The sequence below is a fragment of the Streptomyces sp. NPDC057287 genome, from assembly GCF_042667905.1.
In the GTDB taxonomy this organism is placed as follows: Bacteria; Actinomycetota; Actinomycetes; order Streptomycetales; family Streptomycetaceae; genus Streptomyces.
In genome coordinates this window covers 1-56,643 of sequence record NZ_JBHUYV010000011.1, presented here as the reverse complement: position 1 = coordinate 56,643, position 56,643 = coordinate 1, and the positions used below count along the sequence as shown (strand labels likewise).

51 protein-coding genes and 1 riboswitch (1 of these 52 only partly in view) are annotated in these 56,643 nt (G+C 71.1%); of the genes, 19 read left to right on the top strand and 32 right to left on the bottom strand.

Annotated elements, in window-relative coordinates:
• From ACFUNE_RS21935 to ACFUNE_RS21925, 3 genes are all read left to right on the top strand, one after another.
• Positions 1-748 carry the 3' portion of a TVP38/TMEM64 family protein gene (locus tag ACFUNE_RS21935; RefSeq protein WP_383570469.1) on the top strand. 23 nt of this gene lie to the left of the window's left edge, so 748 of the gene's 771 nt are visible here — the last part of the coding sequence; the start codon falls outside the window, past its left edge; it ends in the stop codon at positions 746-748.
• A gap of 195 nt (positions 749-943) precedes the next feature.
• Positions 944-1,816, top strand: coding sequence for an undecaprenyl-diphosphate phosphatase (locus ACFUNE_RS21930; RefSeq protein ID WP_383570467.1), 873 nt, complete (start codon positions 944-946; stop codon positions 1,814-1,816).
• Between the two features lie 169 nt (positions 1,817-1,985).
• Entirely contained in the window at positions 1,986-2,768 is a 783-nt protein-coding gene (locus tag ACFUNE_RS21925; RefSeq protein WP_383570464.1) for an SGNH/GDSL hydrolase family protein, read from the top strand.
• A gap of 2 nt (positions 2,769-2,770) precedes the next feature.
• Here the strand turns inward: ACFUNE_RS21925 and ACFUNE_RS21920 are convergent, their stop codons facing one another.
• Positions 2,771-6,970 (bottom strand): molybdopterin-dependent oxidoreductase, encoded by a 4,200-nt coding sequence (locus ACFUNE_RS21920; protein ID WP_383570461.1) that lies wholly within the window; start codon positions 6,968-6,970, stop codon positions 2,771-2,773.
• 210 nt (positions 6,971-7,180) lie between these two features.
• On the opposite strand from ACFUNE_RS21920, the gene ACFUNE_RS21915 reads away from it, so the two are divergent.
• The 3 genes from ACFUNE_RS21915 (at position 7,181) to lnt (ending at position 10,337) form a co-directional block, all read left to right on the top strand.
• Positions 7,181-8,044, top strand: a complete 864-nt coding sequence (locus ACFUNE_RS21915; protein ID WP_383570458.1) for a universal stress protein — start codon at positions 7,181-7,183, stop codon at positions 8,042-8,044.
• Positions 8,045-8,120: 76 nt separating this feature from the next.
• Entirely contained in the window at positions 8,121-8,591 is a 471-nt protein-coding gene (locus ACFUNE_RS21910) for a nuclear transport factor 2 family protein (RefSeq protein ID WP_383570455.1), read from the top strand.
• A gap of 117 nt (positions 8,592-8,708) precedes the next feature.
• The gene (lnt, locus tag ACFUNE_RS21905) at positions 8,709-10,337 is read left to right on the top strand and encodes an apolipoprotein N-acyltransferase (protein ID WP_383570453.1); all 1,629 of its coding nucleotides are present in this window, start codon (positions 8,709-8,711) and stop codon (positions 10,335-10,337) included.
• On the opposite strand, the gene ACFUNE_RS21900 is transcribed toward lnt, so the two are convergent.
• Together ACFUNE_RS21900 and ACFUNE_RS21895 are read right to left on the bottom strand one after the other, a co-directional pair.
• The gene (locus tag ACFUNE_RS21900; RefSeq protein ID WP_383570450.1) at positions 10,261-11,166 is read right to left on the bottom strand and encodes a Gfo/Idh/MocA family protein; all 906 of its coding nucleotides are present in this window, start codon (positions 11,164-11,166) and stop codon (positions 10,261-10,263) included. The two genes, lnt and ACFUNE_RS21900, sit on opposite strands and share 77 nt — an antisense overlap.
• Before the next feature lie 33 nt (positions 11,167-11,199).
• A complete protein-coding gene (locus tag ACFUNE_RS21895; RefSeq protein WP_383570447.1) occupies positions 11,200-12,411 on the bottom strand; it encodes an FAD-dependent monooxygenase in 1,212 nt (403 codons plus the stop codon).
• Between the two features lie 83 nt (positions 12,412-12,494).
• On the opposite strand from ACFUNE_RS21895, the gene ACFUNE_RS21890 reads away from it, so the two are divergent.
• Together ACFUNE_RS21890 and ACFUNE_RS21885 are read left to right on the top strand one after the other, a co-directional pair.
• Positions 12,495-13,172, top strand: a complete 678-nt coding sequence (locus ACFUNE_RS21890; RefSeq protein WP_383570444.1) for a TetR/AcrR family transcriptional regulator — start codon at positions 12,495-12,497, stop codon at positions 13,170-13,172.
• Positions 13,169-13,681: a DinB family protein gene (locus tag ACFUNE_RS21885; protein ID WP_383570441.1), complete on the top strand. Its 513-nt coding sequence runs from the start codon at positions 13,169-13,171 to the stop codon at positions 13,679-13,681. The genes ACFUNE_RS21890 and ACFUNE_RS21885 overlap by 4 nt, the downstream gene beginning before the upstream one ends.
• 35 nt (positions 13,682-13,716) lie before the next feature.
• Here ACFUNE_RS21885 and ACFUNE_RS21880 read toward each other — a convergent pair whose 3' ends face one another.
• From ACFUNE_RS21880 to ACFUNE_RS21835, 10 genes are all read right to left on the bottom strand, one after another.
• Entirely contained in the window at positions 13,717-14,178 is a 462-nt protein-coding gene (locus tag ACFUNE_RS21880; protein WP_383571001.1) for a hypothetical protein, read from the bottom strand.
• A gap of 108 nt (positions 14,179-14,286) precedes the next feature.
• Complete coding sequence (locus ACFUNE_RS21875) at positions 14,287-15,006, bottom strand: uracil-DNA glycosylase (RefSeq protein ID WP_383570438.1); 720 nt, start codon at positions 15,004-15,006, stop codon at positions 14,287-14,289.
• 90 nt (positions 15,007-15,096) lie between these two features.
• Positions 15,097-16,677, bottom strand: coding sequence for an ABC transporter substrate-binding protein (locus ACFUNE_RS21870; protein WP_383570435.1), 1,581 nt, complete (start codon positions 16,675-16,677; stop codon positions 15,097-15,099).
• Positions 16,678-16,794: 117 nt separating this feature from the next.
• The gene (locus ACFUNE_RS21865; protein WP_329226395.1) at positions 16,795-17,550 is read right to left on the bottom strand and encodes an SDR family oxidoreductase; all 756 of its coding nucleotides are present in this window, start codon (positions 17,548-17,550) and stop codon (positions 16,795-16,797) included.
• A gap of 22 nt (positions 17,551-17,572) precedes the next feature.
• Positions 17,573-18,334 carry a 3-oxoacyl-ACP reductase FabG gene (fabG, locus tag ACFUNE_RS21860; RefSeq protein ID WP_329226396.1) on the bottom strand — a complete coding sequence of 254 codons (762 nt, stop codon included), beginning with the start codon at positions 18,332-18,334 and terminating at the stop codon, positions 17,573-17,575.
• Between the two features lie 202 nt (positions 18,335-18,536).
• Positions 18,537-18,920 (bottom strand): DUF3037 domain-containing protein, encoded by a 384-nt coding sequence (locus ACFUNE_RS21855; protein WP_383570432.1) that lies wholly within the window; start codon positions 18,918-18,920, stop codon positions 18,537-18,539.
• Positions 18,917-19,801, bottom strand: a complete 885-nt coding sequence (locus tag ACFUNE_RS21850; RefSeq protein WP_383570429.1) for a HipA family kinase — start codon at positions 19,799-19,801, stop codon at positions 18,917-18,919. Before ACFUNE_RS21850 ends, ACFUNE_RS21855 begins: the two co-directional genes overlap by 4 nt.
• 143 nt (positions 19,802-19,944) lie before the next feature.
• Positions 19,945-21,561, bottom strand: a complete 1,617-nt coding sequence (locus tag ACFUNE_RS21845; protein ID WP_383570998.1) for a phytoene desaturase family protein — start codon at positions 21,559-21,561, stop codon at positions 19,945-19,947.
• A gap of 95 nt (positions 21,562-21,656) precedes the next feature.
• Positions 21,657-22,112 carry an SRPBCC family protein gene (locus ACFUNE_RS21840; RefSeq protein ID WP_383570426.1) on the bottom strand — a complete coding sequence of 152 codons (456 nt, stop codon included), beginning with the start codon at positions 22,110-22,112 and terminating at the stop codon, positions 21,657-21,659.
• Between the two features lie 283 nt (positions 22,113-22,395).
• On the bottom strand, positions 22,396-23,580 hold the full coding sequence (locus ACFUNE_RS21835) for a zinc-dependent alcohol dehydrogenase (protein ID WP_383570423.1): 1,185 nt from the start codon (positions 23,578-23,580) through the stop codon (positions 22,396-22,398).
• 431 nt (positions 23,581-24,011) lie between these two features.
• Here ACFUNE_RS21835 and ACFUNE_RS21830 point away from each other — a divergent pair, with 431 nt between their 5' ends.
• The 5 genes from ACFUNE_RS21830 (at position 24,012) to ACFUNE_RS21810 (ending at position 29,685) form a co-directional block, all read left to right on the top strand.
• On the top strand, positions 24,012-24,971 hold the full coding sequence (locus tag ACFUNE_RS21830) for an ankyrin repeat domain-containing protein (protein WP_383570420.1): 960 nt from the start codon (positions 24,012-24,014) through the stop codon (positions 24,969-24,971).
• Between the two features lie 390 nt (positions 24,972-25,361).
• Positions 25,362-26,567 (top strand): cytochrome P450, encoded by a 1,206-nt coding sequence (locus tag ACFUNE_RS21825; RefSeq protein ID WP_383570995.1) that lies wholly within the window; start codon positions 25,362-25,364, stop codon positions 26,565-26,567.
• 285 nt (positions 26,568-26,852) lie between these two features.
• Positions 26,853-27,305, top strand: coding sequence for a Rieske (2Fe-2S) protein (locus tag ACFUNE_RS21820; protein WP_383570417.1), 453 nt, complete (start codon positions 26,853-26,855; stop codon positions 27,303-27,305).
• A gap of 102 nt (positions 27,306-27,407) precedes the next feature.
• Complete coding sequence (locus ACFUNE_RS21815) at positions 27,408-27,878, top strand: pyridoxamine 5'-phosphate oxidase family protein (RefSeq protein ID WP_383570414.1); 471 nt, start codon at positions 27,408-27,410, stop codon at positions 27,876-27,878.
• A gap of 412 nt (positions 27,879-28,290) precedes the next feature.
• The gene (locus ACFUNE_RS21810) at positions 28,291-29,685 is read left to right on the top strand and encodes a cation:dicarboxylate symporter family transporter (RefSeq protein WP_383570411.1); all 1,395 of its coding nucleotides are present in this window, start codon (positions 28,291-28,293) and stop codon (positions 29,683-29,685) included.
• A gap of 119 nt (positions 29,686-29,804) precedes the next feature.
• Here ACFUNE_RS21810 and ACFUNE_RS21805 read toward each other — a convergent pair whose 3' ends face one another.
• A complete protein-coding gene (locus ACFUNE_RS21805) occupies positions 29,805-30,722 on the bottom strand; it encodes a LysR family transcriptional regulator (RefSeq protein ID WP_383570408.1) in 918 nt (305 codons plus the stop codon).
• 73 nt (positions 30,723-30,795) lie between these two features.
• Between ACFUNE_RS21805 and ACFUNE_RS21800 the strand changes: the two genes are divergently transcribed.
• Entirely contained in the window at positions 30,796-31,794 is a 999-nt protein-coding gene (locus tag ACFUNE_RS21800) for a DMT family transporter (RefSeq protein ID WP_383570405.1), read from the top strand.
• Here ACFUNE_RS21800 and ACFUNE_RS21795 read toward each other — a convergent pair.
• Positions 31,781-33,112 (bottom strand): aminotransferase class I/II-fold pyridoxal phosphate-dependent enzyme, encoded by a 1,332-nt coding sequence (locus tag ACFUNE_RS21795; RefSeq protein ID WP_383570401.1) that lies wholly within the window; start codon positions 33,110-33,112, stop codon positions 31,781-31,783. The genes ACFUNE_RS21800 and ACFUNE_RS21795 overlap by 14 nt on opposite strands.
• A gap of 35 nt (positions 33,113-33,147) precedes the next feature.
• Between ACFUNE_RS21795 and ACFUNE_RS21790 the strand changes: the two genes are divergently transcribed.
• The gene (locus ACFUNE_RS21790) at positions 33,148-33,843 is read left to right on the top strand and encodes a pyridoxamine 5'-phosphate oxidase family protein (RefSeq protein ID WP_383570398.1); all 696 of its coding nucleotides are present in this window, start codon (positions 33,148-33,150) and stop codon (positions 33,841-33,843) included.
• 28 nt (positions 33,844-33,871) lie between these two features.
• Here the strand turns inward: ACFUNE_RS21790 and ACFUNE_RS21785 are convergent, their stop codons facing one another.
• The 4 genes from ACFUNE_RS21785 to ACFUNE_RS21770 all read right to left on the bottom strand — a co-directional run bounded on the left by ACFUNE_RS21785 (position 33,872) and on the right by ACFUNE_RS21770 (position 37,463).
• On the bottom strand, positions 33,872-34,831 hold the full coding sequence (locus ACFUNE_RS21785) for a DMT family transporter (protein ID WP_383570395.1): 960 nt from the start codon (positions 34,829-34,831) through the stop codon (positions 33,872-33,874).
• Between the two features lie 163 nt (positions 34,832-34,994).
• Positions 34,995-36,029, bottom strand: coding sequence for a DMT family transporter (locus ACFUNE_RS21780; RefSeq protein ID WP_383570392.1), 1,035 nt, complete (start codon positions 36,027-36,029; stop codon positions 34,995-34,997).
• A gap of 67 nt (positions 36,030-36,096) precedes the next feature.
• On the bottom strand, positions 36,097-36,639 hold the full coding sequence (locus ACFUNE_RS21775; protein WP_383570389.1) for a Clp protease N-terminal domain-containing protein: 543 nt from the start codon (positions 36,637-36,639) through the stop codon (positions 36,097-36,099).
• Positions 36,640-36,851: 212 nt separating this feature from the next.
• Positions 36,852-37,463, bottom strand: a complete 612-nt coding sequence (locus ACFUNE_RS21770; protein WP_383570386.1) for a PadR family transcriptional regulator — start codon at positions 37,461-37,463, stop codon at positions 36,852-36,854.
• Between the two features lie 411 nt (positions 37,464-37,874).
• Here ACFUNE_RS21770 and ACFUNE_RS21765 point away from each other — a divergent pair, with 411 nt between their 5' ends.
• Positions 37,875-38,696, top strand: coding sequence for a PhzF family phenazine biosynthesis protein (locus tag ACFUNE_RS21765; RefSeq protein ID WP_383570383.1), 822 nt, complete (start codon positions 37,875-37,877; stop codon positions 38,694-38,696).
• 93 nt (positions 38,697-38,789) lie between these two features.
• Here ACFUNE_RS21765 and ACFUNE_RS21760 read toward each other — a convergent pair whose 3' ends face one another.
• Positions 38,790-39,569 (bottom strand): CPBP family intramembrane glutamic endopeptidase, encoded by a 780-nt coding sequence (locus tag ACFUNE_RS21760; RefSeq protein WP_383570380.1) that lies wholly within the window; start codon positions 39,567-39,569, stop codon positions 38,790-38,792.
• 95 nt (positions 39,570-39,664) lie between these two features.
• Entirely contained in the window at positions 39,665-41,170 is a 1,506-nt protein-coding gene (locus tag ACFUNE_RS21755) for a glutamate-cysteine ligase family protein (RefSeq protein WP_383570377.1), read from the bottom strand.
• Between the two features lie 492 nt (positions 41,171-41,662).
• Between ACFUNE_RS21755 and ACFUNE_RS21750 the strand changes: the two genes are divergently transcribed.
• Together ACFUNE_RS21750 and ACFUNE_RS21745 are read left to right on the top strand one after the other, a co-directional pair.
• Complete coding sequence (locus ACFUNE_RS21750; protein ID WP_383570374.1) at positions 41,663-42,268, top strand: hypothetical protein; 606 nt, start codon at positions 41,663-41,665, stop codon at positions 42,266-42,268.
• Between the two features lie 289 nt (positions 42,269-42,557).
• The gene (locus ACFUNE_RS21745) at positions 42,558-42,764 is read left to right on the top strand and encodes a DUF5999 family protein (RefSeq protein WP_383570371.1); all 207 of its coding nucleotides are present in this window, start codon (positions 42,558-42,560) and stop codon (positions 42,762-42,764) included.
• A 70-nt stretch (positions 42,765-42,834) separates the two neighbouring features.
• Here the strand turns inward: ACFUNE_RS21745 and gcvP are convergent, their stop codons facing one another.
• Entirely contained in the window at positions 42,835-45,720 is a 2,886-nt protein-coding gene (gcvP, locus tag ACFUNE_RS21740; RefSeq protein ID WP_383570368.1) for an aminomethyl-transferring glycine dehydrogenase, read from the bottom strand.
• 193 nt (positions 45,721-45,913) lie between these two features.
• A riboswitch (glycine riboswitch) is annotated at positions 45,914-46,009 on the bottom strand.
• 133 nt (positions 46,010-46,142) lie between these two features.
• Here gcvP and ACFUNE_RS21735 point away from each other — a divergent pair.
• Entirely contained in the window at positions 46,143-46,514 is a 372-nt protein-coding gene (locus ACFUNE_RS21735) for a PRC-barrel domain-containing protein (RefSeq protein ID WP_383570365.1), read from the top strand.
• On the opposite strand, the gene ACFUNE_RS21730 is transcribed toward ACFUNE_RS21735, so the two are convergent.
• The 10 genes from ACFUNE_RS21730 to ACFUNE_RS21685 all read right to left on the bottom strand — a co-directional run bounded on the left by ACFUNE_RS21730 (position 46,436) and on the right by ACFUNE_RS21685 (position 56,442).
• Complete coding sequence (locus ACFUNE_RS21730; protein ID WP_383570362.1) at positions 46,436-47,893, bottom strand: DNA polymerase IV; 1,458 nt, start codon at positions 47,891-47,893, stop codon at positions 46,436-46,438. The two genes, ACFUNE_RS21735 and ACFUNE_RS21730, sit on opposite strands and share 79 nt — an antisense overlap.
• A gap of 75 nt (positions 47,894-47,968) precedes the next feature.
• Entirely contained in the window at positions 47,969-48,586 is a 618-nt protein-coding gene (locus ACFUNE_RS21725) for a MerR family transcriptional regulator (RefSeq protein WP_383570359.1), read from the bottom strand.
• A gap of 168 nt (positions 48,587-48,754) precedes the next feature.
• Entirely contained in the window at positions 48,755-49,228 is a 474-nt protein-coding gene (locus ACFUNE_RS21720) for a bifunctional nuclease family protein (RefSeq protein WP_006123076.1), read from the bottom strand.
• 53 nt (positions 49,229-49,281) lie between these two features.
• Positions 49,282-50,016 carry a MerR family transcriptional regulator gene (locus tag ACFUNE_RS21715; protein WP_383570356.1) on the bottom strand — a complete coding sequence of 245 codons (735 nt, stop codon included), beginning with the start codon at positions 50,014-50,016 and terminating at the stop codon, positions 49,282-49,284.
• A 40-nt stretch (positions 50,017-50,056) separates the two neighbouring features.
• Positions 50,057-50,845 (bottom strand): FHA domain-containing protein, encoded by a 789-nt coding sequence (locus ACFUNE_RS21710; RefSeq protein ID WP_383570353.1) that lies wholly within the window; start codon positions 50,843-50,845, stop codon positions 50,057-50,059.
• A 190-nt stretch (positions 50,846-51,035) separates the two neighbouring features.
• Positions 51,036-51,872 carry a DUF881 domain-containing protein gene (locus tag ACFUNE_RS21705; RefSeq protein WP_383570350.1) on the bottom strand — a complete coding sequence of 279 codons (837 nt, stop codon included), beginning with the start codon at positions 51,870-51,872 and terminating at the stop codon, positions 51,036-51,038.
• Between the two features lie 5 nt (positions 51,873-51,877).
• Entirely contained in the window at positions 51,878-52,210 is a 333-nt protein-coding gene (locus tag ACFUNE_RS21700; protein WP_003970459.1) for a small basic family protein, read from the bottom strand.
• Positions 52,207-53,127 (bottom strand): DUF881 domain-containing protein, encoded by a 921-nt coding sequence (locus tag ACFUNE_RS21695; RefSeq protein WP_383570347.1) that lies wholly within the window; start codon positions 53,125-53,127, stop codon positions 52,207-52,209. Before ACFUNE_RS21695 ends, ACFUNE_RS21700 begins: the two co-directional genes overlap by 4 nt.
• 98 nt (positions 53,128-53,225) lie before the next feature.
• Positions 53,226-55,721 carry a sugar phosphate nucleotidyltransferase gene (locus tag ACFUNE_RS21690; protein ID WP_383570344.1) on the bottom strand — a complete coding sequence of 832 codons (2,496 nt, stop codon included), beginning with the start codon at positions 55,719-55,721 and terminating at the stop codon, positions 53,226-53,228.
• A gap of 112 nt (positions 55,722-55,833) precedes the next feature.
• Entirely contained in the window at positions 55,834-56,442 is a 609-nt protein-coding gene (locus ACFUNE_RS21685) for a CDP-alcohol phosphatidyltransferase family protein (RefSeq protein WP_383570341.1), read from the bottom strand.
• Positions 56,443-56,643 lie beyond the last annotated feature (201 nt).

Genomic DNA, 56,643 nt, shown 5'->3' with positions numbered 1-56,643 from the left:
ACGGCCCTCCGGTGGCCTCGCAGTGCGCTGTACGAGGGCGCTGCTGTCCCCCTGGTCCCGGTTCTCCCTGCTCGTGGTGGTCCTGCTGGCCGCCGCCGTCACCATGCTGCTGTTCGAACCACAACGGCTCCTCGCCTCCGGCTGGCCGTCCCAACTCACGGGTTCCGGCGCGGCGATGCTGTTCGGGCTCGCGTACGGCGTGTGCACCGTGGCCTTCGTGCCACGCCCGCTGCTCAATCTGGCGGCCGGTGCGCTGTTCGGCGCCCAGGCCGGTCTCGCGGCGGCGCTGGCCGGCACCGTCCTCGGTGCCGGTGTCTCCTTCCTGCTCGGCAGAGTGCTGGGGCAGGACGCGCTCCGGACGCTGCTGCGCGGCAAGTACCTGAAGGCGGCGGACGGACTGCTGAGCCGGCACGGCTTCAGGTCCATGCTGGCGCTGAGGCTCTTCCCCGGGGTGCCGTTCGCCGCGGCCAACTACTGTGCGGCGACCTCCCGCATGGGCTATCCGCCGTTCCTCCTTGCCACCGGGCTCGGCTCGATCCCGAACACGGCCGCGTACGTCATCGCGGGCAGCTCGGCCTCCTCACCGACCTCGCCCGTCTTCCTGGCGGCGATGGGCTTCATCGTGCTGTCCGGCGCGGGCGCGGCCCTGGTGGCCTGGCGGAGGCGGCACCGGCTGGGCGCGGCCGGCGGCGCGGCGTCGCCGGAGGCGGGCGGCGCGGCGTCGCCGGAGGCGGGCGGCGCGGCCTAGCCAGGGGCGGGCGGCGCGGCGAAGCCAGGGGCAGGCGGGAGTCTGTTCACCTCCAGGCGATACGCTGCCCGCAACCGACAGAGGTTGTCCGGGGCCGTGGCGTCCCGTCCCCCTTTCTGACCGCATCCGCACGCTGCCGACGGCCTTCACGTCCGTCGGCCGTTGCATGAGTACCTCCGGGATGGCCTAAGCCCCATGAGCTGGTTCGAATCATTCGTCCTGGGCCTCGTTCAGGGACTGACCGAGTTCCTGCCGATCTCCTCCAGCGCGCATCTGCGGCTGACCGCGGCTTTCGCGGGCTGGCACGACCCGGGCGCGGCGTTCACCGCGATCACACAGATCGGCACGGAGGCCGCGGTCCTCATCTACTTCCGCAAGGACATCGCCCGGATCGTCTCGGCCTGGTTCCGGTCGCTGACCAATTCCTCGATGCGCAGTGACCACGACGCCCAGATGGGCTGGCTGGTCATCATCGGTTCGATTCCCATCGGCGTTCTCGGTGTGACCTTCAAGGACCAGATCGAGGGTCCTTTCCGCGACCTCCGTCTGATCGCCACGACCCTGATCGTCATGGGCATCGTCCTCGGCATCGCGGACCGGCTCGCTGCCCGCGACGAGACCGGCGGCAAGCACCGGGCGATCAAGGAGCGCAAGTCGCTGAAGGAGCTGGGGGTCAGGGACGGTCTGATCTTCGGCTTCTGCCAGGCGATGGCCCTGATCCCGGGTGTCTCCCGCTCGGGTGCCACGATCAGCGGTGGTCTGCTCATGGGCTACACCCGTGAGGCGGCGGCCCGCTACTCCTTCCTGCTCGCGATCCCCGCGGTGCTGGCCTCGGGTGTGTTCGAGCTGAAGGACGCGGGCGAGGGACACGTCTCCTGGGGCCCGACGATCTTCGCCACCGTCATCGCGTTCGCGGTGGGCTACGCGGTCATCGCGTGGTTCATGAAGTTCATCACGACGAAGAGCTTCATGCCGTTCGTCATCTACCGCGTGCTCCTGGGCATCCTGCTGTTCGTCCTGATCGGCGCGGGTGCGCTGAGCCCCCACGCGGGCGAGTCCGCCGGCTGAGAAGGACCGCTGCCACCCCTGACTCCCGGACCGTCCTGGTCCGGGAGTCAGTCATTTCGCCGATGACGTGGGGGCGTGGGAGCGGGAGGTTGGGCGTCGTCCACGGCCGCCGGTCCCACTCGGCGGCCGTGGACCGGCCGCCTCTCCCTCCCACCTCACGGAGAACCCCATGTCCCTGCCCCGTACAGCCGGTGCCGCGGTACTGGCCCTCGCCCTCGCCTCGGTCGCCGTCCCCGCGTCCGCCTCCTCGACCGCGGTGGCCGAGGTGCACTACGTGGCCCTCGGTGACTCGTACGCCTCCGGCACCGGCGCCGGCAGCTACTCCGACGTCGCGTGCACGCGGAGCCGCAACGCCTATCCCGCGCTCTGGGCCGATGCCCACGACCCGGCCTCGTTCGCCTTCGCCGCCTGCGGCGGGGCGAAGATCCCCGATGTGCTGAGCGGCCAGGTGGGGGAACTGGGTGAGGACACCACCCTGGTGAGCCTGAGCATCGGGGGCAACGACTCCGGGTTCGCCGCGACCATGCTCAGCTGTCAGTACTCCACGCAGTCAGCCTGCGAGCGGGCCCTGAAGACGGCCGGGGAGTACGTGGTGAACGAGCTGCCGGGCGAGCTGGACGGCCTCTACGCTTCCGTACGCGCCCGCGCGCCGCACGCCGAGGTCGTGATCGTCGGCTACCCGCACCTCTACAAGGAGGGCGGCCTCTGCCTGGGCGGTCTCAGCTCCGCCAGGCGCTCGGCGGTCAACGACGGCTCGGACCTGCTGAACGAGACCATCGCGGACCGTGCCCGGGCGGCCGGATTCGCCTTCGCGGACGGGCGGCCGGCCTTCGCCGGGCACGAGATCTGCACGAGTGACGCGTGGATCAGCAGCTCGAACGTCCATCCGACGGCCGAGGGGCACGAGTCCGCCTATCTCCCGGCCTTCGACGCGGCCGTCTCCGGGAGCTGATCTCAGTACACGTCGCGTACGTACCGTTTGTCCGCGGCGAGCTGCTTGACGTACGCGGCGGCGGCGTCCTCCTGGAGTCCGCCGTGGGCCACGGCGATGTCGCGCAGGGTCCGGTCCACGTCCTTCGCCATCCGGGAGGCGTCGCCGCAGACGTAGAAGTGGGCGCCCTCCTGGAGCCAGGACCACAGCTGGGCCCCGTGCTCCCGCATCCGGTCCTGTACGTAGACCTTGGCCCGCTGGTCGCGGGAGAACGCGGTGTCCAGCCGGGTCAGGGTGCCTTCGCGGCGTAGCGAGTCGAGCTCCTGCTCGTAGTAGAAGTCGCTCGCCCTGCGCTGTTCGCCGAAGAACAGCCAGTTGGCGGCGCGGTGGCCGAGAGCCCTCCGCTCGTCGAGGAATCCGACGAACGGGGCGACTCCGGTGCCGGGGCCGACCATGACCATGGGGGTCGCCGGATCTGCCGGCGGGCGGAAGTGCGGGGCGCGCTGGACGAAGACGGGGACGGGGTGGCCCTCCTCCGCGTCGGCCAGGAAGGTGGAGGCCACGCCCTTGCGTACGACGCCGTGACGGTTCTCGTAGCGGACGACGGAGACGGTGAGCCGCACGAGGCCGGGGTCGGCGAGGGGGCTGGAGGATATGGAGTACAGCCTGGGCCGGAGGCGGGTGAGGGCCGCGGTCCACTCGGCGGCGGTGGCCCGGGCGGAGTGTCCGGCGATGACGTCGACCGCCTGTCTGCCCCAGGTCCACTGCGCGAGCTCGCCCTTGTTGTCCGGGCGCAGCAGCTTCTTGAGGGTCCGGTCGTGGGTGCGTTCGGCGACCAGGCGCAGCAGTGCGGGGGTGATCCGGGCGATGTCCAGGTGGCGGTGGAGGGCCTCGCTCAGGGCCACGGTGCCGGTGCCCGGCACGTCGACCGGGTCCGCCGGGTCCAGTCCGGTGACGGCAAGCCATTCCGCCACGAGTGCAGGGCAGTTGAGGGCCTCCACGCCGAGTGCGTCACCCGCCTCGTAGGTGAGGGGCACGGGACTCTCCCGCGTGTCGAAGGTGAACTGCCGCACCTCCTTGGCCGCGCCGGGGAGGCTGAGCAGTCTGTTGCCGACGAGTCGTCCGGTAGCCGTCCTGGCCGAACGGTCCGTGGTGGCGGGGGCGGAGACGGGCGGGGAGACGGGTCCTGCGACGGTGACGGCGACGGTCGGGGCCGCGGGGCCGGCCGTGGTGCCCAGCGCCGCGAACACCTCGTCGAGCCACTGCCCGGCCGGCTCCTCGTAGTCCGGTTCGCAGTCCGTACGGGGGACGAGCCGCACGGCGCCCAGCTCCCCGAAGCGTTCGTCGAGCCGCCTGCCGTGCCCGCAGAAGTCGTCGTACGAGGAGTCCCCGAGGGCGAGCACGGCATAGCGAACGCCGTCCAGCCGGGGTGTGTCGGGCGCGTTGAGCGATTCCCAGAATCCGGAGCCGTTGTCCGGCGCGTCCCCGTCGCCGAAGGTGCTGGTGACGACCAGGAGGTCGGCGGTCCGCGGAATGCTCTCCAGAGGGCTGTCGTCCATCCCCAGGAGCGTCGCCGCGCGCCCTTCGTCGGTCAGCCGCCTCGCCGCTGCTGTGGCGACCTCCTCGGCGTTCCCGGTCTGCGACGCCCACAGGACCACGACCTGCCGGCCGGAGGGCGCGTGGGCGGCCTCGTCGGGAGCCTCCGCCGTCCCGGCGGGCTCCTGGCCCGCTTCCCCCGGCAGGCGGGAGAACATACCGGCCAGCACCCCGTTGACCCACAGGGCGTGGTCCGGCTCGAACGGCGCGTGCGGCGGCAGTACGGGGGTGCCCCCGGGCCGTGTGCCGAGCCCCGCGAGGAATCCGGACAGATAGCGCCGCTCGTGGTCGGCGAGGACGGGCGGAGCCGTGTCCGCGATCCCGAACACCCCGGCGAGAGCGGCGGGAGCGGCCGCGAGCGCCGGGACGGCCCGGGCCGCGGCATCCGCGGGCGCGGGGGCCGCGGGGGCCGCGGGGGGCACGGGTACGACGGCGGCGACCTTCACCAGCGTCACGGCACAGACCTTGAACTCGGGCTGGAAGGAGACCGGGTCCACCGCGTCGTTGGTGACGGCGTTGACACTGAGGTACTCGCCGAAGAGGTCGTTCCAGTGGAACGGCGCGAAGCAGTCCCCGGCACGCACCCGGTCGGTCACGACCGCCGGGAGCACGGCCCGGCCGCGCCGTGAGGCGACCTCGACCGAGTCGCCCTCCGCGATCGAGAGGGCCGCCGCGTCCTGCGGGTTGATCTCCACGAAGGGGCCGGGGTTCAGCTTGTTGAGCTTGGCGACCTTCCCGGTCTTCGTCAGGGTGTGCCACTGGTGCTGGAGGCGGCCCGTGTTGAGCACGAAGGGGAAGTCGTCGTCCGGCATCTCGGCCGCGGGCAGGTGCGGGCGCGCGAAGAACACCGCCCGGCCGCTCGCCGTGGGGAAGGCAAGCCGGGGCACGCCCCCGTCGGGGTGGACGGTCGGGGTTTGGCTGACGCCGTCGTTGAGGTAGCGCACCGGGTTGCGGTCGGGGCCCTCCGGGGAGGCACTGGGCCACTGGACGGGGGTGCGGCGCAGCCTCTCGTAGCTGACTCCGCGCAGGTCGTACCCGGTCTTCGGGTTGTGGGCGCGCTTGATCTCCTCGAAGATCTCCTCGGCGCTGCCGTAGCCGAAGGCCTCCTCGTACCCCATCTCGCAGGCGATCCGCGCGATGATCCGCCAGTCCGGCCAGGCCTCCCCCGGAGGATCCGCGGCCTGTCGTGCGAGCGTGAGGTTCCGCTCCGAGTTGACCATGACGCCCTCGGCCTCGCCCCACAGTGCGGCGGGCAGGGCGACATCGGCGTAGGCGTTGGTCTCGGTGTCGGCGAACACGTCCTGGGTGACGACGAACTCCGCGGCTTCGAGCCCTTCGATGACGGTGCGCCGGTTGGCCACCGATGCCACCGGGTTGGTGCAGATGATCCAGCAGGCCTTGATCTCGCCGTCGGACATCCGCCGGAACATCTCGACGGTCCCGATGCCCGCCGCGTCCGTGCGCAGGGTCCCGGGCGCGATTCCCCACAGCCCCTCGACGAACGCGCGGTCGTCCTCGGACTGCAGGCCGCGCTGGCCGGGCAGACCAGGTCCCATGTAGCCCATCTCGCGGCCGCCCATGGCGTTGGGCTGGCCGGTCAACGAGAAGGGGCCGCTGCCCGGGCGGCAGAGGGCCCCGGTGGCCAGGTGGAGATTGATCAGGGCGTTGGTGTTCCACGTGCCGTGGGTGCTCTGGTTGAGTCCCATGGTCCAGCAGCTCATCCACTCCCCGGCCTCGCCGATCCAGCGGGCGGCCAGGCGGATGTCCTCCTCCGGGATGCCGGTTGTCCCGGCGACCGCGGCGGGCGCGTAGTCCCGCAGGAAGCCGGGCATGGCCTCCCAGCCCTCGGTGTGCTCCGCGATGAAGTCAGGGTCGGTGTGGCCGTTCTCCACGAGGAGGTGCATCAGGCCGTTGAGCAGGGCCAGGTCCGTGCCGGGTCGTATCTGCAGGAACAGATCGGCCTTGTCGGCGGTGGCGTTGCGCCGGGGGTCGACCACGATGAGCCTGGCTCCGACCTTCACCCGCTCCATGAGGCGGAGGAAGAGGATGGGGTGGCAGTCCGCCATGTTCGAGCCGATGACGAAGAAGGTGTCGGCGTGCTCGAAGTCCTCGTACGAGCCGGGCGGGCCGTCGGCGCCCAGCGAGAGCTTGTAGCCACTGCCCGCGCTGGCCATGCAGAGCCGGGAGTTCGACTCGATCCAGCTGGTCCGGACGAAGCCCTTGGCCAGTTTGTTGGCGAGGTACTGGGCCTCCAGCGTCATCTGTCCGGACACGTAGAGGGCCAGTGCGTCGGGCCCGTGCTCGTCGACGATCGCCCTCAGCCTGAGTGCGGTCTCCTTGACCGCGGCGTCCATGGGCGACGGCGCGGGCTCCTCGCTGCGGTCCGCCCGCACCAGGGCCGTCGTCAGCCGGCCGGGGGCGGCGAGCATGTCGGCGCTCGTCGCTCCCTTGGTGCAGAGCCGCCCGCGGTTCGTGGGGTGCTCCTTGTCGCCCGTGGCCTTCAGGACGGTGCGCCGTCCGTCGGGTCCGCTGCCGATGTCGAGGACCATGCCGCAGCCGACACCGCAGTACGAGCAGACCGTCCGCACCCGGTCGGGGGGGTCCGGCTGCGGATTCGGCACGGTCATGGACGGCCTCTCATGGGGAACGCTGACACCGCGAGGGTACGAAACGTCCGTTTCCCAGGTGTCACGCCGGACGATCAAGCGTGGTTACGTCCACTGCACAGCGGCCCGGGTACGCCGGTGAGGCCCGCCGGGCCGCCCGTGCGGGATCGGGCGATAATCGCCTTTCCGGGCAGCCCCGGCCCGGGGTTCGCCGACGCTTTGGAGGCTCGTATGACCGCCGACGCCCCTCCCGTGATCGCCGCGGTGGACGGCTCCGCGCACGGCTGGGAGGCGCTCGACTGGGCCGTCGAGGAGGCCGTACGCCGCGCTCTGCCGCTGCTGATCGTGCACGCCCGGCCGCAGGCCCGGCGGGCGGAGGAGGAGAAGGGGCTGCGGGAGGCCGAGGAGTTGCTGGCCCAGGCCGTGCTGCGGGCCTCCCGGGCCGCTCCCGGGCTGCCCACCTCGACCCTGGCGCCGCTGGACTTCCCCTCGGCGGCGCTGACCTCGCTGAGCCGTGACGCCTCGACGGTGGTCGTCGGGTCCCGGGGTCTCGGTGGATTCCGTTCGCTGATGATCGGTTCCAACAGCTTGGCCACGGCGTCGATGGCGCGGTGCCCGGTCGTCGTCGTCCACACCGGCCGGACGGACGAGAGCGAGGCGGAGCCGGTGGACACCTTCCCGGACGTCGTCGCGGGGGTCGCCGCCGACGAGACCGGTGGAGCGGTCCTCGATTTCGCCTTCGAGGCCGCCGCCTCCAGGCCCGGGGCCCGGCTGAGGCTCGTGCACGGGTGGACCATGTTCTCTTCGATGCTGTCCGGCGGGCCCGTGTTCGACAGCGCGGCGGCTGCGGACGCGGCCGGCCGCGCTCTCGCCGAACTCACCGCGGGCCGAAGCGAGCGGTACCCGCAGGTGGCCGTCGTGCGCGAACCGGTCCGGGGCTCGGCGTCCCGCACGCTGGTCACGGCGTCGGCCACCGCCGCGCTGACGGTGGTCGGGCGGCGCAGGGGCGGCGAGTCCCTCGGCCTGGGCCTCTCCCCCGTCGCGCAGACGACGGTGACGCACGCCCTCGGTCCTGTGGCCGTCGTCCCCGCCTGACGCGGAGGCCTGAGCCGGGGGCCGCGGACCGTGCGCGGCCCTTGGCGTGCCGCTTCCACTGGCCGAGACTTGGGCGATGACACAGCGCGTGGCTCTCGCGACGGTGATGGACCGGCTCTCCATCGATGCAGTGATCACCGATTACGCCGTGGCGGTGGACGACGGTGCGTGGGAGGACTGTGCCGCCCTCTTCACCCCCGACGGGCGTGCCGACCATCGTGGTGCGGGCGGGGCCGAGGAACCCGCCGCCGCGGGCGTGCGGTGGCTCGCGGAGAGCCTGCGGCTCTTCCCGGTCCGCCAGCATCTGATCGTCAACCGGCGGCTCGACCTGGAGGACCTCGGCGGCTACCCGGGGGACCACGCGCGGCTGCGGGCCGACTACTTCAGCCCGTTGGGCCCGGCGGTGGCCGTGGAAGGCGGGACCGCCCCGGCCGTCCTGACCGGCGGCCGGTACGCATTCGAGCTGCGGCGTACGGACGCGGGCTGGCGGATCCGGTCGGTCACGGTCCACGAGATGTGGCGGTGCGTGCCCACGGGCGGCGGATGATCTCGCGCCGGCCGGGTAGGCGCGCGTCGCGTCCGGTGGCCACGGCACGCCCCGTGTGCGCTCCTGATCTTCTGGACCACACTGGGATCAGGCGGACGACCGGCGAGGAGGACATGCATGCCGATGCGGGGCGGACGGATTCGGGGCGGTGCGGCCGGTGAGCGCGGTGCCCGGCCGCCCGAACGGCTGCTGCGTTCCCGGACCGGGCGCGGCGCCGCAGCTCTGTGCGCGGGTGCGCTGCCGGCTCTGGCGTTTCCCGCCCCGTCGCTCTGGTGGTTCGCGTATGTCGCCCTGGTCCCCTGGCTGCTGCTGATCCGCTCGGCGGGCACGGCGCGGCGTGCGGCCGTCGACGGCTGGCTCGGCGGTACGGGCTTCATGCTCGCCGTGCACCACTGGCTGATGCCGAGCCTGCACGTGTTCATCCTCCTGCTCGCCGCGCTCCTCGGACTCCTGTGGGCACCCTGGGGCCTCCTGGTGGCCCGGCTGCTCGGCGGCTCACCGTCCGTGCGGCGTTCCGTCGCCGCGGTCGCCGTGGTGCCCTCCGGATGGCTGGTGATCGAGCTCGTCCGCTCGTGGGAAGGGCTCGGCGGTCCCTGGGGGCTGCTGGGCGCCAGCCAGTGGAACGTCCCGCTCGCACTGCGCAGCGCCTCCGTCGGGGGCGTATGGCTCGTCAGCCTGGGTGTGGTGGCCGTGAACACCCTGGTGGCGCTGCTGATCGGCGTACCGGCGGCTCGCCGGGCGGCGGCCGTGTGCGTGGTCGTGGGGGCGGTGGGCACGGGAGCGGCAGCGGTGTGGGCGCCGCGGCCCGAGGAGACCGGGTCGGTCCGCGTCGCCGTCGTGCAGCCCGGTGTGGTCGAAGGCCCGGGAAGCATCGAACGCCGCTTCGCGCGCAGCGAGGAGCTGACCCGCGACCTGGCCGGCCAGGACGTGGACCTGGTCGTGTGGGGCGAGAGCAGCGTGGTCGTGGATCTGTCGCGGAGCCCTCGGACGGCGGACCGGATCACCGCTCTCTCGCGTCTGGTCGGAGCCGATGTGCTGGTCAACATGGACGCCCGGCGCACGGACGGTCCCGACCGCTCCGGAATCTACAAGTCGGCGGTCCTGGTGGGGCCGGACGGCCCGACCGGTGACCGCTACGACAAGATGCGCCTGGTGCCGTTCGGTGAGTACGTCCCGGCCCGCGCGCTGCTCGGATGGGCGACCTCGGTGGGCAAGGCCGCGGGTGAGGACCGGCTGCGGGGCAGCAGCCCGGTGGTGATGGATCTGCCGGACGGACTGCGGGTGGGCCCCCTGGTCTGCTTCGAGTCGGCGTTCCCCGACATGAGCAGGCACCTGGCGAAGGACGGTGCCCAGGTGCTCGTCGCCCAGTCGTCCACCTCGACGTTCCAGCACAGCTGGGCCCCCGAGCAGCACGCCTCGCTGGGGGCGCTGCGGGCGGCCGAGTCGGGCCGCCCGATGGTGCACGCCACGCTCACGGGCGTCAGCGCGGTGTACGGCCCTCGGGGCGAACGGGTGGGAGCGCCACTCGGAACCGACGCGAGTGAGGCGGCCGTCTTCGACGTGCCGCTCGCCCGTGGCACCACCCTCTACGTCCGGCTGGGCGCCTGGCCGGTGTACGGCGCTCTGGCCGTGCTGGCGGTCTTCTTCGGCGCCGCGGGCCTGCGCACCCTCAGGACGCCTGCTCCGACGCGTCCCGGACGACCCTCTCGCACAGTCGGTGGGTCTCCAGAGCGTCCCGGGCACTGAGCACCTCTCCCGCCCGGACCGCGTCCAGGAAGGACAGCACGCTCTGTTCGATCCCGCGCTGGCGGGCGACCGGGACCCAGTCGCCGCGCCGCCGCAGCGTCGGCTGGCCCTTGTGGTCGACGACGTCCGCGAGGTTGAGCACCTGCCGCTTGCTGTCCTGCCCCGAGACCTCGAGGATTTCCTCGGTCGACCCGTTGAGCCGGTTCATCATGCCGATGGCGGTGAATCCGTCGCCGGACAGCTGGAGCACCACGTGATGCATCAGCCCGTCGGCGATCCGTGCGCGCACGACGATGTTCGACACCGGCCCGGGGACCAGGAAGCGCAGGGTGTCGACGACGTGGATGAAGTCGTCGAGGACCATGGTGCGCGGGTCCTCGGGCAGCCCCACCCGGTTCTTCTGCATGAGGATCAGCTCCCGCGGGTGCTCCGCGCACTGCGCGTACGACGGGGCGAGCCTGCGGTTGAAGCCGACCGTGAGAGTGACACCGCGCTCCTCGGCGAGGGCCACCAGCCGCTCGGAATCGGCGAGTTCGTAGGCGAGCGGCTTGTCCACGTAGGTGGGGACGCCCGCTTCGAGCAGGCGCCCCACGATCTCCGCGTGCGCGGCGGTCGGCGCGTGCACGAAGGCGGCGTCCAGGCCCTGGGCCAGGAGCGGGCCCAGATCCTCGTGGCACTGCGCCTCGGGGATCCGGTGGGCCGCGGCGACGGCAGCCAGCGTGGCCGGGGTGCGGGTCTGCAGATGCAGCTCCACGCCGGGCAGGGTCGTCAGTACCGGCAGATACGCCTTCTGCGCGATGTCGCCGAGTCCGATGCAGCCGACCTTCACGTGGTTCTCCCTGTCGCCTTGACCAGGGCCTTGTCAGGGCCGTGTCCGCTGCCCTTCCCTGGTCCCGGCAGCATACGTGCGCTGTGGCGGCTGCCAGTCGGCGATGCCGTCGAACGTGCGCAGGACGAGCCCCGGGCCGAGGCGGGAGGCCGCGGCCATCAGGCCTGCGCGGAGGGCGACGGCCGGGGTGGCCGAGAGCTGCATCATCCGGGAGATCCGCGCCGCCTTCCGGACGACGGCGGTGGTGCGGGGCTGCCGTTCCGCACTGTAGGCGGCCGGCGCCACCTCCTGATCCGCGTGCGGCGCCATGTGGTGGGCGAGCACGACCGCGTCCTCGATGGCCTGGTTGCCGCCCTGGCCCAAGGTCGGCGCCATGGCGTGCGCGGCGTCGCCGACGAGCACGGCGCGGCCGCCGTGGAAGGCCGGCAGGGGAACGGTCATCTGGTGCACGTCATGGCGCAGGACCTGGCCGGGCTCGACGGAGTCGATGATGCCCGGCACCGGGTGGTGCCAGTCGCCGAACCTGCGCAGCAGTTCGGCCTTCTCGTCGTCGGCGGCCCGTGCTCCGGCCGGGGCCGTGGCGGCGGCGTAGGCGTAGATCCGGCCGTCCTTCATCGGGTGGCTGCCCCACAGCGCGCCCCGGCCCCATGTCTCGTGAGAGGTGAACGGGCTGTCGGGAGCGGGGGCGAGCACACGCCACGTGGTGAATCCGCTGTACGACGGCCCGGGGTGACGGGGGAAGAGCACGGCGCGGACTCCCGAGCGGATGCCGTCGGCGCCGACCACCAGGTCCGCCTCGATGTCTCCGGAGGGTGTCCTGACCACCGCCCGGCGTCCACCCGCACGGCCCGGATCCACGAGTCGGGCGGGACTGGCCGTGTGCACCGCCGACCCGGGGAGTCCGGCGCGGAGGAGGTCGACGAGCGCCGAGCGGGGCAGCAGGACGAGCGGCCCCCCGAACCGCTCGGCCGCCGCGGCGCTGTCGGTGCGGGCCAGCCAGCGGCCCGACGGCGTACGCATGCCTCCGTCCCCCTGCCAGGCGGCGAGGTCCCTGACCGCGTCGCCGAGCCCGATCACGTCGAGGGCGCGCTGGGAGTTGGGCGCGAGGCTGATGCCCGCGCCGATGGGTTCCAGCGAGGCCGAGCGCTCGAGGACGGTGACCTCCCACCCGGTCCGGTACAGGGCCACCGCGGCCGTGAGTCCGCCGATTCCGCTGCCGATGACCACTGCTCGGGACGCCGTCATGACTGAACCCCTCCCCGGAACTACACCTGTAGTACGTGGGCACCACCGTACTACAGGTGTAGTTCGAGCGGTAGATTGGCTCCATGCCCACACGTCCCGCACCCGCGCACACGCCCTCACCGGGGCCGCCGCCCCCCTCCCGCGCCGATCTGATCGCCGACGCCGCGCTCGCCCTACTCGCCGAGCGCGGGATGCGGGGCCTCACCCATCGGGCGGTGGACGAGCGGGCAGGGCTCCCCCAGGGCTCGACGTCCAACCACGCACGCACCCGGGAGGCGCTGCTGGAAGCGGCCGTGCGCCGGCTCGCCGAGCTGGAGGCGCGGGTGCTCACCCCCGGCGAGTGGCTCGCGAGCGGTGACCCCGCCCGGGTCGCCGAAGGACTGGCGCGCGCCCTGCACCGGTATCTGACCGGCAGCACCCAGCTCCTGGTCTGCCGCTACGAACTGGCCCTGGAGGCCACCCGCCGGCCCGGCCTGCGGGTGTTCTACGACAGCGCGGGCGAACGCTTCCGTGAACCACTGGTGGCACTGATGACCGCGGCCGGATCAGCCGAGCCCAAGCGACACGCGCTGTCGGTCGTGGCCTGGGCGGAGGGGATGATGTTCGCCTGCGCCGCGGGTTCGTACCACGGGGCCGTACCGACCGAGGAGGCACTGCGCAGCGGCTGCGGCGAGCTGCTGCGCGGGATGCTCGGCAGCGGCCGGCCCGGAGACCGAAACGGTGGCCCCGGCGATCATGGTTGCGCCAGGATGGCCCGATGACTACAGAAGAACGGTCCGAACCCGCGGTCGACGCAGCCGAGCGGCAGATGCTGGAGGGGTGGCTCGACTACCACCGCGCGACCCTGGCGATGAAGTGCGAGGGCCTGACCGACGCCCAGCTGCGGGAGGCGTCCGTGCCCCCGTCGGAATTCACCCTGCTCGGTCTCGTACGGCACCTCGCCGAGAACGAGCGCGGCTGGTTCCGCGAGGTGCTCACCGGTGAGGAGATGCCGCCGATCTACGGGACGGACGAGGACCCGGACGGGGAGTTCCATCTCACCGAGGCGGACACCTGGGAGGAGGCCAGGACCACCTGGCTGGCGGAGATCGGCCACGCCCGGGCCAACGCCGCGAAGTTCGACCTCGACAGCCCGTCCGTCGGTGTGGGCAGTACGGGCAAGCCCTTCAGCCTCCGCTGGATCTACACGCACATGATCGAGGAGTACGCCCGGCACAACGGGCACGCCGACCTCGTACGGGAGCGGATCGACGGCGCCACCGGCGAGTGACCGACGGCGCCCTGCGGGGGGGGGGGCCGCGCGGGTCACTCCCCTGCCGCGCTCCTCCGCAGGCGCTGTTCCATCCGCCTGATTCCGGCGCGGACCGCGCCGCCGTACCCGTCGCCCTCCAGCACCCCGACGGCGTCCCAGGCCCGGTCCAGATGGATGCGCGCCGCACCGAAGCGGTGCAGCTTCAGGTAGTCCGCCGCCAGATTCAGATGCAGCGAGGGGAAGAAGGCCCGCACCGCACCGGCGTCCCGGTGCTCGGTGGCCGGGTCCGTGACCGGTTCCCCGGTCACGCTTTCCGCAGCAGTCAGCGCCCTCAGGTCCCAGGCGAGTTCGTCCCCGGGGTCGTCCTGGGTGTCCGCCATGTAGTGCGCGAGGGTGCAGCGGTGCAGGGCTTCGCCGGACTCCCCGATTTCCGACCAGATGGTCCCGAACCGGTTCCTGGCCTCTTCCCGGTCCCCCGCGTGGAGCAGCATGATCGCCTGGCCGATCCTGGTCATGACGACATCCCCCGGCACTTCCCGCTGCTCCACGTCAGAGGTCTCCCTGATCAACGTCCGGCCTGTTCCGGTGGCTCCGACGCTAGCCGCAGCCACCGGCAATCCGGCTCAGGCGCGGGCCCCGGCCGCCGGCCGTGCAACCTCCCGGCCCAGGTCCGGGATCCGCCAGTCGATGGGCTCGTGGCCCTGCGCGGCGACGGCCTCGTCGATCTGGGTGAAGGGACGGGAGCCGAACCACTTCTTGGCGGAGAGCGGGGACGGGTGCGCGCCCTTGACCACGACGTGGCGGTCCTGGTCGATCAGCGGGATCTTCTTCTGGGCGTAGTTGCCCCAGAGGACGAAGACCGCCGGGTCCGGCCGCTCGGCCACCGCGCGGATCACCGCGTCGGTGACCTTCTCCCAGCCCTTGGCCTTGTGCGAATTCGCCTCGCCGCCGCGGACCGTGAGCACCGCGTTGAGCAGGAGGACGCCCTGCTCGGCCCACGGCATCAGATACCCGTTGTCCGGGACCGGCAGCCCGAGCTCGTCGTTCATCTCCTTGTAGATGTTGCGCAGGGAGGGGGGAGTCCTGACGCCCGGCCTGACCGAGAAGCACAGGCCGTGTCCCTGGCCCTCGCCGTGGTAGGGGTCCTGGCCGAGGACGAGGACCTTCACCCGGTCGTACGGCGTGGCCTCCAGCGCGGCGAAGACCTGATCGCGCGGCGGATACACCGGCCCCCTGGCCCGCTCCTCCTCGACGAAGTCGGTGAGCTCCTTGAAGTAGGGCTTCCGCAGCTCTTCGCCGAGGACGCCGCGCCAGGACTCGGGCAGCAGGTCGGTGTCGGTCACGTGCACAACCTCCGGTAAGCGTTCGGTTCTTCACCGCAGAACCTACCGGGGGCCACTGACAAAGGACCCGCCGAGCCTGCCGCCGCCCTCCTACCAGCTGGTCTTGCGGTACAGCTCCCACATCTGCATGACCGTCTGCGGGTCGAGCGCGCGCTCGCCGCCGCCGATGTCCTCACCGGCCGCCACGTAGAGCTTGCCCTGCCACAGGGGCAGCAGCCGCACGTCCTTGACGAGGATCTCCTGGGCCCGCTTGAACTGCTCGGAGACGGCGCCGCGGTCGCTCTCCTTGCGGGAGGACGGCAGCAGCTCCTGGGTGATCTCGTTGGTCAGGTAAGGGGTGCCGGTGACGCTCTCCTGGCCCACGAAGGGGGCGATGAAGTTGTCCGGGTCCGGGAAGTCGGGGAACCAGCCGCGTCCGAAGACCGGGTACTCGCCCTGGGTGAAGCCCTCCTGGAAGGACTTCCACGGCGCGCTCTTCAGCGTGATCCGGAACAGGCCGGACGCCTCGAGCTGGCGCTTGAGCTCGGCGAACTCGGGCGCGGTGGAGGAGCCGTAGCGGTCCGTCGTGTACCAGAAGGTCATCTTGACGGGCGCGGTGATTCCCGCGTCGGAGAGGATCGTCCTCGCCTTGGCGACATCCGGGTCGCCGAAGGAGTCGAAGAAGCTGGTGGCGTGACCGGCGATGCCCTTGGGGACCATGGAGTAGAGCGGCTCGGCGGTGCCCCGGTAGACCTTGGCGACGAGGGCGTCACGGTTCACCACCTGGGCGATGGCCTGCCGGACCGCGAGCTTCCCCGCGGCCGGGTCCTGGGGGTTGAAGACGAGGAAGCGGATGTCGGCGCCGACGGACTCGACGATCTGCAGGCCGTCGTTGTCCTTCTTGTTGTCCTCGAGCCCGATGACCTCCTCGGCGGTCAGGCCTCGGTAGGTGGCGTCGATCTCCTTCTTCTTCAGCGCCGCCACCATGGGGGCGGAGTCGTCGAAGTACCGGATCGTGACCGCGGTGTTCTTCCGGTCCGCGAACCCCTTGTAGCTGGGGTTCTTCGTCAGCTCGGCCTTCTTGCCCTGCTCGTACGAGTCCAGGACGTACGGACCGGAACCGGTGACCTTCCCGTCGTCGCGGATGCTGTCCGCCGGGTACTCACCGGGGGGAACGATCGACATCGCGGGGGTGGCCAGGATGAACGGGAAGGTCGCGTCCGCCTTGGCGAGGTGGAAGATGACCGTGTCGTCGCCCTTGGTCTCGACCCGGTCGAGGGCCCCGAGGAGGCCGGCCGGACCGCCCTTGACCTTGATCTTCGTGATCCGGTCGATGGAGTACTTCACGGCCTCGGCGTCGATCTTCTCGCCGTTGGAGAACTTGAGGCCGGATCGCAGGGTGCACCGGTAGGCCATGCTCGTGGCGTCGGTGAACCGGCATTCCTGAGCCGCGTCGGGCTCGGGGCTGGTGCTGCCGGTCGGGAAGCTCACCAGGGTCTGGAAGACGTTCCTCATCAGCTCCCAGGAGCCGTCCCACGCGGCGGCCGGATCCAGGGTCGAGGGCGAGCTCGTCGTTCCGACGGATATCTTCTGGTCCGTTTCCGAACTGCTGTCGGACAGCAGGCCGCAGCCGGTCAGCAGAGAAAGGGAAGCAAGGGCTGCAACTGTCTGCAGACTGGCCCGGTAGAACACGTGCACGCTCCTCGATCAGCCTTGGGTCGGCAGACCATACCGCAGCGCCTCGCCGGGACAATCCGCTGGCCCGGCGAGGCACTTGCGTCAATCAGGGCCAAACTGGCGCAGTCCCTCTCAGGCCACGCCGGCGTTCAGGAAGATACCGCCGTCGACCACGAGGGTCTGGCCCGTGACCCAGTCGGACTGCGCCGACGTGAGGAACGCCGCCGCACCGCCGATGTCCTGCGGGACACCGAGCCGGCCCAGCGGGTAAGCGGCCGCGGCCTCGGCCTCCCGGCCCTCGTACAGCGCCTCCGCGAACTTGGTCTTCACCACGGCGGGCGCGATCGCGTTGACCCGCACCACCGGCGCGAACTCGTGCGCCAGCTGGAGGGTCAGGTTGACCATGGCGGCCTTGCTCATGCCGTAGGCACCGATGAACGGCGACGCGGAGACACCCGCTACCGAGGCGATGTTGACGATCGCCCCGCCGTTCTCCCGCTGCCACGCCTTCCAGGTCTGCTGGGCGAACCCGAGCGCCGAGATCACATTGGTCTCGTAGACCTTGCGGGCCACGTTGAGGTCGAGCTCGGCCATCGGCCCGAAGACGGGATTGGTGCCTGCGTTGTTGACCAGGTAGTCGACCCGGCCGAACGCCTCCATCGCGCGCTCGACGGCCGCGGCCTGGTGCGCCTCGTCGTGCGCCTTGCCCGCGATACCGACGGCCCGGTCGGCGCCGAGCTTCTCGACGGCCTCCTTCAGGGCGTCCTCGCCGCGGCCTGTGATGACGACGCGGTCACCCCGGGCGACGAGCGCCTCGGCGATGCCGTAGCCGATGCCCCGGCTCGCGCCCGTGATGAGCGCGACCTTGCCACTGTCCTGCACAGTCATGGTGTCCGTTGCCCTTCCGGGATCAGTTGAGCGGTCCGCCGGCGACGTACATGACCTGCCCGGACACGAAGCCCGCGTCCTCGCCGGTGAAGAAGGCGATCGCGTTGGCGATGTCCTCGGGGCGCCCCACGCGCTGCACCGGGATCTGCGTCGCCGCGGCGGCCTGGAACTCCTCGAAGCCCATGCCGACCCGCGCCGCCGTCTGGGCGGTCATCTCGGTGACGATGAAACCGGGGGCGACGGCGTTGGCGGTCACGCCGAACTTGCCGAGCTCCTTGGCGAGGGTCTTCGTGAAGCCCTGGAGACCGGCCTTGACCGCGGAGTAGTTCGCCTGGCCGCGGTTGCCCAGTGCCGAGGAGGACGAGAGCGAGACGATGCGGCCGAACTTGGCCTCCACCATGTGCGACTGGACGGCCTTGGCCATCAGGAACGCACCCTTGAGGTGGACGTTCATCACGAGGTCCCAGTCGGACTCGCTCATCTTGAAGAGCAGGTTGTCGCGGAGCACACCCGCGTTGTTGACGAGGATCGTCGGGGCGCCGAGCTCGGCGGCGACCCGCGCGACGGCGGCTTCCACCTGGGCGCTGTCCGACACATCGCAGCCGACGGCGAGGGCCTTGCCCCCGGCGGTTGTGATCTTCTCGACCGTGTCCTTGCACGCCGCCTCGTCGAGGTCGAGTACGGCGACGGCGCGGCCCTCGGCCGCCAGGCGTACGGCGGTGGCGGCGCCGATGCCCCGTGCCGCTCCCGTCACGATGGCGACGCGCTGCTCGGTGGTGGACATGCTTGGTTCTCCTCGCCCTTGGATCGCGGCTCAGCGGACGTCAGGAAGTTCCCGATAACTGAGCAACCGCTTAGTACCTTCAGCAGACGAGACGCTAGAAGCCCTGGCACCCGGTGTCAACGGCCCACGGGTGCACGGGCGCATGTCACACCCGACGGAGCTGCCGCGCGGTACCTTCCGGGCGGCGGCTCCGCCACCGGAGTCAGCGCACCAGCAGGTCGAGCAGCCGCTCCACCTCGGCGGCCGGGTCCAGGGTCAGACCGCTGTGCACGACGCCCGGCTGGACCACCGTGGACCGTGGCGCGATCAGCCAGCGGAACCGCCGGCCCGCGTCGTCCCCGGCGGCCTGGCCCGCCGCCTCACCGCCACCGCAGACCCCTTCGACCGCCCGCAGGGCGGCCTGCACGCCGAGTACGTCGGCCTGCGGGTCCAGCGCCTTGAGCTTGTGCTCGTCCAGATGTGTGCGCGCCGCGACGAAGGACTTCGCCCGGCAGTAGACCAGCACGCCCGCGTTGAAGCACTCACCGCGCTCGACGCGGGGGACGACGCGCAGGACCGCGTACTCGAAGACATCGCGCTTGCTCATCGACTGCCGTCCTTGCTGTCTCGTCCGGCGCCCGCCTGCGCGTCGCGGTCCTTCTTGGTGGGGTGCGGCCAGGGGGCCAGGCGCTCGGTGAGCCATCCGGGGGCCTGGGAGGGCCGGTTCTTCGTGGGCCCTTCCATCACGATGCGCTCGTGGATGCTCCCGGCGCGCGCCAGCAGCGGCTCCACGTAGGCCCGGCGCAGTCGGTCCGTGTCCTCGAACCCCGGTTCGCCCGCCAGCCACTCGTCGGGCACCTCCGCCACCACCTCGGTCAGCAGTGCCTCCGTGACCAGCGGGGCGAGTTCGGCCGCCGCGGAGGCGATGTCCGGCCCGAAGGGCTCGAGGACGTGGTCGGAGGCGTTGTACGGCTTCGCCGCGGAGGCCTGTGCGCCCGGCCAGTTGTGGTGCCAGATCATGGTGGCCCCGTGGTCGATCAGCCAGGGCTCGCCGTGCCAGACCAGCATGTTGGGGTTCCGCCACGACCGGTCCACGTTGTTGATCAGCGCGTCGAACCAGACGACCTTCCCGGCCTCCGCCGCGCCGACCTCGTAGGCGAGCGGGTCGAACCCGAGCGAACCGGGGAGGTAGTCCATCCCGAGGTTCAGCCCCGCACTGGCCTTGAGGAGCTCCTGCACCTCTTGGTCGGGCTCGGCGAGACCGATGACGGGGTCCAGCTGGATCGTCACCAGCTCCGGCACCCGCAGCCCCAGCCTCCGGCCGAGCTCCCCGCAGATGACCTCGGCGACCAGGGTCTTGCGCCCCTGCCCCGCTCCGGTGAACTTCATGACGTACGTGCCCAGGTCGTCGGCCTCGACGATCCCGGGCAGCGATCCACCCTCGCGCAGGGGCGTGACATAGCGGGTCGCGGTGACTTCTGTCAGCATTTCCCCAGGCTATACGGCGCGGCTGCTTGAAGATCCACGGCCGGGGGTGGGGGCCATGGGGATCAGGTGGCCACCCCCGTGACGGGCCCGGAGCCACGCGGAGATTCCGGACGATCACCGACGCCGCCCACGTCGGCGGGACCTCAATCGCTGTTCCCTCCCGCGCGGACGGCCCACGGCATGCCCGGCACGCGCAGCCGGTACGGGCTGCCGCCGCGCAGCGCGGCGCGTGCGGCGTTGGCTCCGGGGGCGCCGTGGACGCCGCCGCCGGGGTGCGCGGAGGCCGAGGCGAGGTACAGGCCCTTCACCGGCGTCTCGGGCCGCCCGGTGCCCGGGGTCGGACGGAACACGAGCTGCTGGTGGGCGGCGGCGGTGCCGCCGTTGATCGCCCCGCCGGACAGGTTCGCGTCCATGGACTCGATGGCGGGCGGCGGGAGAAGGCGGCGGGAGATGACGCGGGACCGGAAGCCCGGCGCCCAGCGTTCGACTTCGTCCTCCATCCGGTCGGCCATCGCCTCCTGCTCCCGCCGGTCCCAGCGTCCTGTCAGACCGTCCTCGCCCGCGTCCCCCTTGATCCGGTGCGGCACGTGGGTGTAGGCCCAGGCCGACTCCGTGCCGGCCGGTGAGCGCGTGGCGTCCGCGGTGGTCATCTGCCCGAAGAGGAGAAAGGGCCGGTCGGGCACTTGGCCGGTCGCGATCTGCGCGGCGAACCGGGTGAGGCCGTCGACCCCGTCGGCCAGGTGCACCGTCCCCGCCGTGGACGCCTCCGGGGCGGTCCAGGGCACTGCCCCTCTCAAGGCCCAGTCGACCTTGAACGTCGCGAAGTCCCACTGGAACCGGCGCAGGTCACTCAGCAGGCGGCCGGGAAGGTGCCGGGCGTCGACCAGTCCGCCGTACAGCGCCGGCGCCGACACGTCGGCGAGCACGGCGCGGGAGGCCGGCACGGCCTCACCCCCCGCGGTGCGTACACCGACGGCACGACCGCCGCGTACGACGACCTCGCTCACGCGCTCTCCGCAGCGGACCACTCCACCGTGCCGTTCCAGCCGGCGGACCAGGGCCGCCGTCAGCGCACCGGCTCCCCCCACCGGCACCGGGAAGCCGTAGGACTGCGCGAGCATGGACATGAGCCATCCGTAGCCTCCGCTCCCCGCTGCCTCGGGGCCGAGGTCGGCATGCAGCGCATTGCCCGCGAGCAGGAGCCCGCCGCCCTCGCCGCGGAACTCCTCCTCCCCCAGACGACGCACCGGCAGCACCATCGTCCGTGCCAGCCGGAGGCCGCCGGAGGTCCGGAGCCTGGCAGCGAGCCGGACAGCGGGGCGAACCGGCGGGAAGGGGGTGAACAGGGCACGCAGGATGTCGGGGCCCAGGCGACTCCATGTGCCGCACAGATCGAGCCACGCGTCCCCGTCGCCCCCCGCGAAGGTGTCCAGCCCCGCCGCCGTGTCCTCAGCCCCCTGTTCGATGACCGCGCACCGGCCGTCGGGCAGCGGATGCGCCAGCACCCGCGGGGCGCGACTCCATGCGAGCCCCTCCTCCTGCAGTCCGAGCCCGCCGAGGATCGGAGAGGCCGCTGCCAGCGGGTAGAAGGCGCTGAAGAGGTCGCTCACGTAGTCGGGATGGACACCGCGGTCGCTGCGGACCGCACCACCCGGCTCCGGCTGCTCCTCCAGCACCTCCACGCTCCATCCCGCAGCAGCCAGAAGGTTCGCCGCGACGAGGCCGTTGGGCCCCGCGCCGATCACCACCGCGTCCGGCATCAGTTCCTCCACGTGTTCTCACCGTTCCGGGCCCCCGGCTACGCTGCCGTGCACCGCGGCGGAGCGCCGTGCCGCACCGCCGCGGTGGTCCGCGGTCAGGCCGTGCGGTGCCCGTTCTTCGGGGGCTTCTCCACGGTGTCCGCCAATCGGGCGAGCATGCTGCGGTGGCGCAGCTGGATCAGCGTGTCCGCCACGGTGTTGTGGAGCTTCCCGGCCGGTCCGCGCAAGGGATGTTCGTCGATGGTCACCAAGGCGTCCTCGCCCCACGGCCGGACCTCCAGGGCGATGCGGGCGGTGCCGAGCCGGCCGCTGTCCGCCTCCAACTCCAGCACGTGCGGGGCCTCGCAACGCCGGACGACGGTGCTTCCCGCCGCGGACCACCGCCCAAGACGGACCGTGTACGTGATGGCCGAGCCCACCTCCGGCCACACGCCCTCCTCCGGCCGCGACTCCGACGTGCCCACCACCCAGTCGCCGTAACGCGTGCCGTCCGCGAGAACCGCCCAGACGTCCTCCGCGCTGCCTCTGACCAATCGGTGTCGTGCGGCCACCGGTCCTCCAGACCTCGCCATGACTCCCCGGGCCGGTACCCGGCGGCACCGGCCCACCCACTCTCGCAAGCATCCGAGGGATCCGCCGCCTGCTGGTCACCCGGCCGGGTACGGACCCCGTGAAGCCACCGGCCCCCGTACCACCCGGGGCGCCGGACCTCCGGCACGCTGCGGGACGGGTGGTCCGCACGGACCTCCGCGGCACGTTCCGGCCGCCCGGTCGGCGCTGCCCGGCATGCCGGAAGGCGGCGCTCTTCGCCGGCCGCACGGATCCCTCGCCGGTTCAGGGCACCAGCAGAGTCTTGATCATGCCGTCCCGCTTGTCCTGGAAGGTCTTGTACGCCTGCGGCCCCTCTTCGAGCGGCAGCCTGTGCGTGGCGAAGGCATCGACGCCCAGGGGGTCGTCGTCGGTGAGGAGCGGGAGGATGTCGTCGACCCAGCGCCTGACGTTCGCCTGTCCCATCCTGAGCTGGATCTGCTTGTCGAACATGGTCAGCATCGGCAGGGGGTCGGCAGCGCCTCCGTACACGCCGGACACCGAGACCGTGCCGCCCCTGCGCACCACGTCGACGGCTGCCCGGAAGGCGGCCAGGCGGTCCACGCCCACGGTTTCCATGAGTCGCTCCCCCACGGCGTCGGGCAGGAACCCCACGGCTGTGTGCGCGGCCTTGGCCACGGGGGCGCCGTGTGCCTCCATGCCGACCGCGTCGATCACCGCGTCGGTGCCGCGACCGTCGGTGAGATCGCGGATGGCATCGCCCAGGTCCTTGCCGTGCCGACGCAGGTCGAGGCATGTCACCCCGTCCGCGGCGGCGCGGGAGAGCCGTTCGGGCACGAGGTCGACCCCCACCACGAGGCCCGCACCCCGGTGCCGGGCGATCCGTGCCGCCATCGCGCCGATCGGTCCGAGACCCAGGACGGTCACCGTGCCGCCGGGCGGGACCGCCGCGTACGCGACGGCCTGCCAGGCGGTGGGCAGGACGTCGGAGAGGTAGACGTACCGGTCGTCCGCCGGACCGTGCGGAACCTTGATCGGCAGACTGTTCCCGAAGGGAACCCGCAGGAACTGGGCCTGTCCGCCGGGCACCTGTCCGTACAGCTTGGTGTAGCCGAAGAGAGACGCGCCCATCCCGCGCTCACGCACCTGCGTCGTCTCGCACTGGGAGTGCAGCCCACGGTCACACATGTAGCAGTGCCCGCACGAGATGTTGAAGGGGATGACGACCCGGTCCCCGGGGGCGAGTGCGGTCACCTGGGGCCCGATCTCCTCCACGATGCCCATGGGCTCGTGGCCGAGGATGTCCCCGGGGTCGAGAAAGGGGCCGAGGACCTCGTACAGATGCAGGTCCGAGCCGCAGATGCCGGTGGACGTGATTCTGACGATGACGTCCGTCGGGTCCTCGATCCGGGGATCGGGAACGGTCTCCACCCTGACATCCCTCTTGCCGTGCCAGGTCAGTGCGCGCATGTGTGACTCCTTTTCGCGAGACACTTCGAACGGTGCGGGCGGACGCACTTCTTGTGACTCCGTGACCGGAGCGAACCCGGTCGCACGCCCCGTCCTCACGTGCGTCCCGTACGGACCGCCGGGAACGGCGGGCCGGAGCTTCGGCGGGCGCACCGCATGCGTACGGCGCGGACCTGATCCGCCCGGTGGACCGCGGAGCGTCACTGCGGTGAACCCTTCGCGGCACTCCCCGGCCGCCCGCGCTCCGGTCGTCGCGACCGGCGACATCTTTCAATGTCCCGCTGTTCTCGGCTCGACGCATTTCGGCGTCCCCACGACAGGACCGGACCGAAGGACGGCTACGGCTGACGCAGGGCGGTGTCAGAGGTGCCTGCGATGGTGTGGACAGGGGGCGGTGGGCGGACAGCCGCGCCGGTTCGGGAGGAGACACAGTGCGACACGGTGGGGACGGCTGGACCGGCGTGGACTGGACCCGGCGGGACCACGACGACATCCGTCGGCGGCTTGACCGGGGCGCCGATCCGGAGAGCCGGCGTGGAGGGCTGCCCTTGCACCGGGCAGCGTGCATCGGCTCACCGGAGGTGGTCACGGAGCTGGCTCGCCGCGTCGCGGACGTGGACGCGCTCGAGAACGGGACGACCGCACTCTGGGAAGCCGTCCTGTCCGACCGGCCGGAGAACGCGCGCGCCTTGGAGGCCGCGGGCGCGGACCCGTGGCGCCCCTTGATCGGCGGGTGGTCACCGGGGCGGCTCAGCCTGGCCGGGCCCCAACCCGACCTGTTCGCGACACGTGGGGGCGAGCACGGCCTGAGCGAGGCGGAGCGTGTGGCCGCGGAGGAGGGCGGCCGGCTCGTCGCCGCGCTGGGAGACATCTACTACGAGGGCACGGGCCTGGCCTGCGGGGCTGGAATCGACGCCGCGGAGGCGATACGCCGCCTGGAGGCGGCACCTGCCGACGGCGAGGGTCTTGAGGGACTGCTCGACGATCCGTACGCGTACGACACGGACGAGAGCGCGCGGATCGTCGGCGTGACGACCGTGCCGGGCGGTTGTGTCGTCACGCAGCCGTGGGGGTACGCGCCGTCGACGCCGGGCGTACTGTCCCGGCTGTCCTCCGGCACCGTCTGCTACGGCCTGTACTCCAACCCCAAGAGCGGCAACCAGGGCCGCGTCGCCCGCGACGGGAACATCGAGGGCTGGGACCTCCATCCGGGCGGGGCCCCGGGCCGGGACGACACCCCCGAACACGTCCTCGCCTCCTATCTGTACCGCCGCACCGCGGTGGGGTTCGCGTGTGCCTACGCGGGCCTGCGGCTCACCGGTGCGCGCCCCGTCGTCGGGCCGCCCGATGCCTGGGTGGTACTGCCGCCGCGTGACTACTGGGAGCATTGACGGCCCCGTGTCCCCACGTCAGGAGCCGCCAGGGCGCGCCTCGTCGTCGACACGGCAGCCGATGCCCTACGCCTGTCGCAACAGGGACTTCGTCGATCGCGGGTCAGGCCGGACCCACTGGTCTAGGCTTCCCATGTCCTCTTCTTCGCAGGGGAGTTCGACGCGAGCTTCAAGCGGCTTCCGTGACCGTGGCCCACCGGGCCGTCGGTTCGCGGCCGCCGTGGTGTCGCGGCCAGGACCGTTCGGTGCTGTCAGGTGGAGTCGGCCGGTCCAGGAGGCCGGGATGACGCACCACGGGGCGGCGTACTCCGCACCCCCTTGCCCGCCCTTCGATCTGGAGCCCAGTTGCCTACCTCACCGGTGAACTCCTCCCCCGGCCGGCCGCACCGGATGGACCCGTCCGGCGGCTGTCCGCACGCGGCGAACGCCCGCCTGTTGTCCCAGGGTGCCGTCGCCCCGGTGGTCCTTCCCGGCGAGGTGGAGGGCATGGCGGTTCTGGGCCACGACGCGCTCAGAGAGTTCCTCGCACACCCTGACGTCGCCAAGGACGCGCAGCACTTCGCAGCGCTCCAGGCGGGCGAGATCGCCGAGGGCTGGCCGCTCAGGACGTTCGCCACGGTGCAGGGGATGACCACCGCCGACGGGGCGGACCACCGGCGGCTCCGATCCTTGGTCAGCAAGGCGTTCACCCCGCGCCGGGTGGAGGAACTGCGGCCACGCATCGAGGCGTTGACCGCCTCGCTCCTGGACGGCCTCGACTCCGCCTCCACCGCGGGCGACGGTGTCGTCGACCTGCGTACGCACTTCGCGCTGCCCCTGCCGATGGGAGTCATCTGCGAACTGCTGGGCGTCGACGCCGCACACCACGACCGCTTGCACCACCTGTCCAACCGCATCGTGGCCACTGACATCGGCCCGGCCGAGGCCATGGCGGCCAACCGGGAGATGGTCGAGGTGCTCGGCGCGGTCGCCGCCGCCAGGGCGGAGGAGCCGGGCGACGATCTCGTCAGCGCCCTGATCGCGGCCCGCGAGGCGGACGGCGACCGGCTCGGCCCGCACGAGCTGATCGGCACGCTGATGCTCACGATCATCGCCGGTCACGAGACGACGCTCAATCTGATCACCAACGCCGTACGCGCTCTCTGCACCCACCGGGACCAGCTCGACCTCGTCCGTTCGGGCGAGGCGAGCTGGGCCGACGTGGTGGAGGAGACGCTGCGCTGGGACAGCCCCGTCAGCTTCTTCCCGTTCCGCTACCCGACCCGCGACCTGACACTCGACGGCACCGTGATCCCCAAGGGCACGCCGGTGCTGGCCGGTTACTCCGCTGCGGGCCGCGACAGGAAGGCCCACGGCCCCGAGGCCGACCGCTTCGACATCACCCGGGACGGCGGGGCCCGGCACCTCTCGCTCGGCCACGGCGCTCACTACTGCCTGGGCGCTCCGCTGGCCCGGATGGAGAGCACCGCCGCACTCTCGCAGTTGTTCGCGCGCTTCCCGGACCTCGATCTCGCCGTCCCCGACGCCGAACTCCCGCGCCACGCATCCTTCGTGGGCAACAGTGTGCAGGCCCTGCCGGTGCGGCTGCACGGCTGACGGAGTGTGCCGCTCGGCGGCCGGTGCGGCATCACCCGTACCGGCCGCCCGCGCCGCCCCGGAACACGGTCATGCCCTGGCGGGCCGCCTACGACAGCAGGGACGGCCCGCATCCCGACGACGCCGGTCCCCGCGCAAGGGCCGACGCCTCCGACTCAGGCCTCTGCCGGCCCCGGCTGTCCGGAACGACTCGCCCCGCCGCTGAACGCCCGGCCGCGCGGATCCGTACCCCCACCTGATGTCATCCTCACCTGACGTCTCGTATCCGATGAAGGGAATGCCGGCATGAGCGCATCGCAGGAGATCCGGGCCCACTTGGGGCGCCGCACCGTCGTCGCAGCCGGTGCGACAGGACTGGCTGCCGTCCTCACCGCGTGCGGCGGCGGGTCGAAGGACTCCGGCGGTTCGGGAACGGTCGAACCGGCCGGGGAGGGGGACGGCGCGAACGGCGGCACCGTTCTCGCCCGGACCGCCGACATCCCGGAGGGCGGAGGGGTGGTCCTCGCCGATCAGGGGGTGGTGGTGACGCAGCCGACGGCCGGTGAGTTCAAGGCGTTCTCGTCGAAGTGCACCCATCAGGGCTGCGCGGTGAAGGGGATAGCCGACGGCGTCATCACCTGCCCCTGCCACAACAGCACGTTCGACGCCGCAACCGGCGAGGCGACGGGCGGACCGGCGACGATGCCGCTGCCGGAGAAGCAGATCCGGGTGGAGGGCGGCTCGATCACCCTGGCGTGACCTGGGCCCGAACTCCGGCTCGGGATGCCGGCCGGGCCATTGCGTGATCACGGATGCCCCTCCATGATTCCCGGAACCGGCCCAACCTCAGGAAGGCGTCCCGTGACCGTTGCCCAGCGCCGTGGCCGTCGGATCATGATGACGGAGGCGGAACGGGACGCCTACCTCGCGGAACAGCGCACCTGCCGGGTGGCCACGGTCTCCCCCGACGGCATGCCCCACGTCGCCGCCCTGTGGTTCGTCTGGGACGGCGCCTCCCTCTGGCTCTACTCCCTCACCCGGAGTCTGCGCTGGGCACAGCTCCGGCGCGACCCGAGGGTCGCCGTGGTGGTTGATGACGGGGTGGAATACGGCGAGCTGCGCGGTGTGGAGCTGTCCGGCGAGGTGTCCTTCGTCGGCGAGGTCCCGCGCATCGGCCGCGCCTGTGCCGAACTGGAGACGCCGGAGAGGATGTTCGCGTCGAAGTACTTCGGCCTGGACTCCCTGCCGCACGACGAACGGCACGGGTGGCTCCGGCTCACGCCACGAGCCGTCAGGTCCTGGGACTTCCGGAAGCTGCCCGGACCGCACTGACGCACGACGGCGGACGGCGGACGGCCGAAGAACGGCCGTCCGCCGTCGAGGCCTTGCGAATTCCCGAAGTGAGCGCCGCGCCTTGGCCATGAACGCGGCGCCCTGTGATCAGCGGTCCACCTCGGCATCCCGCTGACAGCTGCGCACCGGCATGCGCCACACGCGTCGATCAGGCGTCCGAGCGAGGCGGCCCGGAGCCGCGCCCCGAGCGAGGCCGTGCGGCCGCCCGGCCAGGCTCCGCGCGCACTCCGCCGTCGCGCCCTGCAGCCGACGCACCTTGTAGCTATCACCAAAAAGGATCTACGTATCCGCATGTACCTTCCGCTGCAGGGCGCGAGCGGTCATAGTGGCGGGCAGTTCACGGAAGTTGCATTCCACATTGTGGAATTATTCCAGTCTGGAGAGTGCTCCCATGCCGGACGCCAGCCCGTCACTGGCCCGACGCATCGCCCGTTTCCTCCGCACGTCACTGTTCGCGCAAGTCGCTCTCGCCCTGTTGCTGGGAATAGCCGTCGGACGGCTGTGGCCCCAAGTGGGATCAGCCGTGCAGCCCCTCGGCGACGGGTTCGTCCGATTGATCAAGGCCATGATCGCCCCGCTCGTCTTCTGCGTGGTGATCGCCGGCATCGCCAAGGCGGGCGACCTCAAGGCGTTCGGCCGCATCGGCCTCAAGGCGCTCATCTGGTTCGAGGTCGCTACCACCATCGCTCTCGCCGTCGGCCTGCTGGCGGGCAACCTCGTGTCGCCGGGCAGCGGGATGAACGTGGACCCGGCGTCGCTCGACGCGTCTGCCGTGGACGAGAAGACCGGCGGCGGCTCGTTGCCGTCGACCTCGGAGTTCATCCTCCACTCCCTTCCGGACAGCGCCGTGGGCGCGTTCGCGGAGAACTCCCTGCTGCAGGTGCTCGTCCTCGCCTGCCTGGTGGGTGCGGCCCTGCTCCACCTGGGCCAGGCCAAGGTGCCTGCGATCCTGCCCGCGATCGAGCAGGCCCAGGAGGTCGTCTTCGCCGTGGTCGGCTTCGTCATGAAGCTCGCCCCACTGGCCGTCTTCGGCGCGACCGCTCACCTGGTCGGGGAGTACGGGCTGGGCGCACTGTCGACGTACGGCAAGCTCATCGCCGTCTGCTACGCCGTGGCCCTCGTGTTCCTGGTCCTCCTCGGCCTGGCCCTGAAGGCGTTCACGGGGGTCAGCCTGTGGAAGTTCGTGCGCTACACCCGCGAGGAGATGCTGCTGGCCCTGGGCACCGCGTCCAGCGAGGCGGTGATGCCCCGCATGATGCAGAAGCTGCGCCAGGCCGGGTGCCGTGAGGATGCCGTCGGCCTCGTCCTGCCGACGGGATACTCGTTCAACCTCGACGGAGCGTCGATCTACCTCTCCATCGGCACCCTGTTCATCGCCCAGGCCGTGGGCGTCGACCTGACGCTCGGCCAGCAGGTGACGGTGGTCGTCGTACTGATGCTGACGAGCAAGGGAATGGCGGGTGTGCCCGGTTCGGCGTTCCTCGCCCTCTCCGCCACGGCATCGGCGCTCGGAGTGATCCCCGCCGGCGCCGTGGCCCTCCTCCTCGGGGTGGACCGCATCATGGACACGATGCGTGTCGCGACCAACCTCCTGGGCAATTGCGTGGCGGTCTTCGCGGTGTCCAAGTGGGAGGGCGCCCTGGATCAGGACCGCATGCGCAAGGTGCTGGACGGGGAGGTCGCCTTCGAGCCGGAGCCTTCGGCCGATGCCGGTGCCGGTGCCGGTGCCACCAATACCGACACCGACACCGGTGTCACGGTCGGTTCCGCCGGCGCGGTCAAGTAACCGAGCGGTGCCTGAGACCGTCCGGCCTGCCGGCGCCGCGACCGGCGCGGGAAAGGGCGTGGCGGGCAGGGAGTGCCTGCCCGCCATGCCTGTCGACCCGCCATGCCTGTCGACCGGGCTCAGCCCGGCGCCGGCGCGTGCAGGGCCCGGCCCGCGGAGCGCAAGGCCTCCACGGCGGCCCTGATCGACGGCCTCCGGTCCGCATCCGCACGCCACACCGCGTGGACGTGGCGGCGCATCGGCTGCCGCACGGGCACCAGGCGCACATTCTCCGGAACCGGCCCCCGCCCCAGCCGAGGTGCCACGCAGACGCCGAACCCTGCTGAGATCAGGGCGAGTTGGGTGTGGTGCTCACCCGCGAGATGCGCGATCCGCGGTTCGACGCCCTTGGACCGAAGGGTGAACATCAGCCAGTCGTAACAGAACTCACCCTCCGGCCAGGACACCCAGTCGTCGTCGGCGAACTCCTCGATGTCGACCTCGGCCCGATCCGCGAGGGGATGGCCCGCGGGCATGGCGATGTCCGGCGCGTCGTCGAGGAGCTCGGCCTTGGCCAGACCGCCGGGGACAGGCAGGCGCTTGTTGCTCCAGTCGAGCACGACGGCGAGGTCGACGTCCCCTCGCAGAACTGCCCGGATTCCGCTCTCCGGCTCCAACTCGGTCGTACGGGCTTTGAGTTCGGGATGCTCGGCGCGGAGCGTGGCGAGGGCGGCGGGGAACAGTCCACGGGCGGCCGTCGGAAAGGCCGCGAGCCGGACCTCGCCCACCACCTGGCCCCGCTGGGCCTCGATGTCCGCCTGCGCGACCTCCACCTGGGAGAGGATCTTCGCCGCGTGGTCCGCGAGCAGCCGGCCCGCGTCGGTGAGGCGGACCCCTCGCCCGTTCTTGGCCAGGAGCTGCTGCCCCACCTCGCGCTCCAGCTTGGCCATCTGCTGGGAGACGGCCGAGGTGGTGACGTGGAGGCCGTCGGCCGCTCCGCTCACCGAACCGTGCCGGGCGAGGGCGTCCAGCGTCCGCAAGCGCTCCAGATTCAACATGTAAGCAATGCTACGCCAGCCACTCCATGAATTTTCACTTGTTCTACGCGATAGCTCCCGCCATGGTTGCCGCATGAGCGCTCCCGCCCCACCGAGAAGCCGGCCCCTCCCCGACACCTCCCCGCCCGGACCGCCGACGCGCCGCCGAACCCTGGACTGGCGCGTCCGCTTCGCCGCGCTGTCGCTCATCTGGGGGTTCAGCTTCCTGCTGATCAAGGTCGGCACCGGCGGGTACGCCCCGTTCCAGGTGACCTTCGGCCGGCTCCTGTCCGGGACGGCGGTGCTCGCCGTCGCGATGGCCGTGCGCCGGGAACGGCCGCCCCGCTCGGTCCGGATCTGGGGACACCTGTTCGTCGCCGCATTCCTCCTGAACGCGCTGCCGTTCTCCCTCTTCGCGTACGCCGAGCTGACCATCCCGTCCACGCTCGCCGGGATCTGCAACGCGACCTCGCCCCTGTGGGGCATGGCCCTCTCCCTCGTCGCGCTCTCCGAGGACCGGCCGACCCGTCGCCGCGTCGCCGGGCTCGGCCTCGGTTTCATCGGCGTGCTGACGGTGCTGGGCGCCTGGCAGGGCTTCTCGGGGCTGGACACGACCGGCACCGCGATGGCCCTGCTCGCCTCCCTCAGCTATCCCGTCGGCTGGATCTACGTACGTCGCACCCTGGCCGGCACGGGCACGTCCACACTCACCCTGACCGGCAGTCAGCTTCTGCTGGCCACGATGCAACTGGCACTGGTGGTACCGGCTTTCACGACTGCACCCGGGCACTTCCCGCTGATTCCCACGCTCGCCGTCGTCGCCCTGGGGGCGCTCGGAACAGGCCTCGCCGTCCTGCTCCAGTACGGCCTCGTCGATGAAGTCGGCCCGACGACCGCCCAGATGGTCACCTACTTCATCCCGGTGATCGCCACGGCCGCAGGAGTGACCCTGCTGGGCGAGCCGTTGAGCTGGAACACGCCGGTGGGCGCCCTCGTGGTCCTCGCGGGCGCCGCGCTCACCCAGAGCCGGGCCCGCGGTTCCACCGGAGCGTCCCGCCGCATCACCGGAGCCGGGCGGGTCAGCCGTAACTGACCGGGCGGGCGGGCGTGGCCGCCATCGCCACGGCGTCCGCCAGGGGCTCGATGTCCGCCGCGGACAGCGGCGAGACGGTCAGGCGCACGCCCTGGGGCGATGCCATCCTGAACCGCGCCCCGGGGGCCACCGCCCAGCCCGCGTGCAGCAGCCTGGCCACCGCCCCGGTCTCGTCGCCCACGGGGACCCACACGTTCATCCCCGTCCGTCCGTACGCCGCGATCCCCCGGTCCCCGAGGGCCCGCACGAGGGCGTCCCGGCGCTCACCGTACGAGCGGGCGACCGCCGGCACGTCGACGGCACCCGTCGCCCAGAGGTGCGCGACGGTGAGCTGGAGCAGGCCGCTGACCCAGCCGGGACCCAGCTGCTGACGCCCCGTCACACGATCGACGGTCAGTCCGTCCCCGGTGAGCACGGCGAGCCGAAGGTCGGGTCCGTAGGCCTTGGAGACGGACCGCACGAAGGCCCAGCGCTCCGTCACCCCCGCGAGGGGGTGCACCGGCAGGTCGACGATGGCGTGGCCGTGGTCGTCCTCGATCAGGAGCACGCCGGGGTGCTCCGCGAGAACGGACCGCAGCTCCCGGGCCCTCCGGCTCCCCACTGTCGCACCGGTGGGATTCTGCGCCCGGTCGGTGACCACCAGGGCCTTGGCCCCCGCACTCAGGGCCCGCTCCACCTCCCCGGGCAGCGGCCCCTCCTGGTCCAGGGCCACCGGAACGACGCGCATGCCGAGCGCCGGAACGAGATCCAGAAGGGCTCCCCACCCCGGGTCCTCGACAGCGACCGCGTCCCCGGGCCTGAGGTGCGCCGCGAGCACCCGCTCGATCGCGTCGAGGGAGCCGGAGGCGACCGCCACCGGCCCGGCGGGTACCCCGTCGACGTCCAGCCCGGCCCGCGCGAGCTCCGCGAGCCGGGGGACGACCGCGGCGCCCCCGTAGAGGCGGGGGCCGCGGTCGTAGTCCGCGGCAGCCGCCGCGAGCGCCTCCCCCAGGCCGGGCAGCAGGGCGGGGTCGGGATTGCCGTCACCCAGGTCCCGCACGCCGGGCGGAGCCTCCACCCGGAGGGAGCCGCGCGCCGTGTTCGCGGGCCGGGGCCGCACCCTGCTCCCCCGCCGCCCCGCCGTCTCGATCACCCCGCGCTCGCGAAGCGTCCGGTAGGCAGCGGCCACCGTGTTCGGATTGACGCCCAGGTGGGTCGCCAACTCCCTCATGGGCGGCAGCACATGGCCGGGCGCGAGATCGCCCGCGGCGACCCCCCGCTCCACACTCGCGGCAATGTCGGATGCACGCCGCCCACTGATCCGATACTCTCCTAGCACAAACAATATTATGCACTAGTGCAATGGAGTACGCAATGCCGGACACCGCCACGCCCGACAGCACCGGCCTCCCCGGGGGCACCGCCTACGAGCCGACGCAGCGCACGGTCCCGAGCCGGGCCAGGGAGCGCGCCTCGTACGACAGCGAGACGGTCCACTCGATACTCGACGCGGCCTACCTCTGTCATCTGGGCTTCGTCCGCGACGGAGCGCCCGTCGTGCTCCCGACGCTCTTCGGCCGGGTCGGCCGACGGCTGTACGTGCACGGCTCGACCGGATCACGTCCGCTGCGCGAGACGGGAGCGGCGGATCCGGGGCTCCCCGTCTGCCTGACCGTGACGCATGTGGACGGCCTGGTGCTGGCCCGTTCCGCTTTCCACCACTCGATGAACTACCGCTCGGTGGTGGTCCATGGCACCGCCCGCACGGTGACCGACCCGGAGGAGCGGCGCGTCGCGCTCGACGCCATCGTCGACCAGGTCGTCCCGGGCAGGTCGAAGGACTCGCGCCCCGCCGACGCGAAGGAACTGGCGGCGACCGCGGTGATCCGTCTGGACCTCGACGAGGTGTCCGCCAAGATCCGCACCGGCGGCCCGAACGACGACCCGGATGACCTCTCACTGCCGTACTGGGCCGGCGTGGTCCCGGTGTCCCAGGAGTACGCGGCGCCGGTGCCGTCCGACGACCTGGACCCCTCGGTCCAGGTGCCGGACTACCTCACCTCGCTCTGACCGGCGGATGCCGGACCGGAGCGACGGATCAGGCTGGCAGGGCCGCGCGGCGCCGACGGGCCACCGCGGCACCCCGCGTCTCGGCGAAGGCCAGGCCCGCCACCGCGGTGAGCAGGAACAGCGTCCCGACGACCGTGGCCGCCGTGAGCCGCTCGTGCAGCACGGTCACCGCGACGACCGCGGCACTCACCGGCTCCAGCAGCATGATCACGGACACGGTCGCGGACCGGACCGCCGCGGCCCCCGCGAAGTACAGCGCGTAGGCGAGCGCGGTCGGCACCGCCGCCACGTAGATCAACAGCCCCAGCACGTCGCCCGTCTCGGTCGTGTGCGGCACGAGGCCCTCTCCCGCCGCCATGGGCAGCAGTCCTACGGCTCCGATACCGAAGGCCCACGCACTGGTGGAGAGGGAGTCACCCGCCGCGCCGTCCCGGCCGAGCCACCGGGTCAGCAGGGTGATCGCCGCGTACCCGGCCGCGGACAGCAACGCCAGCAGCAGTCCCGCGGGGCGCACCTGGGCCGGCTCGCCGCCGAGCACCAGGACGGCGAGGCCGGTCAGCGCGCCCGCCACGGCGAGCAGCCCTCCCCTGCCCAGTCGCTCCCCCATCGTCAGCCGCGCGCCGACCGCGATGAGGACGGGGCCCGCACCCAGCGTCACCACGGTGGCGACGGCGAGTCCCGTCGCCTCGACCGCCGCGAAGTAGGCGCTCTGGAAGACGGTGAGGCCGACGCCGGTCCCCAGGATGCGCAGGAGCCGGCGGCGGCGCGGCTCGGTGGAGGTGCGCGGACGGCGGGGGCGCAGCGCGAGTGCCCCGGCCAGCAGGACGAGGCCACCGGCGCAGCGCCAGAACGACAGCGCGAGAGGCCCGAGATCACTGATGCGGAAGAGCAGGGACGCCGCGGCGCCCGCCGTGCCCCAGGCGAGGCCGGCGACGACGAGACAGAGCAGGCTCCGCCCGGCGGGCAGCACGGAAACAGGGTGGGACATGCGATTCTCCGGAAGAAGAAGGAAGGGGATGGTGGTCGCTCGGCTCCGCGCGCGGGCAGCGACGAACCGCTCGGGGCGTACCCGAGCCCGGTCTTCGTCCGGAGTGGCCGCCTCGCGCTAGGCGGCGGGGGGCGGAAGTACGGTCTGCGGCATGATCGACAGCCTACGACGGGCCCGGAGGCCGGGACAACTCTCCCCCGGTGCCCGCAGGCTCGTGCGCCCCCGTCGTCCCCTCGGCAGGCGCACCCGGGCCCGATGCCACCGGCCCCGACGCCGGCCGGGGCGCGGACGACTGCGCGATGAAGGCGCCGATCAGCACCACTCCCCCGCCCACGAGCTGCGGTGCGGAGAGGTGCTCACCCAGCAGCACCCAGGCCAGTACGGTCGCGATGACCGCTTCGAGGCACGCGACGACGCCCGCGACCTGGGGCGAGAGCAGGCGCACCGACACCACACCGGTGACGTACGCGAGCACCGTCGCGAGCAGCACGATCCAGCCGAGCAGGAGCCACGCGGGCACGTGACGCCCGTCCATCTCCGCGCCCCCGCCGAGCACCGTCCACTCCATGGCCCAGGGCCTGGCCACCACCGTGAGCACGGCCGTACCGGCCAGCAGTCCGTACGCGATCACCCCTACGGGATGCGGAGGTTCGGCGTCCGCCGTGCCGCCGTGCCCGGCGCCCTGGTCCGAGAGGACGAAGTAGCCCACCTGGCAGCACGCCGCGCCCAGGGCGAGCAGCAGGCCCACCACGTCGAAGGTCAGGCCCGCCCACACCTCGACCACACAGGCGAGGCCGCCGACCGCCAGCACCACACCGGCCGCCGCGGCGCGGGTGACCGGCCGGCGCTGCACGAAACGCACCCAGCCGAGGACGAGAGCGGGCGCCAGGTATTCGATGAGCAGGGCGACGCCGACCGGGATGCGGGAGATCGAGGCGAAGTAGAAGGCCTGCACCCCTGCCACGGCGAACAGCCCGAAGCCGGCCAGCAGGACAGGCCGCTCCCGCACGAGGTTCCGATGACGCCATGCGACCGGCAGCATGAGGAGGGCAGCTCCTGCCACGCGCAGCCACACCACGTGCAGCGGGTCCAGCCCCGCTTCGATCAGCGGCTTGGCCGCCACTCCTGAACCACCGAATGCGAAGGCCGAGACAAGGGCCAGGCCCAGACCGGCACTTCTCCTCTGAGACGCGTGCATCGGCACATCATGGCAGCAGGCGTCAGCAGCGTCACCCCCGTCACACCTGACCTCCGCGTGTTCATGATCACCTCTGGGCGCGCTTCGCGGCCGTCCGGTCCGCGGCGCGGGCCCCCAGTCGTCCGGCCTCGACGCCGGCCCGCTCCAGCACCTCGACCGCACGACATCGTGGATCGGCGACGAGGGCCGCGAGCAGATCGAGGCCGTCCGCATGACGCCCACCGCGCAGGAGCGCGGCACCGACCGCGCGGTCCATCGCCGCCTCGGCCGAGGGTGACCACCCCTCACCCCCGGGTTCCCTGACCGCCGGGAACCCGCCCGAGTCCTCCTGGGTCCCCTGCCAGCGGAGGCCGTATCCGATGCTGCGCTGCACGAGATATCCGAGCACCCTGGCCAGCTGCGGTCCGCCGTCGAAGACCTCGCGGACCTCGGGGTCGGACTCGACGAGCGAGTGCAGGAGGTGTGCGGTGTCCACGTGGCGGTCCCCGTCGCGCACCGCCCGCCTGCGCGCACCGGTCGTCACCGCGGTCATCGCGTCACTCAGCCCGGCACCGGCCCACGGGTGGGCCGGCGCGGCTTGTTCGGGAATCTTCGACGTCCGGAATTGCACGTCTCCACCTCATCAGTCCGCGTGAGCGAAAACATCCCCGGAGCGGCCCATCCGCCATCCCGCGAAAGGCGGGGACCACCGGGGGCGTCCTCATCCCCAGGGATGAGGACGCCCCCGGTGCGCCTCCGGGACGCCTGCGCGACGGGGCGTGCGGGGGACAGAAAAAGGGCCCCGACACCGGGGCCCTTCTCCGCTCTCGCGTGCAGCACGGCTCAGTGCTCGTCGGCGAGGATCAGATACAGCTTCTTGCGGGTCTCGTTGATCACCGCGAGGGCCTTCTGCCGCTGGTCGGCCGAGCCGGTCTTCCACACCTGGCCGAACGCCTCCATCAGACCGAAGCCGGCCTGCCGGATCTCGTTCACGCCCTCCCAGTCGACACCGCGCCCCGCCTCTTCCCAGGGGGCTTCGGGGCCGGATTCGGCCTCGCCGCGACCGAGGTCGGTCAGCGTGAACAGCTTCTTGCCGCCCTCGCTGGCACTGACGATCAAACCCTCGTCCTCCAGCAGCTGAAGGGTGGGGTACACCGAGCCGGGGCTGGGCTTCCAGGCCCCGCCGCTGCGCTCGCCGATCTCCTGGATCATCTCGTACCCGTGCATCGAGCGGTCCTTGAGCAGGGCGAGGATCGACGCGCGTACGTCACCGCGCCTCGCCCTTCCCCGGCCGCCTCCCCGGCCGCGTCCGCCACCGAAGGGTCCGCCGCCGAACGGTCCACCGCCGAAGGGCGGTCCGAACGGTCCGAACGCGGGGCGGCCGCCTTCGAAGTCTCCCCTGCCGGCACCTCGGCGCCCGGGGCCGCATTCGTGGTCGTGTCCATGTGAACGCATGACTGCGCTCCTCTCTGCATAGTGATGTCGCGACTCTTCTTGGAACTGTCGCGATGCCTCAACGATATATCGGAAGCTATCGCCTGGCAAGGCACTGCCCGCTGTGCGAGCAGACGACAGTCATGACCGGAGGAAGCCACCGGCCGGATGCTCGCGGAGGCTCGGGTGACTGCACCGGCCCGCGACGAGGCGGGACAGACCGGAGGTGGTGCAGCCGGTCCGGTGCGAGTCCGCGCGGACGAGGTCCGCGTCACGCGTCGTCGTACCGGTGGAAGAGGTGCGGTAGGGCGCCCCGCCCGGTGGAAGAGGTACGGCAGGGCGCCCCGCCCGGTTTCCCTCCGTCGGACCCTCGGGCCGCGCATCCGGAATTGGCCTTGGACCGCACGGAACCGCGCCCCTACGGTCGGCCCCATGAAGATCCGCATCGTCGACGCGTTCACCGACCGCCCCTTCTCCGGCAACCCCGCGGGAGTCGTGATCCTGGACTCCGGCGCCTTCCCCGGGGCGGACCGCCTCCAGCTCGTCGCCTCCGAGGTCAACCTCGCGGAGACCGCCTTCGCCCATCCCCTGCCGCCGGGCGGTGAGGCCGACTGGGCTCTGCGCTGGTTCACCCCGACCGCCGAGGTCGACTTCTGCGGGCACGCGACCCTTGCCACCGCCCATGTGCTTCACACCACGGGAGTCGCCCACGGCACGGTGAGCTACGCGAGCCGCTCCGGTGTCCTGCGCACCACGGCGCACGAGGACGGCACCCTGACGCTGGACTTCCCGACGGCGCCGCTGACCCCCGAGCCGGCCCCCGCCGGGCTGGCGGAGGCGCTCGGCGCGTCTCCCCTCTCCGTCCACGACACGGGGGACCACATAGGCGACCTGCTGGTGGAACTGGCCGACGAGGCCACCGTGCGCGCCCTGCGTCCGGACTTCCGCGCGCTCACCGCCTGCTCCCGACGGGGCGTCATCGCCACGGCGGCGTCCGCGGACCCCGCGAGCGGGTACGACTTCGTGTCGCGCGGCATCTTCCCCGGGCTCGGCATCGACGAGGACCCGGTGACCGGCAGCGCCCACACGGCCCTGGCACCCTTCTGGTCGGCCAGGTTGGGCCGCGACGACCTCACCGGGCTGCAGGCGTCCGCCCGCTCCGGTTTCGTCCGTACCTCGCTGCGCGGTGAACGTACGCTGCTCACCGGCAGCGCCGTCACGGTCATCGACGGCGAGTTGCTCGCAGGGCTCTGAGCGGAGCAGGGGCCGGACACCGAACGCGCGTGAGGGGCCCGCCCCACCGGGCGGGCCCCTCACAGGGGAGGTCCCCTCACGGGACGGGCGGCCTCACGGTGTGGGCAGCCACCCCACCTTCCCCGCGAGCAGCGCGTATCCGACGAACGCCCCGATGTCGAGCAGGGCATGCGCGACGACCAGCGGACCGACGCGGCCCCAGCGCCTGTACAGCAGCACGAAGACGACGCCCATGACCATGTTCCCGATGAAGCCGCCGATCCCCTGGTACAGGTGGTACGAACCGCGCAGCACGGAGCTGGCGACCAGGGCGGCCATCGGTGTCCATCCCAACTGCCCGAGCCGCCGGAGCAGATAGCCCACGACGACGACTTCCTCCAGGAGGGAGTTCTGCACCGCGGAGAGGATCAGTACCGGGAACTTCCACCACACCTCGGGCAGGGACTCGGGGACCACCGTCAGGTTGAACCCCCCGGCACGGGCCGCCAGGTAGAACGCCAGCCCCGCGCTGCCGATCCCCGCCGCCACGAGGGTGCCCCGGCCGAGGTCCGGCCACGGCCGGGTGCGGTCGAGGCCGAGGGTGCGCAGGCCGGCCCCTTCCCGGAACAGCAGATGCGCCACCAGCGCGACCGGCACCAGAGCCGAAGCGATGCCGAACAGCTGCCACGCCAGGTCCAGCCAAGGACGCCCCGGGGCGTACGACCCGTTCAGGGTCGCGGCCTGGTCCTTGAGGCCCCCCGGTTTCGTCAGCGAGCCGATGAAGCTGATCAGGGCGGACACCCCGCTGGCCCCGAGTGAGAGAGCCAGCACGAGCAGCGTCTCCGAGCGGAGGATCCGCCGGGGCACCCCCTCGTGAGGAATGGATTCAGCCACGCGCCCCGCCTCCACCTGTACATCTGCCGTCAGCCATGCGTCCTCATAGCTTGCCCGACGGCGTCGCGGAGGCCGGACACCGGGCGGCCTCCTCCTCAGGGGGCGGGGAAGCCCACGGGCCAGGTGTGCACCGGTTCACCCGCCTGCATCAGCTCGCCGTAGCGCCGCGTGGTGGCCGCCAGCGCCCCCTCCCGTTCGAGCCCCGCCTCCAGGGCACGGTGGTAGGTGTCGACCTGCCAGGAGGCGCCGTTCGTGCGGAGCCTGCAGCGCTCCTCGATGACGCCGAGGTAGCGGTCACGGTCCGAGGGCTCGATGTTCCAGGCGTCGAGCCCGGCCGCCGCGAGCGGAAGCAGTTCGTCCCGTACGAGCTTCACCGCGGGCACCTTGGCGACGCCACCCGAGCGGCCGGGGCGCGGCCAGAGCAGTTCGGCCTCGATACCGTGGCGGCAGGCGGCGTCGAAGTTCTCGGCCGCCGCCTCGAAGGGCAGTCTGGTCCACACCGGCCGGGAGTCGTCAGCGAGCGCGCGCACCAGCCCGTAGTAGAAGGCGGCGTTGGCGATCACATCGACGACCGAGGGACCGGCGGGCAGGACCCTGTTCTCCACCCGCAGATGGGGTACGCCGTCGGCCACCCCGTAGACCGGCCGGTTCCACCGGTAGACCGTACCGTTGTGCAGGACGAGTTCGGCCAGAGCCGGTACCCCGCCCTCGTCGAGGACCCGCAGCGGGTCCTCGTCGTCGCGGATCGGCAGCAGGGGCGGGTAGTAGCGCACGTTCTCCTCGAAGAGCTCGTACGCCGAACCGATCCACCGCTCCCCGAACCAGGTCCTGGGACGCACCCCCTGGTTCCGGAGCTCGGGCGGTCGCACGTCCGTGGCCTGCTGGAACAGCGGTGGCCTCGACTCGCGCCACAGCTCCTTGCCGAACAGGAAGGGAGAGTTGGCCCCGAGAGCGATCTGCACGGAGGCGATGGCCTGCGCCGCGTTCCAGACGTCGGCGAAACGGTCCGGCGTCACCTGCAGGTGCAGCTGGACGGATGTGCAGGCCGACTCGGGGGCAATGGAGGCAGAGGTCGAGACCAATCGCTCGACACCTTCGATATCGAGGACGAATTCCTCGCCGCGCGCGGCCGCCATTTGGTCGTTGAGGAGCGTGTAACGATCGACGTCCGACAGGTTCGCCGATACCACGTCGTCCCGTCCGAGGGTCGGCAGGATGCCGATCATCACGATCCCGGCGTCGACCTCGGCGGCCTTCCGGTGGGCATATGCGAGACCCGTACGCAGCTCCTCGGCCAGCTGATCGAATACCCGGCCGCTCAGCCGGTGGGGAAGAATATTCACTTCCAGATTGAACATCCCCAGCTCGGTCTGGAAATCCCGGCTGGCGATGCGTTGCAGCACCTCCGCATTCCGCATCCTCGGCATGCCGTCCGAACCCGCGAGATTCAGCTCGATCTCCAGGCCCATGAGATTCCTGGGCCGATCGAACCTACGCTCCGACAGGAGCCTCTCCAGCCCGGTCAGGCACTGGGTGAGCTTCTCGCGGTACGCCTGCCGATCGGACGGGGCAAAGGCACCCGCCACGACCTTCTCGCCCATCGAAGGGTCCCTCCTCGAGTGGGCGGCCCGCGGCACAGGCCGCTCGTATCACGATCGATAATGCCCCGACGAGATGATCCGTAACGCCCCCACGCCCCACGGGTGCCCAGTAGTCTGTCGACCGGAGCCGGAGGCACATTCCGAAGGCATGGGGCATATGCAGGGTGCAGGGTGGAGTTGCGCAGCGGAAACACCGATGAGTTTGAGCCTACCGCCGCATCGGGAAAGTACCTGGCGACAGGGGTCGGGAGCGACCCGAATGCACAGAAAAGACGCGATTCAAAGACTCGAATCCGCCTTGCGGGCAATACGCGGGACGGCTAGCCGAAACATCGTGTGAACATTTGTCGTATAAACTCTGCGAACGAGGCAGAGAGTTGACGCATCGGCCCGTCCGCCCCGTCACCGGCCTTCCTCTGGCCCCGCACGCCGACAGCGCCGTCTGCACCCGCCCATGCACCACCGTGTCTCCGAAGTGAGAGGCGACCCACTATGCCGCTGCATGTTTCTCCGGCCCCAGCGCCTGCTCTGCGCAGCGTTCTCGCGGCACTCGGTTCTCCCACCGCAGTCCGCGAGGCCCATACGCCCGCTCTCCGGTCCGTCCAGGGATCGCTGAGCCCCGAACTCCCGCTCCCCGTCCACGTACTGGACCGGATCGTGCCGAACGACGCCGCACCGCGCACCCGCCTCGCCGGCTGGCGCTTCCTGATCCGCAGCGGCGAACGCGCCGTGGCCGCCGCGGACACCATGCTCACCGCCGACGGCTGGACCTTCTCGCACTTCTTCGAGGGCCCGTACGTCACCTCCACCGAACTCGCCGTACGCCAGGCGGAGTCGACGACGACGCCCTACCAGCCGCGGCTGCTCTCGGTGCCCGAGCTGTACATGCTCACGCTGTGGCTGCACCACGACACGGAGGCCGACGCCGGCGGCGGCACGCTCGCACCGACCGACGTGCTGGTGCCCCTGGCACCCGCACCTCCGGGGATCACGGCCCACCGCCCCCACCGGGTCGCGGACCTGCTCCCGGTCATGACACTGCGTCTCACCCCGGCGCCCCTTCCCGAGCTCCCGGGCCTCCTCGGATCGCCCGCCTGACCCCTCCGCCCTCACGCGCCCCTGCCGAGCTCCTCGGCGGGGGCGCGTCCGTACCCGTCCGGACTAGTCCGGTCAGGTCACCCCGAACCATCCGAACGGACAGTGCAGTTGCGTTGAACCGTCCGGCCGGGTGATGCGTCATGGGAGGAGAAGAGCAGCTGCCGCGAAATCCCTGCGGAGAGGCGCCCGTAGGGCAACACTGGGACCGGACCGACTTGATACGGGGGCGGCCATGAACACATCGTCCAGCCGCAGGACACTCGAATCGACGCAGCGAAAGAACCCATCCATGTGCCAGCACCAGCCACTCTGCCCGACCTCCGACTCCAACGACCGGGAAGCCGCACGCCTGATGGCCCACCACCCGGAACAGGGCTGGAGCCTCCTGTGCAACGGCGTCCTGCTCTTCGAGGACACCGGCGAGCTGCTCCCGGACGGGCAGATCATCGCCCCTCACCGCCCGCTGAAGAGCGGTCAGGTGATGAAGGCCGCCTGACCGCGGCGGACGGAACACGGGGGCCGGCCCGGAGGACTCTCCGCACCGGCCCCGACGCGTGTCCGCGTGCCTACTGGTCGTACGCGTCCAGCGGCGGGCAGGAGCAGACCAGGTTGCGGTCGCCGAAGGCCCCGTCGATGCGGCGCACCGGCGGCCAGTACTTGTCCGAGGGCGAGACGCCGGCCGGGAAGACCGCCTCCTCACGGGTGTAGGCGTGGTCCCATTCGCCACCGAGCGCCGCGGCCGTGTGCGGGGCGTTGCGCAGCGGGTTGTCGTCCGGTCCCCACTCGCCGGAGGCCACCTTGTCGATCTCGCCTCGAATGGCGATCATCGTGTCGCAGAACCGGTCGAGCTCGGCGAGGTCCTCGCTCTCCGTCGGCTCGATCATCAGCGTCCCGGCCACCGGGAACGACATGGTCGGCGAGTGGAACCCGTAGTCGATCAGCCGCTTCGCGATGTCGTCGATGCTGACGCCCGTCGCCTTGGAGATGGGCCGCAGGTCCACGATGCACTCGTGCGCGACCAGACCGGCCGGGCCGTTGTACAGGATCGGGAAGTGCGGTTCGAGGCGCTTGGCGACGTAGTTGGCCGCGAGTACGGCGACCTGCGTCGCGCGCTTCAGGCCCTCCCCACCCATCAGGCGTACGTAGGCCCACGAGATCGGCAGGATGCCTGCCGAGCCCCACGGGGCGGCCGAGATCGGGCCGACGCCGGTCTCCGGACCCGCCGCGGGCTGGAGGGGGTGGTTGGGGAGGTACGGCGCCAGGTGGGCACGCACTCCGACCGGGCCGACGCCGGGACCGCCGCCACCGTGCGGGATGCAGAACGTCTTGTGCAGGTTCAGGTGGGAGACGTCGCCACCGAAATGGCCCGGCTTGGCGAGACCGACCAGGGCGTTGAGGTTGGCACCGTCCACGTACACCTGGCCACCGGCCTCGTGCACCTCACCGCAGATGTCGGCGACGTGCTCCTCGAAGACACCGTGGGTGGAGGGGTAGGTGATCATGAGGACGGCGAGCTCGTCGCGGTGGGTCGCGATCTTCGCCCGGAGATCCTCTATGTCGACCTCACCGTCGTCCGCGGTCTTCACCACGACGACCTTCATGCCGGCCATCACGGCGCTCGCGGCGTTGGTGCCGTGCGCGGAGGACGGGATCAGGCAGACGGTGCGTCCGTGCTCGCCGTTGGCCCGGTGGTACGCGCGCACGGCCAGCAGTCCGGCGAATTCGCCCTGCGAGCCCGCGTTGGGCTGGATGGAGACGGCGTCGTAACCGGTGACCTCGGCAAGACGCTCCTCCAGCTCACGGATGAGGGTGAGGAAGCCCTGTGCCTGCTCGGCCGGCGCGAAGGGGTGCAGGGCGCCGAATTCGGGCCAGGTGATCGATTCCATCTCCGCGGTGGCGTTGAGCTTCATGGTGCAGGAGCCGAGCGGGATCATGCCGCGGTCCAGCGCGTAGTCACGGTCGGCGAGCTTGCGCAGGTAGCGCAGCATGGCCGTCTCGGAACGGTGCTGGTGGAAGACCGGGTGGGTGAGGACGGCGTCGGTGCGCAGCAGTCCTTCGGGCAGCACGTCTGCGGCCTCGGCGTCCAGCGCCTCGATGTCGCCGCCGGCCCCGAAGGCGGCCCAGACCGCCGCGACCTGGCTGCGCGTGGTGGTCTCGTCACAGGCCACGGAGACCTGGTCGGCGTCGACGAGGCGCAGGTTCACCCCGCGCTCGCGCGCGTCGGCGACCACCTCGGCGGCCTTGCCCGGCACACGGACGGTGAGGGTGTCGAAGTATGCGCCGTGCACGACCTCGGTGCCGGAGGCTCGCAGCCCCTCGGCGAGGATGGCTGCGAACCGGTGGGTACGCCCGGCGATCGTCCGCAGCCCGTCGGGGCCGTGGTAGACGGCGTACATGCCGGCCATGACGGCGAGCAGCACCTGGGCGGTGCAGATGTTGCTGGTGGCCTTCTCGCGCCGGATGTGCTGCTCGCGGGTCTGCAGCGCCAGGCGGTAGGCCTTGTTGCCGTCGGCGTCGACGGAGACACCGACGAGGCGGCCGGGCAGACTGCGGGCGAACTTCTCGCGTACGGCCATGAAGCCGGCGTGCGGTCCGCCGAAGCCCATCGGGACACCGAAGCGCTGGGTGGTGCCGACGGCGATGTCCGCGCCCAGCTCGCCGGGCGAGGTGAGCAGCGTCAGGGCCAGCAGGTCGGCAGCGACGGAGACGATCGCGCCCAGCTCGTGAGCCTGCTCGATGACGGGCTTCAGGTCGCGTACGGCGCCGGAGGCGCCCGGGTACTGGAGCAGCACCCCGAAGACGCCGCGCTCCGCGACCTCCGCCGGGATTCCGTCGGTGAGGTCGGCGACGACCACCTCGACACCGGTCGGCTCCGCGCGGGTCTCGATCACCGCGATGGTCTGCGGCAGGGTGTCGGCGTCGACCAGGAAGACACCGTCCTTCACCTTGCCCACGCGTCGCGCCAGCGCCATGGCCTCGGCGGCGGCCGTGCCCTCGTCGAGGAGCGACGCACCCGAGGTGGGCAGTCCGGTGAGGTCGGCGACCATCGTCTGGAAGTTCAGGAGGGCCTCGAGCCGCCCCTGGGAGATCTCCGGCTGGTACGGCGTGTAGGCCGTGTACCAGGCGGGGTTCTCCATGACGTTGCGCAGGATCACCGGCGGGGTGAACGTGCCGTAGTAGCCCAGGCCGATCATCGGTGCGAGCACCTGGTTGCGGTCGGCGAGGCTCCGCAGCTCGGCCAGGACCTCGGCCTCGGTGCGGGCCGAGGGGAGGTCCAGCGCCTCGGCACTCCTGATCACGTCGGGCACCGCGGCTGCGGTGAGCTCGTCGAGGGAGCCGTAGCCGACCTGGGCGAGCATCTTCGCCTGCGCCCCGGCATCGGGCCCGATGTGGCGCTGCTCGAACGGAATGCCCTGCTCCAGCTGGGAGAGCGGAGTGCGACGGGGGGTCATGATGGAGGCCTCCTGGTCTGCCACGACCTGCGAGGGGCGCCACGGCGTGGCTGCCCTAACGGCCTCCCCATCTGTCATCTCGACCTGAGAGCTTCACCGGCACGCCCTGAGGCATACCGGCTTTCACCGTCGGTGAGGGCGACACCCGTGGCGGCACGTGCCGTACGGATCCCGACCTGCTTTCCAGAGTGACCTCGTCCGTGCGGTACGGGGGCCTGAGAGATTCCGGGGAGGAGTTGCTCCTTCGGCGCCCCCGGATCGCTCCGGAGGACTCTCCCGCACAGGGTCAGCAGCCGTGTTCCAGCCTACCAGCGGGGTCGGCGCGGGCCGTCTCGAGTGGCCGACCGTCCGGATCTGGCCTTTCGTAGAGCCTGTGGAGCAGTCGCGACCACCTGATGCAGTTGTGACCAGTGGGAGGCACCGTGCAGACCGACATCGATCCGCGCAGCCTGATCGGCCGTAAGGCCTTCGACCGTCAAGGTGCCAAGATCGGGACGGTGGACGAGGTCTATCTCGACGATGCCACCGGGGTGCCCGAGTGGGCCGCCGTGCGCACCGGTCTCTTCACCAGGGACGCGTTCGTCCCGCTGGAGCCGAGCGAATTCGTCGACGGGGCGCTTCAGATCCCCTTCGAACGGGCCCTGATCAAGGACGCGCCCGACTTCGGCGTGGGCCGCCACCTCTCTCCCGAACAGGAACTGCAGCTGTACCGGCATTACGGACTGGACTCCTCCCCCTCCGCCGGGACCGCGCCCGACAGGGACTTCGGCAAGCTGGCCGGCCACGAGGAGTAGTCCGCCGGATCCCGCACGAGGGGAAGCGGTTCTGCGGGACGCAGCTGCGGATCGTCGATGCGGAACGTGCGCACCCGGCCGGGCGCCGTCCACGGCTCCTCGAAGCGCACCGTGACCCGGCCGACGCCACTGCCCTGGACCCAGCCGTGTCCGTGCACCTCGTGCCGTACGTCGTGTCCCGCCGGCCAGCGCCGCGACGCCGGCTGCTCCCCGCCCTCCCTGACGGTCGCCGCGGCGCCCCCCTCCATGGCGCCGTCCTGCCGGTCCGGGGCATCGGCGGCGGACTCCTCGGCGGCGTGCTCGGCCTCGGCGGCCTGCGCGAACAGGTCCTCCTGCGTGAAGTCCGCCAGCCCGGTGACGCCGACTCCGAGCAGCCTGACTCCGCCGGTCGTGTCCACGGCCTCCAGAAGCCGCTGGGCGGCCTCCCGGACCACCGTGGGGTCGTCGGTGGGGCCGCGCAGGGTCTCCGACCTGGTGAGCGTAGAGAAGTCGTAGCGGCGCACCTTGAGCACCACGGTCCGTCCGGACCGTCCCGCCTCCCGCAGCCGCCGCACGCACCGGCCCGCCAGCCGCTCCACCTCCGCCCTGACCCGCACGCGGTCGTGCAGGTCCACGTCGAAGGTGTCCTCGACCGACACGGACTTGGCGTCCCTCTCGGCGACGACGGGGCGGTCGTCGTAGCCCCGCGCCATGCGGTGGAGCGCGACACCGTGTGCCTTGCCCAGCAGGCGCACGAGCTCCGCCTCGCCCGCCTCGTCCAGGTGGCTGACGAGGGTCATGCCGGCGCGTCGCAGGTGGTCGCCGGTGGCGGGCCCCACACCCGGGAGGATCCGTACCGGCATCGGCGCCAGGAGCTCGCGCTCGGTTCCGGGCTCGATCAGCAGCAGCCCGTCCGGCTTCGCCTCCTCGGAGGCGATCTTGGCCAGCATCTTGGAACCGGCCAGGCCGACCGAACCACTGAGTCCCGTGACAGCCCTGATCACCGTGCGCAGCTGCTCACCGACCACGCGGGCGGACGCCGAGTCGTCGGCGACCCCGCCGGCCTCCAGATCCACGAAGGCCTCGTCCAGGCTCAGCGGCTCGACGAGCGGTGACAGCCGCCCGAGGAGCTCCATCACCTGGTCGCTCACCGTCCGGTAGAGCGCGAAGCGCGGGACCAGGTACGCGGCGTTGGGCGCGAGCCGCCGCGCCTGTGCCGTCGGCATCGCCGAGTGCACTCCCAGCTTCCGCGCCTCGTACGACGCGGTGGCGACGACGCCGCGCGTCCCGATGCCGCCCACCACCACGGGTCGGCCCCGCAGGCTGGGCTTCGCCGCCTGCTCCGCAGAGGCGTAGAAGGCATCCATGTCCAGATGCAGAATGGTGGGCGCGGCTCTCACACGGACCGATGCTGCCCTATGCCACTGACAACCGCCCCACCCGGCGCACGCGCCGTGCCGCCCTGCCCCGGTGACTCAGCCAGCGCGATTGCGCCGCCGTGCCAGCTCGTCGGCCGGGTTGGGGCCGATCAGCGTCTCCCCCGTGTCGACACGCTCTCCATGGAGCTGGGACAGCGCCGCGTCGACATCGCGCCAGACGACCCCGACCGCGATACCGAAGACGCCCTGGCCGCCCTGGAGCAGATTCACGACCTCGTCCGGCGAGGAGCACTCGTAGACCGTCGCCCCGTCACTCATCAGGGTCATCCGATCCAGATCCGTGAAACCGCGGGCTCTGAGGTGCTGCACGGTGGTGCGGATGTTCTGAAGAGCGACCCCCGTATCCAGGAACCGCTTGACGATCTTGAGCAGAACCACGTCCCGGAAGCTGTAGAGACGTTGAGTCCCCGACCCGTACGCGGGACGTACGCTCGGCTCCACGAGCCCCGTACGCGCCCAGTAGTCGAGCTGTCGGTAGGTGATCCCGGCCGCCGCGCACGCTGTCGGCCCCCGGTAGCCGATATCCCCTGCCGCTGCCACACCGTCCCCCGCCACCACCGCCGGCTGAACCGGCTGTCTGATGGAGTGGTCGGCCGCACTGCCGTGCTGCCGGTACGACCCACCCGCAGCCGTACCGTCGCCGCTGATTCTCACGCCGACCTCCGTCCTTGACCTGCCACCTCGAAGGTAGGCAGTCACCAGGGGTGCGTCAACGATCGCCACACTCGGCACGCCGAGTGATAATCACCCTGAGGGTGGTTTCCCGTGACTGAATACCGGGAACGGCTTGTCGGATGCGCTGGCGCAGCCCCCGAAGGACGGTCACTGACTGTTCGTGCCGAAGTCCTCGGGCGAGATCTGGTCGAGGAACTCGCGGAACTTCTCCACCTCGTCCTCCTGCTCGTCCGGGATGGCGATACCGGCGTCGTCCAGCACCCCGTCACTGCCGTAGATCGGCGTACCGGTGCGCAGGGCGAGCGCTATGGCGTCTGACGGCCGCGCGCTCACCTCGACTCCGCTGGCAAAGACCAGCTCCGCGTAGAAGACCCCTTCTCTGAGGTCCGTGATGCGGACCTCCGTGAGCTCCTGGCCGACGGCCTCGAGCACATCCTTGAAGAGATCATGGGTCAGCGGCCTGGCCGGAGCCATGCCCTGCTGGGCGAAGGCGATCGCGGTCGCCTCACCAGGACCGATCCAAATAGGGAGGTACCGGTCGCCTCCCACTTCACGCAGGAGCACGATCGGTTGGTTGGAGGGCATTTCCACCCGGACACCCACAACGTCGAGCTCGTTCACACAGCAACCCTAGGACGTGCCCGCCATGTTTGGATAGTCGGGCTCCTCCGCCGTCAGTGGAAACTGACCTTCAGCGCCGTCTGGACGAGTGCGGCGTGGAGCCGGACGGACAGCTCGGCGAGCTCCTTCGCGGTCGCCTCCGCATGTGCCCTGGTCTGCGGATTCCGGTGCCGGCGCAAGGGTGCGACCACCTGCTCGACCAGACCCGCCTCACGCTCCGCCGCTGCCTTGACCGCACGCAGATGCCGCGGCTCGAGGCCGAATCGGCCCAGGTCCGCCACGAGCCGCGCGACGGTCACCGCCTCGGCGTCGTAGCTCCCCCCGGCGGCGGGCACGATCAGCCCGTAGGACTCCCACTCGTCGAGCTGCTCCTCGGTGGCCTCGGCGGCGGCGAGGAGCTCGGAGCGCCCGATACGCGCCGCCGTGGCCGCACCCAGCTCCTGGTCCCAGCCGGGGTCGGCCTGCCCGCCGGCAGACGGCAGTGCCGCCTGCTCGCCGCGCGCGAGCGCTTCGAGGTGCTCACGGATGACCTTGAGCGGCAGGTAGTGGTCCCGCTGCATGCGGAGCACCTGGGCCAGCCGCTCGACGTCGGCGGTGCTGAACTTCCGGTAGCCCGAGGGCGTCCGCTGGGGCTCGATGAGCCCCTCCGCCTCCAGGAAGCGGATCTTGGAGATCGTGACTTCGGGAAATTCGTCGCGCAGCTGCAGCAGCACCGTACCGATGCTCATCGCGCGCTCGCCCGCGGCGGCGGTGCCGTGGCCGGCACCGCCTGTCGGTGTTCGCAGCATGGACCTTCCTGGGGGTCCCCCGGACGAGTCCGGGGAAGGGTCACACGCCCCGCTGGCTCGCGTAGAAGACCAGTCGGTACTTCCCGATCTGGACTTCGTCGCCGTTGGTCAGCGCGACGGAATCGATGCGCTCGCGGTTGACGTAGGTACCGTTGAGGCTGCCGACGTCACCCACGGTGAAACTACCGTCCGGGCTCCTGCGGAACTCCACATGACGCCGCGACACGGTCACGTCGTCGAGGAAGATGTCGCTCTGCGGGTGACGGCCGGCCGTCGTCAGGTCGCCGTCCAGCAGGAAGCGGCTGCCGGAGTTCGGGCCGCGGCGGACCACCAGCAGTGCGGACCCCGCCGGAAGGGCGTCGACCGCGGCCTGCGCTTCCGGGGAGAGCGAGGGGACGACCGTCTGGCCGGTCACCTCGGCCTCGTATGCCTCGATGCCGGAGATCGAGATGGTCGAGGTCGTCTCCGCGGCCCGCTCGGGCACTCCGCCCCTGAGCGGCGCACCGCAGTTGGAGCAGAAACGACTGGCCTCGGCATTCTGATGCCCGCACCTCGTACAAACCGGCATGGACGAGCCCTCCGGAGCGGGGGCGAACCCTCCACCCGTACTCGAGGTTGATGGTTCCCCGAAACCTATGCGGCCTGCACCTCCAGGGTCAACGGACGACGCGCCGGTGCCACCGGCGGGTCCCTGCACCTCGTCGCGGAAGAGCGGGCGCTCCGAGCCCTGCTCCTCGGCGCCCTGGCCCTGACGCGGAGCGCGGTGGCGGGCAGCGCTGTTGCTGTCCTCGCGGGCGCTCTTTCCGAACAACTTCGCAAACAACTTCACGGGCGTTTCCCCTTGACCGAAATAGACCCGCCCGTGGGGCAGGACGAACCCTGAATGAACACACCTGCCGACCCGGACATCTTCACAACGTCCGTATCCACCCGACAGTTTCCACCACGCGTCACCGATCCGTTGCGCCGACCCCCCGCAACCCGGTGCCCGTGTCCTCCGAGCCCCGCACACCGCCGTCTCACCGGGACGACGACCGAGCGTAATCAGGCTGTTCCGCCGGCCGCAAGGCGTCCACGACGATGTCGTCGGCACGCGTCACCTCCGCTGTGGCCTGCTCCTTCTCGAGCGTCTGCACCACACCGCCGGGGATGTTCAGAGCCGGTTCCAGGTCCTGCGGCTTCCCGATGACCTTGAACTCGTAAGGAGCCTCGATCCTCCGGCCGTCCACCCTCAGTTCTCCCCCGTCTCCGGAGAAGTACGTGTTGGCCACCACGCGCACGCCGTCGACCTCGATCGCCTCCGCACCCGCGGCGCGCAGCTCCTGGATGGTGTCGAGGAGCATGTCGGCCTCGACCGCGCCGCCCGGGTCACTGATGGTCAGCGTGATGCCCGGACCGTGCGCCGCCACGGTTCCTGCCAGGATACCGAGCTGCCGCTCTTTCTCGAGCGTCTGCTTACGCGCCTCCTCCGCCTGGTCGGAGCTGTTCTCCAGCTCCGTGCGCTGGTCGTCGAGGCGCTGCTTCTCGTCCTCGAGACGCTCGGTGCGGTTGTCGAGCTCGTCGAGGATGCGGACCAGGTCCTCCTGACGGGCACCGCGCAGGGCACTGTTGTCGCTGTTGGACCTGACCTGGATGGCCAGCCCCAGGCCGAGGACGAACAGCAGCAGGGCCACGATGAGTTGGGCCCTGCTCACCCTCGGAGGCCAGAGGCCCGCGCGCAGCCGCTGACGGCCGGAGACCTCCTCGGCCCGGTCAGGAGGGGAGGGCGCCGGTGCGGGTGCTTCGGCGGGAAGCGCGCCTGAGGGCTCCCCGTGGCCGGGGCCCTGTCGGCCGGTCGGGTTCTGTCCGTTGTTCATCGGCCTCACGCCCGGAAGACGTGGCGTCGGATGGCCGCGGCGTTGGAGAAGATGCGGATGCCCAGGACGACCACCACACCGGTGGAGAGCTGGGCGCCGACGCCCAGCTTGTCGCCGAGGAAGACGATGAGCGCGGCCACCACGACGTTCGACAGGAACGACACGACGAAGACCTTGTCCACGAAGATCCCGTCGAGCATGGCCCGGAGCCCACCGAAGACGGCGTCGAGCGCGGCCACCACGGCGATCGGCAGGTAGGGCTCGACCACCGCCGGCACTTCGGGCCGGACCAACAGTCCGACCACGACTCCCACGACGAGGCCCAGTACGGCGATCACGATGTGCCCTTCCCTGTGTCTGCCGCACCACTGCCCGTGTCTGCGGCCTGAGGCTCTGCTGTACGTACGATCAGGCTGGGCGCGGCCGGAAGGCGCACCTCCTCCTGCTCGGAGATGCTGGTGCGGATGTCGAAGCTCTCGTGCAGCGCCTGCAGGTACTGGCCGTCCGCACTGTCCTTGAACGCCGTGGCGAGCTTCTTCCCGTCCCCCACCGCGAGCACCGTGTACGGCGGCACGAGCGGCCTGTTGTCGACCAGTATGGCGTCGCCCGCCGCGCGGATCGCGGAGAGGGCCGTGAGCCGCTGCCCGTTGATGGCCACCGCCTCGGCGCCGGACTGCCACAGCCCGTTGACCACGCGCTGCATGTCCCGGTCGCGCACCCGGCCGGTGTCGGCGAAGCCGGTGGACTCACGCGGCCCGCCGCCGCCCTGGTCGGTGTCCTCGGCGTCGTCCACCACCAGCTTGATCCCGGGGCCTTCGACGGGGGTCGCACCGGACAGGAGCGCCACCAGACCGCCCTGGTCCCCGCCGTGTTCCTCGAGGGCCTTGCGCTGCCGCTCACCGACGTCCTTGCGCAGCTCGTCGACCTCCGCCTGGAGCGTGTCCGCCGTCGAGGTCTCGGCGTTCACACGGTCGATGAGCTCCTCGCGTTCCTTGGCGACTACCGGTGCCGCCACCTGCGCCTCGGCGGCACCGAGCGTCACGACGAGCGCGGCGAGCACCAGGCCTGCGGCGAGACCCAGCTTCGCCTTCAGGGTGCGCGGCATCCCGTCGCTGCCCTCGGACCGGCGACGCGCCGAGGCCTCGGCGTATCCCTCGTCGAGGCTGTGTTCCATCACCGTGGTCAGCAGCGACATGGACGCGTCGGGGCGAGGACGCGGCGGGGCGCTACTCCGATCGGGGGGCGGCTGCGACATGCCGCACATCGTCGCACGTCATGCCTGCTGCCGCCGAATGGGCCCACCGGCGTCCCGGAAGCCGTGCCGGGCGGCTTCCGGGACGCCGGTCACGTGGCTCAGTCGCCGGCGCTGTCCACGATCGCCGCCCACTCGTCGAGCAGCGCCTGTGCCGAGGCGTCGTCCGGGCCCTCCGCCCACAGGTGGGTGACCGCCTCCGCCCGGTCGGGCAGCACCATCACCCAGCGGCCGTCGGTCTCGACGACGCGGACTCCGTCCGTGGTGTCCACGCTGCGGTCCCCCGCCGCTTCCACGACCCGGCGCATGACGAGCCCCTTGACCGCCCACGGCGTGGCGAGGTCGCGGCGCAGCACATGGGCTCGCGGGATACGTGCGTCGATCTGGCTGAGGGTGAGCTGTGTCCGGGCCACGAGGCCGATGAGCCTGACGAAGGCCGCCGCGCCGTCGAAGACGCTGCTGAATTCGGGAATGATGAATCCGCCGCGACCGTCGCCGCCGAAGATGGTGGCGTCCTCGCGCCCCACCCGCGTCAGGTCGTCGGGGGACGTGGTCGTCCACTCCACCTGCGTCCCGTGGTAGGCCGCGACCTGTTCGGCGACACGGGTGGTCGTCACCGGCAGGGCTACCCGTCCGCTCCTCCGCTCGGCCGCGACGAGGTCGAGCATGACCAGCAGTGCCCGGTCGTCCTCGATGATCCGGCCCCGCTCGTCCACGAGCGAGAGGCGTTCGCCGACGGGGTCGAACCGCACCCCGAAGGCCGCCCGGGCCGAGGACACGATCTCTCCGAGGCGCACCAGCCCGGCCCGCCGCGACTCGGCGGACTCGGTGGGGCGGGATTCGTCGAGACCGGGGTTGATCGTCAGCGCGTCCACGCCCAGACGCCCGAGCAGGCTCGGCAGGACGAGCCCTGCGCTGCCGTTGGAGGCGTCCACGACCACCTTGAGGCCCGCGTCGGCGATGCCACTCGTGTCGACGTTGCGAAGCAGGGAGCCGGTGTAGGAGTCGAAGACGCTCGACGGGAAGTGGAGGTCGCCGATCTCACCGGGGAAGGCCCGGCGGAATTCCTGACGGGCGTAGACGCGGTCCAGCTTCTTCTGGCGTGCCTGGGAGAGATCGGCTCCCCGCTCGTCGAAGAACATGATGTCGACCGAGTCCGGCACCCCTGGAGACGTACGGATCATGATTCCGCCGGCGCTGCCCCGTGCGGTCTGCTGACGGGCTACCGGCAGCGGCACGTTCTCCAGGTCGCGGACATCGATGGCGCTGGCCTGGAGAGCCGAGATGACCGCTCTCTTCAGCGCGCGCGCACCACGCGAGTGGTCACGGGCGGTCGTGACCGTCGCACCCTTCTTCAGGGTCGTGGCGTAGGCGCCGGCGAGCCGGACGGCGAGCTCCGGAGTGATCTCCACGTTCAGGATCCCCGAGACACCACGGGCGCCGAAGAGGTGCGCCTGTCCGCGCGACTCCCAGATGACCGAGGTGTTGACGAAGGCGCCTGCCTCGATGGTCTTGAACGGGTAGACCCGGACGTTGCCCTGAATGATCGATTCTTCACCGACCAGGCATTCGTCGCCGATCACGGCGCCGTCCTCGATGCGCGACGCCCGCATGATGTCGGTGTTCTTGCCGATCACGCAGCCGCGCAGGTTGCTGTGCTCACCGATGTACACGTTGTCGTGCACGACGGCCCGGTGGAGGAAGGCACCGGATTTCACGACGACGTTGGAGCCGACGACGGTGTGCTCACGAATCTCGGCACCGGCTTCGATCTTGGCGTAGTCACCGATGTACAGCGGCCCCCGCAGTACCGCGTCGGGGTGTACGTCGGCGCCTTCCGCGACCCACACACCGGGCGAGATCTCGAAACCGTCGAGCTCGACGTCGACCTTGCGCTCCAGCACGTCGGCCTGGGCCTTCACATAGCTCTCGTGCGTACCGACGTCTTCCCAGTAGCCCTCGGCGATGTAGCCGAAGATCGGCTTGCCGTCCTTCATGAGCTGCGGGAACACATCGCCGGACCAGTCAACCGAGGTATCGGCCTGGACATAGTCGAAGACCTCGGGCTCCATGACGTAGATGCCCGTGTTCACCGTGTCCGAGAAGACCTGGCCCCAGGTCGGCTTCTCCAGGAAGCGCTCCACCTTTCCTTCTTCGTCCACAATCGTGATCCCGAATTCAAGAGGATTCGGGACCCGGGTCAGGCACACCGTGACAAGTGCGCCCTTCTCCTTGTGGAAGGCGATGAGGTCGGTGAGATCGAAGTCGGTGAGAGCATCGCCGGAGATGACCAGGAAGGTGTCGTCCTTCAGGGCCTCTTCGGCGTTCTTGACGCTTCCCGCGGTACCGAGTGGCTTCTCCTCGTTGGCATAACTGAGCTCCATCCCGAGTTCCTCGCCGTCGCCGAAGTAATTCTTGACGAGGGAAGCGAGGAACTGGACGGTAACGACGGTCTCATTGAGCCCATGCCGTTTGAGCAGCCTTAGCACGTGCTCCATGATCGGCCGATTGGCCACGGGCAGGAGCGGCTTGGGCATGCTTGAGGTCATGGGGCGAAGGCGGGTGCCTTCACCGCCTGCCATCACGACGGCCTTCATGTCGGAAACGTCCTCCTCGAAGAGACGACGGTCTGGCCGACTTCACCCGTCGGGGCAGCACCACTGAATCCGGTGCGGGCCGGCGACACTGCACGGCTCCGACAACAACGAGCTAATCGGCTGCTTCATCCGCCTTGACCAGACGGCGGACTTGGACCACGTACAGGATTCCTGCCCACCAATAGAGGGTTGTACCCCATCCAGCGAACGCCCATCCGAAAATGGTGCCCAGCGAAGCAAGCCAACCACTTCCGTCGCTGAGCAGCAACAAGGGGAAGGCGTACATCAGGTTGAAGGTTGCAGCTTTCCCCAGGAAGTTCACCTGGGGCGGCGGATAGCCGTGTCGGCGAAGGATTCCCACCATGACGAGCAGCATCAGCTCACGGGCGAGGAGCGCGGCCGTAAGCCAGAGCGGCAGGATCTCCCGCCAGGTGAGCCCGACGAGGGTCGAGAGAATGTAGAGCCGGTCCGCGGCCGGGTCCAGGAGCCGGCCGAGACTGCTGATCTGGTTCCACCGGCGCGCGAGCTTGCCGTCGAGGTAGTCACTGACACCGCTCAGCATCAGTACCAGCAGGGCCCAGCCATCGCTGTTGGGCCCGCCGAACACGGGGCGAAGAATCAGCCACAGGAAGAGCGGTACGCCGACGAGACGAGCCATGCTGAGGATGTTGGGGATGGTGAGTACTCGGTCCGTCTGAACTCGAGTCTCCTGGACCTCCACCCGGGGGCCTCCATGTGAAGAACGTGCCAATGATGCCCCCTGACCTTACCCTCCGCATCCGAGCACCGGTGCACAGGGGTACGGACGGAGGTACCCGGAACGCAGAAAAGCCCCGTGCCACAAGGGCACGGGGCTTTCCCGGAATAATTGTTCGGCGGCGTCCTACTCTCCCACAGGGTCCCCCCTGCAGTACCATCGGCG

Excerpts from the sequence above, each read along its gene's own strand:
- ACFUNE_RS21715 (WP_383570356.1), bottom strand. The coding sequence starts at position 50,016 with ATGCTGCGAACACCGACAGGCGGTGCCGGCCACGGCACCGCCGCCGCG.
- ACFUNE_RS21835 (WP_383570423.1), bottom strand. The coding sequence starts at position 23,580 with ATGCGCGCACTGACCTGGCACGGCAAGAGGGATGTCAGGGTGGAGACC.
- ACFUNE_RS21880 (WP_383571001.1), bottom strand. The coding sequence starts at position 14,178 with ATGACCAGGATCGGCCAGGCGATCATGCTGCTCCACGCGGGGGACCGG.
- ACFUNE_RS21810 (WP_383570411.1), top strand. The coding sequence starts at position 28,291 with ATGCCGGACGCCAGCCCGTCACTGGCCCGACGCATCGCCCGTTTCCTC.
- ACFUNE_RS21845 (WP_383570998.1), bottom strand. The coding sequence starts at position 21,561 with ATGCCGGACGCGGTGGTGATCGGCGCGGGGCCCAACGGCCTCGTCGCG.
- ACFUNE_RS21865 (WP_329226395.1), bottom strand. The coding sequence starts at position 17,550 with ATGACTGTGCAGGACAGTGGCAAGGTCGCGCTCATCACGGGCGCGAGC.
- ACFUNE_RS21755 (WP_383570377.1), bottom strand. The coding sequence starts at position 41,170 with ATGGGCGAGAAGGTCGTGGCGGGTGCCTTTGCCCCGTCCGATCGGCAG.
- ACFUNE_RS21770 (WP_383570386.1), bottom strand. The coding sequence starts at position 37,463 with ATGCGTTCACATGGACACGACCACGAATGCGGCCCCGGGCGCCGAGGT.
- fabG (WP_329226396.1), bottom strand. The coding sequence starts at position 18,334 with ATGTCCACCACCGAGCAGCGCGTCGCCATCGTGACGGGAGCGGCACGG.
- ACFUNE_RS21850 (WP_383570429.1), bottom strand. The coding sequence starts at position 19,801 with ATGCTGACAGAAGTCACCGCGACCCGCTATGTCACGCCCCTGCGCGAG.
- ACFUNE_RS21790 (WP_383570398.1), top strand. The coding sequence starts at position 33,148 with ATGCCGGACACCGCCACGCCCGACAGCACCGGCCTCCCCGGGGGCACC.
- ACFUNE_RS21925 (WP_383570464.1), top strand. The coding sequence starts at position 1,986 with ATGTCCCTGCCCCGTACAGCCGGTGCCGCGGTACTGGCCCTCGCCCTC.
- ACFUNE_RS21745 (WP_383570371.1), top strand. The coding sequence starts at position 42,558 with ATGTGCCAGCACCAGCCACTCTGCCCGACCTCCGACTCCAACGACCGG.
- lnt (WP_383570453.1), top strand. The coding sequence starts at position 8,709 with ATGCCGATGCGGGGCGGACGGATTCGGGGCGGTGCGGCCGGTGAGCGC.
- ACFUNE_RS21885 (WP_383570441.1), top strand. The coding sequence starts at position 13,169 with ATGACTACAGAAGAACGGTCCGAACCCGCGGTCGACGCAGCCGAGCGG.
- ACFUNE_RS21825 (WP_383570995.1), top strand. The coding sequence starts at position 25,362 with ATGGACCCGTCCGGCGGCTGTCCGCACGCGGCGAACGCCCGCCTGTTG.
- gcvP (WP_383570368.1), bottom strand. The coding sequence starts at position 45,720 with ATGACCCCCCGTCGCACTCCGCTCTCCCAGCTGGAGCAGGGCATTCCG.
- ACFUNE_RS21750 (WP_383570374.1), top strand. The coding sequence starts at position 41,663 with ATGCCGCTGCATGTTTCTCCGGCCCCAGCGCCTGCTCTGCGCAGCGTT.
- ACFUNE_RS21920 (WP_383570461.1), bottom strand. The coding sequence starts at position 6,970 with ATGACCGTGCCGAATCCGCAGCCGGACCCCCCCGACCGGGTGCGGACG.
- ACFUNE_RS21895 (WP_383570447.1), bottom strand. The coding sequence starts at position 12,411 with ATGACGGCGTCCCGAGCAGTGGTCATCGGCAGCGGAATCGGCGGACTC.
- ACFUNE_RS21800 (WP_383570405.1), top strand. The coding sequence starts at position 30,796 with ATGAGCGCTCCCGCCCCACCGAGAAGCCGGCCCCTCCCCGACACCTCC.
- ACFUNE_RS21705 (WP_383570350.1), bottom strand. The coding sequence starts at position 51,872 with ATGAACAACGGACAGAACCCGACCGGCCGACAGGGCCCCGGCCACGGG.
- ACFUNE_RS21780 (WP_383570392.1), bottom strand. The coding sequence starts at position 36,029 with ATGCACGCGTCTCAGAGGAGAAGTGCCGGTCTGGGCCTGGCCCTTGTC.
- ACFUNE_RS21785 (WP_383570395.1), bottom strand. The coding sequence starts at position 34,831 with ATGTCCCACCCTGTTTCCGTGCTGCCCGCCGGGCGGAGCCTGCTCTGT.
- ACFUNE_RS21805 (WP_383570408.1), bottom strand. The coding sequence starts at position 30,722 with ATGTTGAATCTGGAGCGCTTGCGGACGCTGGACGCCCTCGCCCGGCAC.
- ACFUNE_RS21690 (WP_383570344.1), bottom strand. The coding sequence starts at position 55,721 with ATGAAGGCCGTCGTGATGGCAGGCGGTGAAGGCACCCGCCTTCGCCCC.
- ACFUNE_RS21915 (WP_383570458.1), top strand. The coding sequence starts at position 7,181 with ATGACCGCCGACGCCCCTCCCGTGATCGCCGCGGTGGACGGCTCCGCG.
- ACFUNE_RS21820 (WP_383570417.1), top strand. The coding sequence starts at position 26,853 with ATGAGCGCATCGCAGGAGATCCGGGCCCACTTGGGGCGCCGCACCGTC.
- ACFUNE_RS21930 (WP_383570467.1), top strand. The coding sequence starts at position 944 with ATGAGCTGGTTCGAATCATTCGTCCTGGGCCTCGTTCAGGGACTGACC.
- ACFUNE_RS21765 (WP_383570383.1), top strand. The coding sequence starts at position 37,875 with ATGAAGATCCGCATCGTCGACGCGTTCACCGACCGCCCCTTCTCCGGC.
- ACFUNE_RS21855 (WP_383570432.1), bottom strand. The coding sequence starts at position 18,920 with ATGAGCAAGCGCGATGTCTTCGAGTACGCGGTCCTGCGCGTCGTCCCC.
- ACFUNE_RS21910 (WP_383570455.1), top strand. The coding sequence starts at position 8,121 with ATGACACAGCGCGTGGCTCTCGCGACGGTGATGGACCGGCTCTCCATC.
- ACFUNE_RS21695 (WP_383570347.1), bottom strand. The coding sequence starts at position 53,127 with ATGTCGCAGCCGCCCCCCGATCGGAGTAGCGCCCCGCCGCGTCCTCGC.
- ACFUNE_RS21890 (WP_383570444.1), top strand. The coding sequence starts at position 12,495 with ATGCCCACACGTCCCGCACCCGCGCACACGCCCTCACCGGGGCCGCCG.